We start from the raw sequence: 57671 nt of genomic DNA on the forward strand, positions 1-57671 counted from the left end.
CGCCGCGTGGCGCGAGGCGTTCGCCGACGCCGCGGGCCGCGGCGGGCTCGAGCCCGCGGCGCTTGGCTACGTGATCCACGAAGCTGGCCAGGGCAGCGCCGAGGCGAGCCGCCGCGTCGGCCCGCTCGCGCAGGCGATGACCGAGACGCTGCCCGCCAAGCCGTTCCTCGAGCACAGCTTCGACACCGCCGCGCTGCTCGGCGAACTCGGCGCCGGCACCGCCGCCACCAACTTCGTCCTCGCGATCGCCTACGCGCACCACCGCAACGTCCCCGTCGTCGTCGCCGCCACGCGCGAGTCCTTCGCCGGCGAAGTCCGCGCCGACGACCCCTCCGTCACCGCCGTTCTCGTGCGCCCGCCCGCGCACCCGACCCCGTTCGACCCCGACAAACCCTGGTTCCGCGCCCGCGGCGAAGGCAACGCCTATCTCCCCTGGTGGTCCCGCCGTCACGACGCCGAGCCTAATCGCATGCAGGGCTGGTCGGACTGACGGAGGTGCAAGACACGTTTCGCCCTCGGTGCGACGAGCAGCCCGAAGCGCGGCTGCTCATGGAAGATTACAGACGGTATCGGGCTCACCCCCGTATTCCACTTCCAAACCGACATGACCTGAAATAAATGAAGCGGGGCGGTGCTGCTCCGCGCGCTCGCCTCCGGCACCGCCTCGGCGTTCGACGCCTGCGTCGCACGGCAGCAGGCGGCCGCAACCGACGTCGAGCGGGCACGCTGGCCGCAGCCGAGACTGTCCGCGGCCGTCACATCCTCGCGCCCGGAATCATGCTGACAGACCCGCTCGCCACCACCGCGTCACCCCTCTCGCCCACGCCCTCGTCCAGCTGGCTCACCGGATTTTTCGACCTTGGAAACCCGCTCGATGAACCGGAACACATGGAGCGCGCGGCCTTGCACGACCCCGGTGCGGCAGGACGACCCGGCGCTTCAACAGGGAATCCCGATATAATCGGCGCGCCCCGCGGCCCTGCACTGACGGGCCGTCCGTTCCACGAAAGTTCCGCCACCCGTGATCGAGAATCGACCTAGACTCCTTGTCGTCGACGACGACCCGGTGACCTGCGCACGGCTCGAAGCCTATTTTTCGAGCGCGGGGTATGACGTGCTGGCCGCCAACAACGGCGAGAAGATGTGGGACGTGCTGAGGGCACAGCCGATCGACGTCGTGCTGCTCGACGTCGGGCTGCCCGGCAAGGACGGGCTGGAGCTCGCGCGGGAGTTGCGCGCGCACGACGAACGTCTCGGCATCATCCTCGTGACCGGCCGCAGCGACGACATCGACAAGATCGTCGGGCTCGAATCGGGTGCGGACGACTACGTCACGAAGCCATTCAATTCGCGCGAGCTCTTCGCGCGGGTGAAGATCGTCCTGCGCGGCATGCGCAACCGCCCCGCGGCGCAGGAGCACGGCGCGTATCGCTTCGCCAACTGGACCATCCACATCGCGCAGCGGCGCCTCGTCGGCAGCGACGGCCGGCGGGAAAACCTGACCCGCGGCGAGTTCGAACTGCTTGCGAGCCTCGTGCGCCGGCCCGGGATCGTCCTGAGCCGCGACCGGCTGATGCAGAACGTCAGCCATCGCGCGTGGGATCCCAACGACCGGACGATCGATGTGCTGATTTCGCGCCTGCGCGAGAAGCTCGAAGTCGACTCGAAGAATCCCGAGCTGATCCTGACCGTGCGCGGCGAAGGTTATCTGCTCGCCGCCGACGTCACTCCGCTGTAGCCGACGGGGGGTTTCGCGGGTCGACCCGTTCCTCGACGGCGAGGCGCGCCGCAAGGGCCTCGCATGCGCGGGCGACCTGTCCCCGCAAGCCGTCGATCATCCGTTCGAGTTCCCCGGGTTCGCGCGCCGGGTCGCGGGCGGCGTCTTCGAGCCGCTTCGAATCCGCGGTCACCTGCACGAAGCCGAGGTTGCCGGCGGCACCGGCCAGCCGGTGCGCGCGCTGCGCGAGCGCGTCGCGGTCGCTGGCGGCCACACTGCGTTCGAACTCGCCAAAGGCCGCGTCCGCGTCCTCGCGGAAAAGTTCGAGCAGGTGGGCGAGCGTGCGCGCGCCAAGGCTCGCGAGCTCGCCGGCGAGATAGTCCTCGTCGATCGGCGCGTCGCGGCCGACCGGCGCGGCATCGCCCGGCAGCGCGCCTCCCGCCCCCGCACTGTCACTGGCACCGGCACCGGCACCGGCGTCGCTTCGATGTTCCCCGGCCGCGGGCCCCGGTATCTGCCCGGCCGCTGCCGCGGCGATCGCTCCGGCGAGTTCGGTACGGTCGAACGGCTTGCTGAGGAAGCCCGCGATCCCGGCTGAACCAAACTGCTCGAAAGCATCGCCCGCAACGTGCGCCGACATTGCGACGACCGGCACGTTGGCCCAGCGACCGTCGTCCAGTCCGCGGATCGCGCGCGCCACCTCGATGCCGGACGCGCCGGGCAGACTGATGTCCATCAGCACCGCGTCGATCCCCTCGGTGCGCCGGTGCAGCAATTCGAGTGCCGCTTCGCCGTCTTCCGCGACGAGAGGGCGGTGGCCAAGCGATTCGAGGTAGCGCGTGCAGACGATGCGGTTGATCTCGTCATCCTCGACGAGCAGCACGTCGAGCGGCCGTTGCGGCGACGCCGATGCGGCGGCATCGCTGTCCTGCTGGCCGTGGACGGCATCCCCAAGCTCGAACTCCAGCTCGAAGCGAACCTGCGTCCCTTGCCCGGGGGTGCTGTCGAGCCCGATCCGGCCGCCCATCAGCTCGACGAGCCGCTGGCAGATCGCGAGCCCGAGACCCGTCCCGCCGTGGCGCCGGTGGCTCGCGTCCTCGACTTGCACGAAGGGCTTGAACACTTCGGCGCAGTGCTCGGGCAGAATGCCGATGCCGGTGTCGCTGACCGTGAAAGCAAGTCTCGCGCGCTCGGCCTCGTCAGGCTGGCTCGCGCGCACCGACACGGTGACCGAACCCTCGTCGGTGAACTTGATCGCGTTTCCGATCACGTTCAGCAGGATCTGATTGAGCTTGCGGCGGTCGCCGACCAGGATGTCGGGGACTTCCGGCGCGATGTCGCGCACCAGCGCGATGCCTTTCGCGCGCGCGGTCACGCTCTGCAGCACGAGCATGTTGTCGATCGCGTCGCGCAGCGAGAACGGGACATGCTCGAAGTCGAGCTTGCCGGCTTCCAGGCGCGAAAAGCTCAGCATGTCCTCGAGGATCTCGAGCAGCGTCGCGTTCGCGTAGCCGATCATCCGCACGTATTCCTTTTGGGTCGGATCGAGGCCGGTGTCGCGCAGCAACTGGACGCTGCCGCTGACGCCCGACAGCGGCGTGCGCAACTCGTGGCTCAGCGTGGCGAGGAACATGTTCTTTGCGCTGTTGGCTTCCTCGGCCTCGCGGCGCGCGACCGCATGCTCGGCGACTTCACGTTCGAGCAGCGCGTTGCTCCGCCGCAGCTCCGCGGTGCGCGCCGCGACCTGGTCCTCGAGTTCGTGCTGATGACGTCGCAGCTCGCATTCCAGGCGTTCGCGCTCGCGCGCGTTGTCGCGGAACTGCTCGAGGGCGCGCGCCAGCGGGCCGAGCGGATCGTTGCCGGGCGTCGCGATCGCGACATCGAAGTCGCCGCGGCCGAGCGCGCGCACGGCCGCTTCCATCCCCTGCAGCCGGCGGAGCAGATGGTGCCGGAACAGCACCCACAGCGTCCCGATCAACGCGAAGAACAGCATCGCCGCGACCGCGAGGAAGCCGAACATCCCACGGTCGACGGCGCGCTTCGATTCCTCGCCAGCCGCGTCGATCGCGACGCGCGCGGCGCTGACGAGCGCGCCGACCTGGTCGGTGAGCTTGGCGCCGAGCGCGGCGCCGTCATCGCGCAAGCGGCGGAAGGCGCCGGCGCGTTCGAGCCGGTCCTGCGCGAGGGCGAACAGGCCGTCGGGCACGACCGCAGCCGCGAGCACCTCGTATTCCACGAGTCCGCTCCCCTTGCGTGCGGGATCGGGAATGTCCTCGAGGCGCCTTTGCAGCACTTCGAGGTTCCCGGCAAAGTCCGCCTGCAGCGCGGCCAGCGCTTCGCCGCTCTCCTCGCGCTCGGCGCGTTCGAGCAGGGTCTTGAGGTTGAAGCACACGAGCTGCAACTCGGCCATGCGCTCCATGCGGTCGATGTTCACCTCGACGAGACGGTCGAGCGACTCGAACACCCGCTCCTTCGGCGGCGCAGAATCGACCAGCGGATAGAGGCCGGACACGGTCGCGATCGTCGAGGTCGAAGCATTCGCCGACAGCGATTCCGCGAGCATCACCAGCGCGAGTACGGCACGCCGATTCTCCGCGAGCAGGCCGCGCTCGCGGTTGCCCAGTTCGATCCGGCGACGGACGTCATCCACCTGCTGCGAGAGGTTCGCGGCGATCGCATCGAGCGTCGCGGCGGCCGAAACGCTGAGGTCCGGCTCGAAATGCTGACGGTCGAGGCGTTGCAGCAAGCCTCGAATCTCGGCGAGCTGCTCGCCGAACGTGCGCTGCAGCCGGTCAACCTCGGCCGCCGACGAAGCGCGGCCGAGCTGCTCGGCGAGCGCCGCGACCCGCATGTTGAGCCGTGCGACACCCTGTACCGCATCGACTGCGGGTACCGCGTCGTCGATGAGCGCGCGCTGTGTCGCGACGACCTGCTGGAAGCTCAGCCACGCGGTCGCGGCGACGACGACCGTCAGCAGCGCCGCCGCGGCGAGAACGAGCAGGACCTTGCCCATCAGGCCGAAGCGTGCGTCGAGCCGTTCGATCCAGGCGCTTGTCATGATTCCGCGCGCGCACGGCGCAGCCGCGCGGGCTCGCCGAAGGAAGGGGAGGAAATGGCGGAGAAAATGGCGTTGTTCGCGTCCCGCGGTTGGACTAACATTTTGCCCGCCCGTCCCGCCGCGGGACAACGATTCCGAAGGCGGGATTTGCCTGTCGCCCGCTGCGATCGCGGCACTTGTCGCTCCGCCCGACCGGGCGCCTGCCCGCCCCCATGACACTCATCCGGCGCCTTCCCCTTTTTGTCGCAACCGCGCTGCTCGCGCTGTCCGCCGCGGCGCCCGGTTCGGCCGGCACGCGCGAAGTCGTGCGCTGGGAGCCGCCGTTCGACTACACGCGCACGCCCAGCGCCACGCGCTACGAGCCGTCCCGGCCGGCGACCCGGCGCTGGACGCTGTGCGCGGTGTTTCCGCACATCAAGGACGCATACTGGCTCGGCGTCGATTACGGCATGGTCGACGAGGCGCGGCGTCTCGGCGTCGAGCTGCGCCTCTTCGAGGCCGGCGGATATCCGAACGAGCAAATCCAGCGTTACCAGCTGAAGTCCTGCGGGGCGGACCCCGACGTCGACGCCGTGATCCTCGGCACGGTGTCTTTCGACGGCCTCGCCGACGTCATCGCCGACGTGGCGCGCCGGATGCCCGTGCTCGCGACGGTCAATGACATCGCGGACGACGGCATCGCCGCGAAGGTCGGCGTGTCGTGGTACGAGATGGGGCGGCGGACCGGCGAATACCTCGCCCGCCGCCATCCGGAAGACGGCCCGCCCCTGCCGATCGCGTGGTTTCCGGGACCCCGGGGTGCGGGCTGGGTGCCGTTCGTCGACCGCGGCTTCCGTGAAGCGATCGCGGGCAGCCGCATCGTGATCGAGACGACCGCGTGGGGCGACACCGCGAAAGCGGTGCAGCGCAACCTCGTGCAGGAGACGCTCGACCGGCATCCGAACGTTCGCTACCTCGTCGGCAACGCGCTGATGGCCGAGGCGGCGATCAGCGTGCTGCGCGAGCGCGGGCTGCAGGACAAAATCGACATCGTCGCGACCTATTTCACTCCGGCGGTGTACCGCGGCATCCTGCGCGGACGCGTCCTCGCGGCGCCGTCGGACGCGCCGGTGCTGCAGGGGCGGCTGTCGGTCGGCCAGGCGGTCGATCTCCTCGAAGGGCGGCCGGTCGCGCGCCACCTCGGTCCGCGCGTGCAGGTCGTAGACCAGAACGGTCTCGGCCGCATCGACCTCGGCGACTCGCTGCCGCCGAGCACCTTCACGCCTCAGTTCCGCTACTCGCCCGCGTCGACGGAATAAGCCCGGCTCGTGGCCGGGCTCCGCAGCGTCGACGCCCCGGTCGGGGCGCCATCGTGTACCGGACCGCGTCACATCGCTGCCGCGTCCTTCGCGTTCTTCTCGAGGAACTCGAGCACGATCTTCTTCTGCGCGTCGTCGAGGCCGGCGCGCGGGAACATGCTCTGCGTGATGCCGTGCCACTGCTTCTTGGTGTAGTCGCCCGGTTCGCGCGGCACGTGGCACAGCGTGCAGCGTTCGTAGAACAGCTTCTCGCCCGGCGTCATGCTCGCCATCGTCGCGCCCTTGAGCGCCGCGGCGCGCTCGAAGAGCTTCATGCCGGCGACGTCGAGCGCGAGCTTGCCGGCCTTCTCGACGGGCGGCGGCTCGTACGCGCGGTTCTCGGACTCGGCATCGGTGCATTTCTTGATGCTCGCGATGCAGGTGTTCGCACTCGTCGCCTGGCTCAGGCCGCTCGACGCGACGCTGGTCGTGATGATGTTGATCGCGCCGCTGTTGCAACGCCCCTTCGAATCGAGCTGGATCCAGTTGCCTTCCTCGAGGCTCACGACGCCCTTCATGATCTGGTCGGTGACGACCGCCCCGGCGATCAGCGCGCCGCGCTCGTTGTACAGTTCGACAAGGTCGCCGTCCTTGATGCCGTTCGCTCTGGCGTCCTCGACGCTGATGCGCACGTGCTGGCGCCCCTTGACGTTCTCGTACTTGCGCAAGTCGGCCTGCGCCATCTGCGAATGCAAGCGGTTGAACGGGTGCGGGCTGACGACGTGCACCTGGCCGGGCTTGGCGTTGCCGAGGTATTCCAACGGCTCGAGGAATTTCGGGATCGGCGGGCAGTCGGTCACCTTGAAGCTGTCGATCTCGGAGCAATACACCTCGATCTTGCCGGACTTCGTGTGCAGCGGGTTCTTCACCGGGTCGGTGTAGAAGTCGCCGTGGCGCACCCACTGGCGCATCTTCTCGGGGACGTCGATCTTCACGATGCCCTTGTCCCAGAACTCGTCGAACGGCACGGTCGGGTTCGTGCGGTCGTACGACTCGCGCAGGATCTGCTGCACCGTCTTGCCTTCGGAGAACTGGAAGCCGACGCCCATCAGGTCGCCGAGCCGGCGGAAGACCTCGAAGTCGTCGAGGCTCTCGCCGTAAGGCTGGATCACCTGGCGCATCGCGTAGATCTTGTCGTTGCTGTAGGTGCCGCCGCTGCTCATGTCGTCACGCTCGAGCGCGGACGTCGCCGGCAGCACGATGTCGGCAAAGCGCGACGACGCGCACCACCACGGGTCCTGACAGATCACCGTGCGCACCTTCTTGTTCATCGCGCGCAAGAGCTCGTTCGTGTCCTGCTGGTGCGACATGAAGTTATTGCCGGAGTTGTAGATCAGATGCACGTCGGGGTAGGTGTGCGTGGCGCCGTCGCGCGTGTATTGCTTGCCCGGGTTCATCAGCATCTCGCTGATGCGCGACGCGGGACAGCGCGTCTTGACCGGGTTGCGGCCCTGCGACAGGCCCACCGGCATCGGGTGGTTCGACTGCGGCATGCCGCCGCCGCCGTAGTGCCAGCTGAAGCCCACGCCCTGGCCCGGCTTGCCGATCTTGCCCAGCATCGCAGCGAAATTGATGATCGCCCAGTGCGTCATCTCGCCGTGGTGCGCGCGCTGCAGTGCCCAGGCGCCGGCGAACTGCGTGCGCTTCGAAGCGAAGAGTTCCGCGAGCTCGACGATCTTCTGCGCCGGGATGCCGGTGATCTTCGACGCCCACTCGGGCGTCTTCGGCGGCGTGCCGTCGGCGTCCTTGCCGAGCAGGTAGGGCAGGAACTTGTCGAAGCCGACCGTGTATTTGTCGAGGTAGGCCTTGTCGTGGCGGCGGGTCGTATACACGTGGTAGGCCATCGCGAGGAACAGCGCGGTGTCGGTGTTCGGCACAATCTTCACCCACTCGGACCCGAGCGCCTCGTCGGTCGTCGTGTACTGCGGGTTGATCGAGATGAACTTCACGCCACGCTCTTTGATGAGCTTCCAGCGCGGGAACATCTGGTGGTCGGCGACGGTGTATTCGATGCGGTTGTTCTTCCACGGGTCGCAGCCGACCCACACCATCACTTCGGTGTGCTCGGCCATCACTTCCCACGCGGTCTGCGGCGAATACACCTCCATGTCGCCGATGATGTGCGGCAGGCTGATCTGCGACGCGCCGCCGGAGTAATCCCCGGTCGTCACCGAATGCCCGCCGATGAGGCCGAAGAGCCGCCCCTGCAGCACTTGCGGGCGCAGCAGGCCCGCGTGCGACCAGCCGCCGTAGGAGCTGCTGAAGAGCGCTTCGTTGCCGTGCTGCTCCGCGGTGGTCAGCACGGCGTTCGCGGTGATCGCGAGGATCTCGTCCCAGGTCACGCGCACGAACGGCTCCTTGCCGCGCAGGTGCGGCTTCGTGTCGCCGGTCGGGTTCGCAAGGTAGGACTTGCGCACCATCGGGTACATCACGCGCGTCTTGTGATACACGCGGCTGATCAGGCCTTCGGTGAGCATCTTCGTCGGCATCGCGTCGACGTCGGCGAGCGGCTGGATCCCGACGAGCACGCCTTTCTTCACGACCGCCTTGAACGGCCCCCAGTGGCTCGCGCTCGGGATCACGACCGTATCCGCGCCGAACACCTCACCCGCCCCGAACCACGCCAGCCCGTTCGCAGCCACCGCGGACGCGACCGAAGCCTTCAGAAATTCCCTTCTCGACATGCTCATGATTTGCCTCTCCATCAAGTGCCGGTTGCCTGGATACCTTTTCCGAGCACCATCCTAGAGAGCGGCCATGAACAGTCCGCGCGGTTTTGTTGTCGCCGCGCGGGGATTTGTTAACCGACGTTAACGGTGTTGCGCGCCGGGCACGGGATCCCCCCGCGTGTCCCCGAGCGCCGGTGGAATCGCCCGAAGGCGCGTCGGGCGGCGGTTTACAAAACGCAGCGCGCGATTCACCTTTTTCGGCGTTGCCGTTCATTTCGGCTCCCCATCATGCGAAGCGAACGAGTCCGGCGGACGGACGCGGATTGCAACGACGATGAGGTAGCAAACATGAAGCGCGAATACACGAAGCTGATGCTCGCGGGGGTCGCGATCGCGCTGACCTGCACGGCGCAGGCCGAGGACAAGCCGGTGGTGCTCGGCGGGACGATCGGTGCGTCCGTGAAGTTCGCGACCGACTACGTGTTCCGCGGCGAGTCGGAAACGGTAAGCGGCGAAGTGCCCGCAGTGCAGGCCTCGCTGGCGTGGACGCATTCGAGCGGCACCTACCTCGGCTATTTCGGCTCGACGAACAAGTTCGAGGGCTCGCCCGACATCTACGCGGTCGTCGGCCCCTACCTCGGCAAGTACGGCACCATCGGCGACAGCGGCTTCAACTACAACGTGATGGCATTCTCGTACCAGTACCCGGGCGCGAACCGCTACAACTACAGCGAGTTGTACATGTACCTCGACCGGGACGTCGGGCCGGGGAACCTGAAGCTCGAAGTCACGCCGACGCTCGACGATTGGTTCGGCGTCGACGGCTGGAACGGGGTGAACTACGCGATCCACCCGAAAGTCGCGCTCGCCAACGGCTGGGGGATCGACGGCTCATTCGGCTACCAGAAACTGACCGGCGACGGCGCCGAGGGCTGGCGGCACTGGAACGTCGGCGTCACGAAGCCAATATGGGGGCTGAACTTCGACCTGCGCTACCACGATACCGACGTCGATAGCAGCCACAAGGTCTATGGCGACCGCGACGGGCGCAAGATCTTCAAGGAGCGCGTGGTGTTCGCGGTCTCGAAGAGCTTCTGAGGACCGCGCGACGCACAGCGGGTGCCTCGATCGCGGGGACGTTTACATCCCACCGCGACGGCGCCCTACCAGTACCACGGATGGCCGGGCCAGTACGGGTAGTAGCGCCAGCGGGATCGGTACGGAAACGGATACGCGTAGTACGGGTACGGGTAGCCGAACATCGCGCCGCTCAACACGCCGTCGCTCGGATAGACGTAGGTCCGGCTCGTGCGCACGACCTTACCGTCGACGAAATGCACATTGAACAGCGTCGCGATGCCCGGACCGTCGTTGTAGATGTTCCAGTCCCACACCTCCTCGCCGCTGAGGTGGAAGATCTGGACCGAACGGTGCGTGCCGAGCAGACGCGACACCTCGTCCTTTGTCATGCCGCGCTTGACGTTGCCGAGATTGCGGTCCGACAGCGCGTCGTGCTGTTCGAGCACGATGCCACCCTGGTCGATCGTGACCATCACCGCGGTCTCGCCGTACGGCTGCGTCGAATATTCCAGAGTGGTTGTGCCGTCGCCGTTGTCCCAGCGCCGCGTCGGCTGGCCGTGTACTGCGATCGCATCGGCTTCCGTCGTCAGCGGCGGCATGCGCGACGCGTAGCTTGCGCAGCCGGCGACGAAGAGCAGGGCAAGAATGGCGATGATGCGGGACCACATTTCAGCCCCCTCGGTATTCCGTATTGCGGCTCGTCTTGACGACGCGCCCGTCGTTGTTGAAATGCACCGTGAAGAAGGTCGGGTCCGACGCCGGCGGCGGCGATTCGATGTGCCAGTTCCAGACGGTCTCGCCGGCGAGTTCCAGGTACTGCTCGGTTGCCGGGCGGCCGAGAATCCGTCGCACGTCGTTGCCCGTCATACCTCTTTTGATCCGGGCGAAACCGCTTTCGTTCAATACCTGCTCGATCGACCCCAGCACGCCGTCCGGCCCGATCGTGACCATGTAGCACTGCGTCCCCTCGGGCTGACGTGAGTATTCCCAAGTGGCCGAGCCATCTTCGTTGCGCCATTCCATCCCGGGCTTGCCGAGCCGGTCGCGCACGTCCACCGCGGTCGATACGCCGGGCTCGAGCTCGCGGAGCGCGAAATAGTCGCAGGCCGCCAAGCCGATCGCCGCGAGGAGGGTGCACAACAGCGCGATGAGTCGTTTCATGGCCGGAGTTCTCCTTTCCCGAGGATGCGGCGACGCGGGCGCCTCGCGAGGAACGAGTGTAGCGCGGCCTGCCGGACGCTCCGGACGCCACCCGCGGGGCCGAACGTGCTCCGGGCCGGCGGCACGCGCTATTCTTCCGATCGCAGCCCGCCCCCGTCACCAGCGAGATCGCCGGGGTGGCATCGCAGGACGGCCCCGCGTCAACGACAATGAGGAGACTTCGAATGAACAGGACCCTGCTCGCTTTCGCGCTCGCCGGTTTCGCGCTCTCCGCGCACGCCCAGACGGTCGTCAGGATCGGCCATGCCGGCCCGCTGACCGGGCCGCTCGCGCATATCGGCAAGGACGGCGAGAACGGTGCCCGCCTCGCGCTCGAGAACGCAAACGCGAAGGGCACGACGGTCGGCGGGCAGCCGGTGAAATTCGAACTCGTCAGCGAAGACGACCAAGCCGACCCGCGCACCGCGACGACGGTCGCGCAGCGCCTGAGCGACCTCGGCGTGAAGGGCGTCGTCGGCCATACGACGTCGGGGGCGTCGATCCCGGCCTCGCGCATCTACGAACAGGCCGGCATCCCGATGATCACGCCGTCCTCGACGAATCCGAAGCTCACGCAGCAAGGCTACACGGGCACCTTCCGCGTCATCGCGAACGACCTGCAACAGGGCGCCGCGATGGCGAAATACGCCGGCCAGACGCTGCAGGCGAAGAAGGTCGCGGTCGTCGATGACCGCACCGCTTACGGCCAGGGCCTCGCCGACGCGTTCATCGAAAGCCTCAAGCAGCAGGGCGTGCAGGTCGTCGGGCGCGAGTTCACGACTGACAAGGCGACCGACTTCACCGCGATCCTCACGAAGGTCAAGGGCAAACAGCCCGACGCGCTGTTCTTCGGCGGCATGGACGCCCAGGCCGCCCCGATGCTGCGCCAGATGAAGCAGCTCGGTCTCGGCGCAAGATTCCTCGGCGGTGACGGCGCCTGCACCGCGGAGATGATCAAGCTCGCCGCGGACGCGATGACGGCCGAGACGTACTGCACCCAGGCCGGCATCCCGATGGCGGACATGCCCGGCGGTGCGAAATTCAACAGCCGCTACAAGGAACGTTTCAAGACCGACGTGCAGTTGTACGCGCCGTACAGCTATGACGCGGCGATGGCGATCGTCGAAGCGATGAAGGCGGCGAACTCGGTCGAGCCGTCAAAATACCTGCCCGCCTTGAAGAAGCTGAACATGCCCGGCATTACCGGCCAGATCGCGTTCGACAAGAACGGCGACATCCGCGAAGGCGGGGTCACGATGTACCGCTTCCGCAACGGCAAGTGGGAAGCGCTGAACTGACCACTCGCGGCGTCTGGCGGTGAACGGCGCGCCCCACTCGGGTGGCCCGGCAGCGGACGGGGGCGAGCGCGGCGAGGATCGCCGGCGCGGACGTCCGCGCGACGTGTTTTTTCATCTCCCTCCCCGCTGTTCCCGCCTCTTTCCGCGCCCATTAGGGAAACCCATTACGCGGCATGGATTGTGCACCGCGCCATCCGTACTGTGCGTGTCGTCACGGTCTTCTCCCCCCCGATACGCCTGAAGTCGCGCTATTTGCGTGGGCGCGACGAAGCGTTGCAGGCCGCTGAATGCTGCGTCGCGGGGTCCGCGTCCCCCGGGAGCATCGGCAGCCTCGCGCACCGTTCACGGGTTTTTCGGCAGAATACGGCGACTTTTCGGCGTGTTTCCGCGTGCGGATGCGTGGCCTGCGGAATCGACGAAACACGGCGTTGCATGCAGCAGGGCCGCCCGGGCGCCTCAGTAGTCGAGGTTCGGCACCGGGCGGACGAAATGGGGCAATTCCTTGATTCCAGCGGAGGGTCGGGCATGAAAACAACGGTCGTTGCAATCGCGGTAATGGGATTCGGGCTGTCGGTGGCACACGCACAGGAAACGGTCGTCAAGCTCGGCAGCGTCGCGCCGCTGACGGGCACGATTTCGCACCTCGGCAAGGACAACGAAAACGGCGCGAAACTCGCGATCGAGGACGCCAACACGAAGGGCATCACGATCGGCGGCAAGAAGGTGCGGTTCGAACTGATCGGCGAAGACGACCAGGCCGACCCGCGGACCGGCACGACGGTCGCGCAGCGCCTCGTCGATGCGGGCGTCAAAGGCGTGATCGGCCACCTGAACTCGGGCACGACGATTCCCGCGTCGCGCATCTACAATCAGGCGGGCGTGCCGATGGTGTCGCCGTCGGCGACGAACCCGACGCTGACGCGCCAGGGCTACAAGGGCGTGTTCCGCACGATCGCGAACGATGTGCAGCAGGGCAGCCGGCTCGGCAAGTTCATCGCCGGCGACCTCGGCGCGAAGACGGTCGCGATCATCGACGACCGCACCGCGTACGGCCAGGGCCTCGCCGACGAGACCGAGAAGGCGGTGAAGGCCGGCGGCGCGAAGGTCGTCGCGCGCGAATTCACGACCGACAAGGCGACCGACTTCAACGCGATCCTGACGAAGATCCGCAGCATCAAGCCGGACGTGATCTTCTTCGGCGGCATGGACGCGCAGGCCGGCCCGATGCTGCGGCAACTGAAGCAGCTCGGCGTCGAAGCGAAGTTCGTCACCGGCGACGGCGGCTGCAGCCCCGAGATGATCAAGCTGTCCGGCGACGCGATCAACGGCAGCGCCTACTGCTCGATGCCGGGCCTCGCGATCGACAAGATGCCCGGGGGGACCGAGTTCCGCGCCCGCTACAAGGCGCGGTTCAACGCCGACGTGCAGATCTACTCGCCGTACGCGTACGATGCCGCGACCGCGATCATCAAGGCGATGCAGGCGGCGAACTCGCCCGAGCCGTCGAAGTACCTGCCCGAGCTTTCGAAGTCGAACTTCCCCGGCGTGATCGGCACCGTCTCGTTCGACGACAAGGGCGACATCCGCGAAGGCGCGGTGACGATGTACCGTTACAAGGACGGCGCATGGGCGGCGATGTGACAGCAAGCGGCCGCCGCGCGTGACGGCGGCGACAACCGGGGCGGCGGCCGGCGGCGGCCGCGCCCCTTTTCCGTCGATGCCCGTCGTAATCGGCCTACCCCGTTCGACGCCCGTCCTGTCGGCCGGCGATGTCGAACACCCCGCGCGCCCGCAACATCGAGGCTGACGATGGAAACCTTCCTCCAGCAACTCGTAAACGGGCTCGTCGTCGGCAGCGTCTATGCGCTCGTCGCGCTCGGCTACACGATGGTCTACGGCATCCTCGGGCTGATCAACTTCGCGCACGGCGACCTCGTGATGATCGGCGCGATGACGGCGCTGCAGACGATGCTGTTCCTGATGGGCGCGGCGCCCGGGATGTCGCCGCTCGCGATGCTGACGCTGTCCCTCGCGGTCGCGATCCCGGTGTGCATGATGCTCGGCTACGCGATGGAGCGGCTCGCGTACCGGCGCCTGAGGAACGCGCCGCGGCTCGCGCCGCTGATCACCGCGATCGGCGTGTCCTTCCTGCTGCAGACGATCGCGATGATCCTGTGGGGCCGCAGCTACCACACTTTCCCGCAGCTGATTTCGACGACGCCGGTGCAGCCGATTGCCGGCGTGTTCATCACGCCGATCCAGATCGCGATCATCGTCGGCTCGGCGCTGATCATGGCCGCGCTGATCCTGCTCGTGACGAAGACGAAGCTCGGCCGCGCGATGCGGGCCACCGCCGAGAACCACCGCGTCGCGAGCCTGATGGGCGTCGACACGAACCTGATCATCGCGATGACCTTCGTCATCGGCGCGGGCCTCGCGGCGATCGCCGGCGTGATGTACGCGAGCAACTACGGCATCGCGCACTACGGCATGGGCTTCATGCCGGGCCTCAAAGCCTTCACCGCCGCGGTGCTGGGCGGCATCGGCAACCTCGGCGGCGCGATGCTCGGCGGCGTCGTGCTCGGGCTCGTCGAATCCTTCGGCGCCGGCTACATCGAACACCTGACCTTCGGCTTCCTGAACTCGTCGTACCAGGACATCTTCGCGTTCATCATCCTCGGGCTCGTGCTGATCTTCCGGCCGACCGGCCTGCTCGGCGAACGCGTGTCGGACCGCGCGTGACGGGGACCTCCGAATGAACGAACTCGCCCTCGCGGTCCCGTGGCTCGGCAAACGCAACCCGCAGGCCGCGCGCTGGCTGATCCTCGTCCTTGCGCTCGCGGCGCCGATCATCGCGATCCTGTTCGGCCGCACCTGGGTGCGGGTGCTCGACTTCGCGCTGCTGTACGTGATGCTCGCGCTGGGCCTGAACCTCGTCGTCGGCTTCGCCGGGCTGCTCGACCTCGGCTACATCGCGTTCTACGCGGTCGGCGCCTACACGTTCGCGTTCCTCGCGTCGCCGCATTTCGACGTGCACCTGCCGTTCTGGGTCGTGCTGCCGCTCGCGGCCGGCTTCGCCGCGATGGCCGGTATCATGCTCGGCTTCCCGGTGCTGCGATTGCGCGGCGACTACCTCGCGATCGTCACGCTCGGCTTCGGCGAGATCGTGCGCATCTTCATGAACAACCTGAACTATCCGATCAACATCACGAACGGCCCGCAGGGCATCAACGCGCTCGACCCGCTGGTGCTGTTCGGCTGGGATTTGTCGCGCAACATACAAGTCACCGAAGACTTCTCGATCAATTCGCTGTTCCTGTACTACTACTTCTTCCTCGCCTGCGTCGTCGGCTCGATCGTGTTCATCCAGCGGCTGCAAGTGTCGCGCGTCGGCCGGGCGTGGGCGGCGATGCGCGACGACGAGCTCGCCGCCAAGGCGATCGGCATCAACACGCGCAACATGAAGCTCCTCGCGTTCTCGCTCGGCGCGACCTTCGGCGGCGTCGCCGGCGGGCTCTTCGGTTCGTTCCAGGGCTTCGTGTCGCCCGAGTCGTTCTCGCTGATGGAGTCGATCGCGGTGCTGACGATGGTCGTCTTCGGCGGCATGGGCAACGTCGCAGGCGCGATCGTCGGCGCGCTGATCCTCTCCGCGCTGCCGGAGATCCTGCGCCACCTCGCGGTGCCGGTGCAGCAGGCGCTGTTCGGCACCGTGATCCTCGACCCGGAAGTGCTGCGCATGCTGCTGCTATCGCTCGCGATGATCCTGATGATGCTGCTCAAGCCCGCCGGGCTGATTCCGGCGCACGCGCGCTATTCGCACGTCGAGCACCTGCGCGGCCGCGGGGTGACGCGGTGATCACGCTGCTCGAAGCCCGCGGCATCGACAAGCGCTTCGGCGGCCTGAAGGCGCTGTCGGAGGTGTCGCTGTCGATCGGCAAAGGCGAGATCTACGGGCTGATCGGGCCGAACGGCGCCGGCAAGACGACGCTCTTCAACGTGCTGACCGGCGCCTACGCGCCGGACGGCGGCGAGTTCGTGTTCAACGGCACCGCGCTGCCGACCGGCAAGCCGCATCTCGTCGTCGCGCAGGGCATCGCGCGGACGTTCCAGAACATCCGCCTGTTCCGCGACCTGACCGCGCTCGAGAACGTGATGGCCGGCCACCATATCCGCACGAAGGCGACGATCTGGGGCATCCTCACGCAGAACAAGCGCACCCGCGAGGAGGAGCGCCTGACGACCGAGCGCGCCTACGAGCTGCTCAAATACGTCGGCATCGAGCGCTTCGCGACCGCGACCGCGAAGAACCTGTCGTACGGCGACCAGCGCCGGCTCGAAATCGCGCGCGCGCTCGCGACCGAGCCGCAGCTCCTCGCGCTCGACGAGCCGGCGGCGGGGATGAACGCGACCGAGACCGCGCAACTGAAACTCCTGATCGAACAGATCCGACGCGACGGCATCACGGTGCTGCTGATCGAGCACGACGTGAAGCTCGTGATGGGGCTGTGCGACCGCGTCGCGGTCCTCGACTTCGGCCGCAAGATCGCCGAGGACGTGCCGGCCGTCGTGCAGAAGAACGAAACCGTCATCAGCGCCTACCTCGGCGGAGGCCGCAAGCATGCACACTAGCGCCGCGTCGCCGCTGCTGCAGCTCGACGGCGTGCAGATCGCGTACGGCGGCATCCACGCGGTCAAGGGGATCGACATCGAGCTCTACCGCGGCGAGCTCGTCAGCCTGATCGGCGCGAACGGCGCGGGCAAGACGACGACGCTGAACACGATCGCGGGCATTCTGCCGCTCGCCGGCGGGGAGATCGTCTATCAGGGCGAGAAGCTCAGGTACCTGCCGGCGCACAAGCGGCTGCGCCGCGGCATCGCGCTCGTGCCCGAAGGCCGCGGCATCTTCACGCGCCTGACCGTCGAGGAGAATTTGCGCATGGGCGCGTATTCGCGCCGCGACGCCGCTGGCATCGAGGCCGATCTCGAGCGCGTCTACGCGATGCTGCCGCGCGTGAAAGAGCGGCTCGCGCAGGTCGCGGGCACCTTGTCCGGCGGCGAACAGCAGATGCTCGCGATCGGCCGCGCGCTCTTGTCGCGGCCGAAGCTCTTGCTGCTCGACGAGCCCTCGATGGGGCTCGCGCCGCTCGTCGTCGAGAAGATCTTCGAAGTCGTGCAGTCGGTCGCGAAGGAAGGCGTCACCATCCTGCTCGTCGAGCAGAACGCGAACCTCGCGCTCGAATTCTCGCAGCGTGCCTACGTGATGGAATCCGGGCGGATCACGCTGTCCGGCACCGGCGCCGAGCTCCTGACCGACCCGAAAGTGCGCGCGGCCTACCTCGGCGAAATCGACGTCGTCGCCTGACGCTCACGGCTCCTGCACGCGCCGCCAGTTCAGGAACAGGAACAGTCCGAACCCGACGAAACCCGCCATGCTGGCCGCGAGCGTCAGCGGCGAGTACCACAGCACCGGTGCGAGCAGACCCGCGGTCACCGAATTCACGCCGACCTGCAGGAAGCTCTGGCAGCTCGACGCGAGGCCGCGCCGCGCGGGAAAGCGGTCGAGCGCGAGCAGCGTCAGGCTCGGCATCGCGAGCGCCATCCCGAGCGTATAGAACCCGATCGGCAGCACCGACTGCGGCACGCCCGGCGTCAGCACCGCGGCGACGACGACGTTGCCGAGCGACGCGGCGATCATGATCGCGAAACCCACCGCGATCGTCCGCCGCGAACTCCAATGCCCGGCGATGCGGCCGGACAGCGCCGACCCGCCGATCATGCCGAGGACCGCCGGCACGAACAGCCAGCCGAACTGCTGCGGCCCGAGTCCGAGATGGTCGATCAGGAAGGTCGGCGCCGACACCACATAGACGAAGAACCCGTTGAAGTTGAACGCGACCGCGCCGGCGACGAGCAGGAACGCGCCGCTGCCGAACACCTTGGTGTACGCGCGGCCGAGCGTCACCGGGTGGAGCGGGTGGCGCGCCGCGACCGGCAGGGTCTCGGGCAGGAAGCGCCACGTGAGATACGCCAGCGCGGTCGAAAAGAGCGCGAGAAACACGAAGATCGCGCGCCAGCCGCCGACGGCGAGCAGGACGCCGCCGATCATCGGCGCGATGGCCGGCGCGATCGCGAAGATCATCATCACGCGCGACATCAGCCGCTGCGCCTGCGCGCCGTCGTACACGTCGCGGACGATCGCGCGCCCGACGACGACGCCCGCGCCGCCCACCAGTCCCTGCAGCGCGCGCCCGACCCACAGCCACTCGATCGACGGCGCGAATGCGCAAATCAGCGACGCCGCGGCGAACAGGGCCATCGACACGAGAATCACCGCGCGACGCCCGAACCGGTCGGCGAGCGCGCCGTGCCACAGCACCATGAACGCGAAGGTCGCCATGTACGCCGTGAGCGTCTGCTGGACTTCGAGCTGCGTCGCCGACAGCGACACCGAGATCGCCGGAAAAGCGGGCAGGTAGGTGTCGATCGAAAAAGGGCCGATCGCCGACAGCGCGGCGAGCACCGCCGCGAGCCACGGGGAGGAAGCGGGCACAGCAAGACTCCTGGGGAACGTCGTTCTTGTCGTTGGTGGCGGGATCCGCGCGGCGACCCGTTTCGGGACTGGCGTCGAGGCCGGAACGCCGGTCTGGTTTCGTTCGGCCGGCTTGCCGCGTCACGAAAGCATACAGGCTGAAGCGCCGGCTCAGGTCGCCGGGGGGCTCACTCATGCCGCCGGTCGTGCCCGTCCGACGTCGCCCCGATGCCCGCATTGGGCGTCATCGTGCGTAGGTCGGGCCGAGCGCAGCGATGTCCGACGTTCCACGGCTCCGATCCACCCCCGCGTCGGCCTTCGCTGCGCTCACGCGACCTACGGCTCGACGGGCCTGCGGCGCCCCTCGGGCGTTACCGGGGGTCCAATCCCCGCCGGTATTGGATCGCTTCGGCGAGATGCGCGGCGCCGACGCGTTCGGCGCCGGCGAGGTCGGCGATCGTCCGCGCGACTTTCAGGACGCGGTGGTAGCCGCGCGCCGACAGGTTCAACCGCGCGATCGCGTGGCTCAGCAGCGCCCGTCCTTCGTTGTCGGGCGCGCAGAGCGCGTCGATTCGCCCCGCGGCGAGCCGGCTGTTCGGTTCCCCCTGGCGGTCGCGTTGCACCGCGCGGACGCGTTCGACCCGCTCGCGCACCGCGGCGCTCGGCTCGCCGGCGGGCTGCGCGAGCATCTCGGCGTGATCGAGCAACGGCACTTCGATGATGATGTCCATGCGGTCGAGCAGCGGACCGGAGAGCTTGCCGCGGTAGCGCGCGATCTGGTCCGGCGTGCAGCGACAGCGCGCGCTGCCGGCGTGCCCGCAGGGGCAGGGGTTCATCGCCGCGACGAGTTGGAAGCGCGCGGGGAACTCGGCCCGTCGGCGCGCGCGCGACACCGTCACGGTGCCGGTCTCGAGCGGCTCGCGCAGCGCCTCGAGCACGCGGCGATCGAACTCGGGCAACTCGTCGAGGAACAGCACGCCGTGGTGCGCAAGGCTGATTTCGCCGGGACGCGGATTCGCGCCACCGCCCACGAGCGCCGGCGCCGAGGATGAATGATGGGGCGCGCGGTACGGCCGTTGCGCCCAGCGCGACGCGTCGAAGGACCCTTCGATCGACTGGATCGCGGCGCTCTCGATCGCCTCCGCCTCGTCCATCCGCGGCAGCAGTCCGGGCAGGCGCCGCGCGAGCATCGACTTGCCGGTGCCGGGCGGCCCGAACAACAGCAGCGAATGCTGACCGGCGGCGGCGACTTCGAGCGCGCGGCGCGCCTGCAGTTGCCCCTTCACCTCGGCCAGATCCGCCTCCTGCGCGCCGCCCGCCTCGCGCGGCGCGGGAACGTGCCGCGCGAGCGCCGTGTGCCCGTTCAGGTGCGCGCACACCGCAAGCAGGTTGCCGGCCGGCAGCACTTGCGCGGCGCTCGCGAGCGCCGCTTCGTCCGCGTTCGCGTCCGGCAGCACGAGGCCGCGCGCCGCACGGCCGCTTTCGAGCGCGGCCGCGAGCGCTCCGCGGATCGGGCGGAGCGAGCCGTTCAGCGACAGCTCGCCGACGAATTCATGCCCGCCGAGACGCGCGCCTTCGACCTGCCCGGACGCGACGAGGATCCCGATCGCGATCGGCAGATCGAAGCGTCCGCCCTCCTTCGGCAGATCGGCCGGGGCGAGATTCACGGTGATGCGGCGCTGCGGGAATTCGAACTGGGACGTGACGATCGCCGCGCGGACCCGGTCGCGCGCCTCGCGCACCTCGGTATCGGCGAGGCCGACAAGGTTGAATGACGGCAATCCGTTCGCGAGATGGACTTCGACCGTGACTTCGGGGGCATTCAGACCGACCAGCGCGCGCGTGCGTACCAGGGCCAACGACATGGGACGTCTCCGGAAAGGATCGCGGGGCAGTCTACCGGAGGCACGGTTTATGACAAACAGTTGAATGATTCCGCTCGCGCGCGGCGGATCCGGAATGCACCGCCATGGGGCACGAAACGATGAATGAGGGCAACGGCAACCCTGGGACACCGCCCCGCGGCGGCGCCCTCGCCGTTCCGCCCGATGTCATGCCCGGCCGGCTCCAGGCCGCCGCCACAGGAAGAAGGAAGACGCTTACTCAGTCCGACCCGCGCGATCGAGTTGCCCACACGGCCGGCGTGAGCCGCAGGCGAACGCCGACGCGAAAGTTACGGCAAGCCGCGGACGTCGGACATCGCTTCGCGCAGTCCGACCTACGGGTGCCGGCGCCCATTCAGGTGCAGCGCCGATCGTCGACGCCGAAATGGTGCGCGCACCGACAGCCTCCGGGCCGAAGACCCGGACGCTCAGTCCTCTTCACGGTCGGTGCGCGCGCGTGTGAGTTCGGACTCGAGCGCGGCGACGCGTTCTTCGAGTTCGACGAGCTTCTGCCGCGCGTGGGCGAGCACTTCGCGCTGGATGTCGAATTCCTCCCGCGTCACGAGATCGAGCTTGCCGAACGCGCTGCCGAGCAGCGCCTTCGCGTTCTTCTCGAAGTCCCGCGCGGGATTGCTGGAAGCGAGCTCCGAAAGCTTCGCACCGAGTTCGTCAAGGAAGCGGGGACCGGCCATGGCGGAGCCTCTGGGTTGATGAAGGACACGTAGTTTACCACGTGCGATTTTTTGGCCCGAACCGTCCATTCCGGTTCGCACCAGCCGCGCCGGCAATACGCACCCGATCGGTGCATCGGCGTCGCGCGCGACGATGAAAAACGCGCTCGCGGGCGCGATGACATTTCTTTCGCAACGCAATTTTCCCTTCTGAACAAGGCATTGAGATGTCTTCTCGGGGTATGGCACGGCCGATGCTAGTCATGGCTGCCGAAAATCACGTCAAGGAGCAAGGCCATGAACAAGAGCAAAACCGCCGCCGTCTTCGTCGCCGCGCTGCCGCTGATCGGCGCGAGCGCCGCGTTCGCGCAGGACAGTCCTTTCACGGCGAACGTCGCGGTCGTGTCCGATTATGCGTTCCGCGGCATCAGCCAGACCGACGAGCGGCCGGCGCTGCAGGGCGGATTCGACTACGCGCATCCGGGCGGCTTCTACGCCGGCGTGTGGGGCTCGAACGTGTCGTGGCTGAGCGATGCGGAGACGACGTCGTCGTCGGGCAACAGCCTCGAGCTCGACATCTACGGCGGCTTCAAGATGCCGCTCGGGCCCGTCGGCCTCGACGTCGGCGTGCTGCAGTACTACTACCCGGGAGACTTTGACCGCGCGTGGCGGAACGATACCGGCCTCGACGAGCCGCACACGACCGAAGGCTACGTCGGGCTGAGCTGGGCCTTCCTGACCTTCAAGTACTCGTACGCCTTCACCGACCTCTTCGGCCTCGACGAATCGGACGGCAGCCAGTACTTCGATCTCGCCGCCGCGTACGAGGTCACGGACGGCCTGACGCTCAACGCGCACGTCGGGCGCCAGCGCATCGTCGGCCCCGTCGATTCGTACAACGACTGGAAACTCGGCGTCACGAAGGAGCTCGCGGGATTCAACCTCGGCCTGCACTACGTCGACACCGACGAGAGCGGCGACCTCGCCGAGGAGCGGGTCGTGTTCTCGGTCAGCCGGTCCTTCTGACCCCTCGATCGAAAGGAAAAATCATGAAATTCGTCTCCGCCATCATCAAGCCCTTCAAGCTCGACGAAGTCCGCGAAGCGCTGTCCGCGATCGGGGTGCAGGGCATCACGGTCACCGAGGTCAAGGGGTTCGGGCGCCAGAAAGGTCACACCGAGCTGTACCGCGGCGCCGAGTACGTCGTCGATTTCCTGCCGAAAGTGAAGATCGAGGCGGCGATTCCGACCGAACTGCTCGACCAGGTCATCGAGGCGGTCGAGAAGTCGGCTGCGACCGGGAAGATCGGCGACGGCAAGATCTTCGTCTACGACCTCGAACAGGCGATCCGCATCCGCACCGGCGAAACCGGTATCGACGCGCTATAACGGAGGGCAAATCATGAAAAAAACCTTCGCAATCCTGCCGACGCTGCTGACCGCCGGCCTCGCGGGCGGTGCCTTCGCCCAGGACGCCGCGCCGGCGCTCGACGTCGTCGCAAAAGCGGCAGCCGCCGCGCCCGTCGTCGAGAAGGGCGACGTCGCGTGGATCATGACCTCGACGCTGCTCGTGCTGTTCATGGCCTTGCCCGGCCTCGCGCTGTTCTATGGCGGCCTCGTGCGCTCGAAGAACATGCTGTCGGTGCTGATGCAGGTGATGGTCGTGTTCTCGCTGATCGCGGTGCTGTGGGTGTTCTACGGCTATTCGCTCGCGTTCACCGAGGCGACTCCGTTCATCGGCTCGCTCGACAAGCTGTTCCTCGCCGGCGTCACGATCGACACCCTCGCCGACACGTTCACCGACAACGTCAAGCTGCCCGAATTCGCGTTCATCGCGTTCCAGGCGACCTTCGCCGGCATCACCGCGGCGCTGATCGTCGGCGCGTTCGCCGAGCGGATGAAGTTCTCGGCGGTGCTGATCTTCTCGGTGATCTGGTTCACGCTGTCCTACCTGCCGATCTGCCACATGGTCTGGGGCCCCGGCGGCTTGCTGCTCGGCGATGGCGCACTCGACTTCGCCGGCGGCACGGTGGTCCATATCAACGCGGGCGTCGCTGGCCTCGTCGGCGCCTACATGGTCGGCAAGCGCGTCGGTTTCGGCCGCGAATCGATGGCGCCGCATTCGCTGACGCTGACGATGGTCGGCGCGTCGATGCTGTGGGTCGGCTGGTTCGGCTTCAACGCGGGCTCGAACCTCGAAGCGACCTCGGGCGCCGCGCTCGCGTTCATCAACACGCTGGTCGCGACCGCCGCCGCGGTGCTCGCGTGGTCGCTCGGCGAAGCGCTCTTCAAGGGCCGTCCGTCGATGCTCGGCGCGGCGTCCGGCGCGGTCGCCGGCCTCGTCGCGATCACGCCGGCCTGCGGCTCGGTCGGCCCGATGGGCGCGATCGTCATCGGCCTGCTCGCCGGCTTCGTCTGCCTGTGGGGCGTCAATGGGCTGAAGCGCATCCTCGGCGCCGACGACGCGCTCGACGTGTTCGGCGTGCATGGCGTCGGCGGCATCCTCGGCGCGATCCTGACCGGCGTCTTCACCGCGCCGGCGCTCGGCGGCACCGGCGCCGACGACTTCTCGATCGCCGGCCAGGTGTGGATCCAGACTTACAGCGTACTGATCACGATGTTCTGGTCCGCCGTCGTCGCGGTCGTCGCCTACAAGGCCGCCGACATCCTCGTCGGGCTGCGCGTGCCCGAGGACGAGGAGCGCCAGGGGCTCGACGTCACCGCCCACGGGGAGACCGCGTACCACCACTGAGCGTTTCTGGCCGGGTTCCCTCCTCTACCCGGCCTTTTCGACGGGCGTCCCCGGAACGGGGGCGCCCGTTTTTCCATTGAGGAGCGGAAGCCGCGAGCCGCAACGAATCGACGCCGGCTTTCCCGGAAAGGTGCGATAAAAAAAAAACCGGCCGAAGCCGGTTTTTCGGAACCATGACGGTTATCGGCCCGCTTCGCACTTCTTCATGAACGACGTCTTCGCGGCGCCCGAGAGCGGCTTGCCATCCTTGCCGACGGCCTTCGCGTCGCAGGCGCCGCGGCGCTCGGCCTCCGCCTCGCACTTCTTCATGAACGACGCGAGCGCCGCGCCGGCGAGCGGCTTGCCGTTGCGGTCGACCGCCCGCGCCTCGCACCCAGCAGCGGACCCCGCGGGGGTCGCGGGGGTCGCCTGGGCGAGGGCGTACGAGACGTTTGCGGCGAACAGGACTGCCAGCGCCGCACCGACGATCTTCTTCATGTTCCAACCTCCGCTACTCGCGGCAGGACGACATTGTCCTGCCGCTTTCAGGATACCGGAACATGTCCGCGTCAGCCGATCGTCCAGGTGTCGCCGCTGTTGAGCAGGCCGGCGAGGTCGCCGCGCCCTTTTGCCGCGCGTGCACCGTCGTGCAGTTGCGCGTTCAGTTCGTCGCAGGTCGGCGCGTTCACCGAACGGAACACGCCGAGCGGCACCGGCAAGTCCGGCGTGTCGAACTGCGACAGGAAGAACGCGAGGCCCGCATGCGTCGCGCTCTCGTCGTGGACGACGAGCTGCTGCCGGTCGGCGCCGTCCGCATCGAGCGCGACGATTTCCGGCTCCATGCCGCGCAGCCGGACGCCCTTGTCGCGGTTCTTTCCGAACACGAGCGGCTTGCCGTGCTCGAGCAGCAGACGCGTGTCGTCGCGCGTCGCCTTGTCGGTGATCGCCGCGTGCGCGCCGTCGTTGAAGACGATGCAGTTCTGCAGCACTTCGACGAAGGCCGTGCCCTTGTGCGCGGCGGCGCGCGCGAGCACCGACGCGAGGTGCTGCAGGTCGCCATCGACGGTGCGCGCGACGAAGGTCGCGCCGGCGCCGAGCGCAAGCGAAACCGGCGAGAACGGCCGGTCGATGCTGCCAAGCGGTGTGCTCTTCGTCTTTTTGCCGAATTCCGACGTCGGCGAGTACTGGCCCTTCGTCAGCCCGTAGATGCGGTTGTTCAGCAGGATGACCTTCAGGTCGACGTTGCGCCGCATCGCGTGGATGAAGTGGTTGCCGCCAATCGCGAGCGCGTCGCCATCACCGGTGACGATCCAGACCGACAGATCGGGGCGCGCCACCTTCAGCCCGCTCGCGATCGCCGGCGCGCGGCCGTGGATGCTGTGCATCCCGTAGGTGTCCATGTAGTACGGGAAACGGCTCGAGCAGCCGATGCCGGAGATGAACGCGAAGTTCTCCTTCGGGATGCCGAGCGTCGGCAGGAGCTTCTGGATCTGCGCGAGCACCGCGTAGTCGCCGCAGCCGGGGCACCAGCGCACGTCTTGGTTCGATTCGAAATCCTTTTTCGTCAGCGTGACGGGAAGCGTCATGTCGTTCATGGTGTTTTCCTTGTCGGTCTGGCAGCGGGACGGCGACGGATGCGCGTCAGCTCAGTTCGAGGATGCGGTCGAGCACTTCGGCGACCTTGAACGGCTTGCCCTGCACTTTGTTCAGCGGCACGACGTCGCGCAGGAATTGCTCGCGCAAGAGCTTCGTCAGCTGCCCCATGTTGAGCTCGGGGACCAGCACCGTCTTGTAGCGCGTGAGGATGTCGCCGAGGTCCGGCGGCAGCGGATTCAGGTGGCGCAGATGGAGGTGCGCGACCGGGCGGCCCTGCGCCGCGGCCTGCTCGCGCGCCTGCGCGATCGTGCCGTAGGTGCTGCCCCAGCCGACAACGAGGAGTTCGCCCTGCGCCGGGCCTTCGACCTTCGACGGCGGAATGTCCTTCGCGGTGCCGGCGACCTTCGCGGCGCGCACGTCGACCATGCGCTGGTGGTTGTTCGGATCGTGCGAGATGTTGCCGGTCAGGAAATCCTTTTCGAGTCCGCCGACGCGATGCTCCATGCCGGGCGTGCCCGGCCGCACCCACGCGCGGGCGAGGTTTTCGTCGCGCGCGTACGGTTGGAAGCCTTGCGGGTCGGTGCGGTACGTCACGTCGATCTTCGGCAGGCTCGCGACGTCGGGGATGCGCCACGGCTCGGCCGCGTTCGCGATGCCGCCGTCGGTCAGCAGGATCACCGGGGTCATGTACTTCACCGCGAGGCGAACGGCCTCGATCGCGCAGTCGAAGCAATCCGAAGGCGACTTCGCGGCGATCACCGGTATCGGGCATTCGCCGTTGCGGCCGTAGACCGCCTGCAGCAGGTCCGACTGCTCGATCTTTGTCGGCAGACCGGTCGAGGGGCCGCCGCGCTGCACGTTGACGATGACCATCGGCAGCTCGAGCATCACCGCGAGCCCCATCGCCTCGGTCTTCAGCGCCATGCCCGGCCCCGACGTCGTCGTCAGCCCGAGCGCGCCGCCGTAGGCCGCGCCGATCGTCGAGCAGATGCCCGCGATCTCGTCCTCGGCCTGGAAGGTCGTGACGTCGAAATGCTTCAGCGCGGACAGCTCGTGCAGGATGTCGGTCGCCGGCGTGATCGGGTAGGAGCCGAGGAAGAGCGGCACGCCGGCCGTCTCGGACGCGGCGACGAAGCCGAGCGCCGCGGCCTGGTTGCCGGTGATGCTGCGGTAAGTGCCCGGACGCGCCGCCGCTTCGCGCACCTGGTAGGTCGCGGCGAAGATTTCGGCGGCGTCGGCGTACGCGTGGCCGGCACGCAGCGCGGTGACGTTCGCTTCGGCGAACTCCGGTTTCTTCGCGAACTTGTCGCGGATCTCGTCGATCTCGTTGTCGAACGGCCGGCCGTACAGGCACAGCATCAGCCCGAGCGCGAAGTAGTTCTTGCAGCGGCCGACCTCCTTCTTCGACAGGCCGCTGTCACGCAGCGCGGCCGCGGTCAGCGCCGAGATGTCGATCTTGAAGAGGCGATAGCCGTCGAGGCTGCCGTCGTCGAGCGGGTTCGCGGCGTAGCCGGCCTTCGCGAGGTTGCCGTCGGAGAACGCGCCGGTGTTCGCGATGACGATGCCGCCGTGCTTGACGTCGGGGAGGTTCGTCTTCAGCGCGGCGGGGTTCATCGCGACGAGCGCGTCCGGCGCGTCGCCCGACGTGAACACCTCGCGCGCGCCGTACTGGATCTGGTAGCCGGAGACGCCGAACAGCGTGCCGGTCGGCGCGCGGATCTCCGACGGGTAGTCCGGATGCGTCGCGAAGCCGTGCCCGGCCTTCGCGACCGCCTTCGAGAACTCGGAGCCGGTGAGCTGCATGCCGTCGCCGGAGTCGCCGACGAAGCGGATCACGACGCTGTCGAGTTCCTCGACCGGACGCGGCGCGGCCGCTTCGCTTCCCCGCGCGAGGGCCGGATCCGCGGCGCTTTCGCGCTGCACGCTGTTCTCGAGTACCGCTTCGGACGTCTGTTCGAATGCTGTCATGTCGCTCCTCCGTGGGGTCGTCCTGCCGGCACCCGCCGCCGGGCGTTTTTCCGATAGAACCGTGTCTGAGCTTGATTACAAACTGTTTGAGATCAAACTATATTGACGACGGTCAAGAAAAGCGAAAGTCGGCGTGTGGACGTATTGGCGCGGCCACGATGTCACGTATGCTGTCGGTCGGCACGAAACCCTTGCCGTCCGGAAAAAAGAGACAACGCGTCGCACGACGACGGTCCGGACGCCGAGTACGAGCACGAGGAGACGGGGATGCAGCGCAACGTACCGAACGCGGACACCGCGGCGATCCTGCTGGCATTGACCGCGGGCTGCATCGCCGCCGCACAGGTCGGCAAGGTGCCGCCCGCGATCGAGGCGATCCGCGCGGAACTGTCGATGAGCCTGGTGCAGATCGCGTGGGTCGCGAGCGCGATCAGCGCGGCGACTGCGGCGCTCGGCATCGCGGTCGCGCTCACGATGGCGCGCCGCGGCGCGCACTCCGGCCTGCTGAACGGCCTGATCCTGCTCACGCTCGGCTCGGTCGGCGGCGCGGAAGCGACTTCCGGCGGCCTGCTTCTCGTCTCGCGCATCCTCGAAGGAATGGGCTTCGTGCTCGTCGTCGTGTCCGCGCCGTCGCTGATCGCCGCGACGCTCGCGCACACGCCGCGACGGCGCCGCCAGCTGCTGACCGTGTGGAGCTGCTACATGCCGGCCGGCATCGCGCTGACGATGGGTCTCGCGCCGCTGATCCTCGAAGCCGTCGGTTGGCGCGGCCTGTGGTGGTGGAACGCGGCGCTGCTCGCGGTGTGCGCGGCGCTGACGTTCTCGTACCGCCACCGTCTGCACGCCGCGACGCGTTCGGCCGCCGGACCATCGACGCCGCCGTCGTGGCGCGCGCTGCGGCAGCCGGGCTCGTGGCTGATGGGAATCTCGTTCGGTGCGTTCGCCGCGATCTGGTTCGTGATCGCGACCTGGCTGCCGTCGTTCGCGGTCGAGTACATGGGCTACACGGCGCGCGGCGCGACCTGGCTGACCGCGCTCGCGGTCGTCGGCAACATCGCGGGCAACCTCGGTGCGGGCTTTCTCGCCGCGGCCGGTCTGCCGCGCTGGGCGGTGATCGCGGGCGTGCAGGTGATGCTCGGCGCGCTCGGCTGGCTCGTGTTCTCGGCCGACGCCGACCCGCTGCTGCGTTCGATCGCGGCGATCGTCGCGTGCGCCGCGGCCGGCGCGCTGCCCGCGACGGTGATGGCGGGCGTGCCGATCCACGCCCGCGACCCGCAGCAGATCCTCGTCGCGAACGGCATCGTATTCCAGTGCGCGAACCTCGGCTCGCTCGCCGGCCCGCCGGCGGTCGCCGCGGCCGTCACCGCGCTCGGCGGCTGGGACGGCGGCCGCTGGCTGATTCCCGCGATCGCGATGCTCGGCGTGCTGGCCGCCGTCGCGCTGCGCGGCGTCGAACAGCGGATCGCCGACGCGGACGGCGTCATTGCGGCGGGATTAGCGCGCGCCGACGCCGGCGCATCGCAATAGCGCATCTCACGCGCGTTGCTGCGCCCACCGCGGCCGGACGCGAGCGGAGCGCCGGTCGGAACTCCGTCAGCTCCGGCAGTCGATCTCGTCGCGGTGGCCGAAGCCGCTAGCGTTGTCGATGAACACCATCCGCTGCGGCTCGAAGCGGTACCAGCGCACTTTCGCGAGCGCCTTGACGATCGCCGCCGGCGCCTGCGCGATCTTGCCGACCACGGGGTATTTGTCGCCGTAGAGCACGCGAGCGTGCTTTTCGTCGTCGCCCGAGATTTCGCGCACGACGCCTTCGGCCTGGATGCCCTGGATTTGCGGCCAGTCGGCGTAATCCTCGTGGATCGTCGCCGCGACGTGCGGGTTCTCGGAAATGTTGCGGCAATGGCGGGACGTCGGCGACGACAGGAAGTACAACGTCGCGCCGTCGCTGACGTAGAACACCGCGGCGGCCCACGGCCCGTCGCTGCCGTGCGTCGCGAGCGTCATCACGCGGTGCGTGCCGAGGTAGTCGAGCGCGGCAGCGGGCACCGTGCTCACCGTGCGCGCTCCCCCGAGCCCTTCGCGCCGAGCGGGCGCCGGGCACCGTACCCCGCTCACCGGCCACCGTCCCCGGCTTCGGCCGCAGCGGGCGCCGCGCTTTCGCTCAGCCGCTTGAGCCGGTAGGCGAGCTGCGGCCGCGTCAGCCCGAGCATCCGGGCGGCCGATGACAGGTTGCCGCGCGCCTTGTCCATCGCGGTTTCGAGCAGCATTGTCTCGATCTCGTCGAGCGTCATCGCCCCGTCGCAGACCGACTCGCAGAACGCCTTGCCGGCATCGGGGCCGCGGTCGTCGAGCTTGCCGTCGCGGTCGAGCCCGAACTCGTGCGCGTCGTCGTCCCCGCGCGCGAGGAAGAGGTGCTCGACCTCGACGCGCGCGCCGTGCGGCGCGAGGATGACGCCGCGCTCGACCGTGTTCTGCAGCTCGCGGATGTTGCCCGGCCACGGATAGGTCGTCAGCGCGCGCTTCGCGCGGTCGGTGAAGCCGGGCAGGGTCTTGCCGTTGATCGCCGCGTATTTCGCGAGGAAATGCTTCGCGAGCAGGGAGATGTCTTCGCGACGCTCTCGCAGCGGCGGGATGTCGATCTGGAACGCGTTCAAGCGGTAGTAGAGGTCCGCGCGGAAGCGGCCTTCCTTGACGAGCTGCGGCAGGCCGGCGTTCGTCGCCGCGACCAGGCGCACGTTGATCTTGCGCGTCTTGTCGTCGCCGAGCCGCTCAACTTCGCCTTCCTGTAGCACGCGCAGCAGCTTGCTCTGCGCGGTCAGCGGCAGGTCGCCGATCTCGTCGAGGAACAGCGTGCCGCCGTCGGCGCGCTCGAAGCGCCCGGGTCGCGACACGAGCGCGCCAGTGTAGGCGCCCTTCTCGACGCCGAAGAGCTCCGACTCGACCAGCTCGTGCGGAATCGCCGCGCAGTTGATTGCGACGAGCGGCTTGTCGCGCCGCGCGCTCATGTCGTGCAGCGCGCGCGCGAAAAGCTCCTTCCCGACACCGGTCTCGCCGAGCAGCAGCACGGTGATCTGGCCCGCCGCGGCCTGCTTCAGCAGGTCGAGCGCCGCGCGGAAACCGGGCGAACTGCCGATCATGTCCGCCGGCAGCTTGTCCTTTTCACCGATCGTCGAGCGCAGTTGCACGACCTGGGTCTGCAGGTCGATCAACTGGTCGGCGATCGACTCCGGCGCGAAAAACCGCATGTGCTCGTCGGCATCCGGCCACGCTTCGATCGGCCTGCCGACAATGCGGCAGTGGTCGTGGCCCATGCCGGCGCATTCGACTTCCTTGTACAGGATCGAGCGCCCCATGAACGCGGACGTGTAGCCGCACGCGTAACCGATCTGCGTCCAGCACACCGGCTCCTCGTGGATGCCGAATTGGCGCCGGTGCGAATGCCCTTCCCAGGAGTTCTCCCAGAGGAATTCACCGTAAAAGTCGCCGGCCGCACGATCGAGTTCGAGCCGCACCGGCACGACGCGGACGATGCCTTCGAGCGCGTGCAGCTGCGGCCCGGTCATGAAGGCTTCGATGTCGCTGAGGTCCTGCATCCGCGTGCGCACGAGTTCGGCATCGCGCACCCCGGACGCGTATCCCATGCGCAAAAGCAGGCCGCGCGCGCGGGCCATGCCGAGCGTGTCGATCAGCTCCTTGCGCAGCGACGCCTGGGCCTCGGCGTGCACGAGCAGCATCCGGTGCTCGTGCAGCCAGATCTGCCCTGTATCGGCACAGAAATGCACTCTCGCGCGAAGGTCGTCGCCGTCTGCACGGAGCTTGTCTCGGAGCTTGGTCATCGCCTCGCCCTCCTCCTGAATCGTTCCTTCTACGCGCGGCGCGCCGCGTCCACTTTGATCGATATCAAACGATTATGGCGGCTACCTGTTTTCCCGGATGACCGCAAGGTTTTGATCAAATCGTGAGACGGGGCGCGCGGCCTTCGTCAAAGCTCATCAAATGATGAAGCGCGCGCCCGCGCCACTCGCTCGCCCACCACCGCCGATCGCCCTCCTGCCGCGATTTTTTCCGCAGGCGCAGCAACCGTCAGGCTCTTTTCCCGGCGCCAGCTTCGAAGTCGCGCGAGCCGGTTTCACGCAACCCGATGCTGCGCCGCGGCAGCGGCGCGTGGCATGCCCCTTGCGATTGCTGCCCTCGCAGGCTGTCGGCACACGAATCCGGCGCGACGAAAAAGGCCGGTACCAAAACGAGGGGGCATCAGATGAAGTTTCCTGTTCCGCACGACGTCAAGGCCAAGACCATCCCGGGGACCGAAGGCTGGGAGCGGATGTATCCGTACCAGTACCAGTTCGTCACCGACGACCCCGAGCGCAGGCAGTACGAGAAGGACGCGTTCTGGTTCTACGACGGGCTACATTACCCGGAGCCGCTGTATCCGTTCGACACGATCTGGGACGAAGCCTGGTACCTCGCGCTGTCGCAGTTCAACAACCGCATCTTCCAGGTGCCGCCGGTGCGCGGCGTCGATCACCGCATCATCAACGGCTACGTCTATATCTCGCCGGTGCCGGTCACCGACCCCGACGAGATCGGCCGCCGGGTGCCGAATTTCATGGAGCGCGCGGGCTTCTACTACCAGAACTGGGACGAGCTCGAAGCGAAGTGGAAGCAGAAGATGGAGGCGACGATCGCCGAGCTCGAAGCGCTCGAGATCCCGCGCCTGCCCGACGTCGAGGACTTGTCGGTCGTCACCGACGGTATCGGCGAGTCGCAGGGCTACCACCTGATCAAGAACTACGACGACCTGATCAACCTCGGCATCAAGTGCTGGCAGTATCACTTCGAGTTCCTGAACCTCGGCTACGCGGCCTACGTGTTCTTCATGGACTTCGCGCAGAAGCTGTTCCCGAGCATCCCGCTGCAGCGCGTCACGCAGATGATCTCCGGCATCGACGTGATCATGTACAAGTCGGACGACGAGCTGAAGGAACTCGCGAAGAAGGCGGTGAAGCTCGAAGTCGACGACCTCGTCGCCGCGCACCGCGAGTGGGCCGACGTCAAGACGGCGCTCGAAGCTCACCGCCACGGGGCCGAGTGGCTCGCGGCGTTCGAGAAGGCGCGCTACCCGTGGTTCAACATCTCCTCGGGCACCGGCTGGTTCCACACCGACCGCAGCTGGAACGACAACCTCAACATCCCGCTCGACGGCATCCAGACCTACATCCGCAAGATCCGCGATGGCGTCGCGATCGACCGGCCGATGGAAGCGGTGCGCGCCGAACGCGACCGCATCACCGCCGAATACCGCGACCTCATCGACAACGACGCCGATCGGAAGCAGTTCGACGAACTCCTCGGCTGCGCGAAGACGGTGTTCCCGTACGTCGAGAACCATCTCTTCTACGTCGAGCACTGGTTCCACTCGGTGTTCTGGAACAAGTTGCGCGAAGTCGCCGCGGTCATGCAGGAGCACGGCGTCATCAAGGAGATCGAGGACGTCTGGCTGCTGCGCCGCGACGAGATCAAGCAGGCGCTGTGGGACATCGTCACCGCATGGGCGACCGGCGTCACGCCGCGCGGCACGACGACGTGGCCGGCGGAGATCGAATGGCGCAAGGGCGTGATGCAGAAGTTCCGCGAATGGGCGCCGCCGGCCGGGATCGGCACCGCGCCAGAGGTCATCCGCGAGCCCTTCACGATCGTGCTGTGGGGCGTGACGAACAAGTCGCTGTCGGACTGGGCGTCGGTGCAGGACGTCGCCGACCCCTCGAGCATCACCGAGCTGAAAGGCTTCGCCGCGAGCCCGGGCGCCGTCGAAGGGCGCGCGCGTGTGTGCCGCAGCGCCGACGACATCCGCGATCTCGAGGAAGGCGAAATACTCGTCGCACCGACGACTTCGCCGTCGTGGGCGCCGGCGTTCGCGAAGATCAAGGCCTGCGTCACCGACGTCGGCGGCGTCATGAGCCACGCGGCGATCGTGTGCCGCGAGTACGGCATGCCGGCAGTCGTCGGCACCGGCGTGGCGACGCGCGTGATCCGCAGCGGCATGACGCTGCGCGTCGATGGCACGTCGGGCGTCATCACGATCGTCTCGGACTGAGGAGGTGGCCATCATGGGAAGCGTTCTCCCGATCGCCGAAACGGCGGCGCAGCCGGCGGCACTCGCCGGCGCGGGCCCGAAAGTGTGTTTCTTCGAGGAATGCGGCAAGGACTCGGTGGCGCTCGTCGGCGGCAAGTGTTCGTCGCTCGGCGAGCTGATCAACGCCGGCGTGCGCGTGCCGCCCGGGTTCGCGCTGACGACGCACGGGTACGCGGAGTTCATGCGCGACGCGGGGATCCTCGCGGACATCCGCGGCATTCTCGACGGCCTCGACCACGAGGACCTGGGCGCGCTCGAAGCGGCCTCGGCCGAGATCCGCACGATGATCGAGTCGCGGCCGATGTCGATCGAGTTGGAGGACCTGATCGCCGAGGCGTACCGCAAGCTGTCGGTGCGCTGCTACCTGCCGGCCGTGCCGGTCGCGGTGCGCTCGTCGGCGACCGCCGAGGATCTGCCGGGCGCGAGTTTCGCCGGACAGCAGGACACCTACCTGTGGATCCGCGGCATCGACGACGTGATGCACCACGTGCGCCGCTGCATCTCCAGCCTCTACACCGGCCGCGCGATCGCGTACCGCATGAAGATGGGCTTCCCGCACGAGCAGGTCGCGATCAGCGTCGGCGTGCAGAAGATGGCGAACTCCTTCACCGCGGGCGTGATGTTCACCGTGCATCCGGCGACCGGCGACCGTTCGGTCATCGTCATCGACTCGAATTTCGGCTTCGGCGAATCGGTCGTCTCGGGCGAGGTCACGCCGGACCACTTCGTCGTCGACAAGGTCACGCTCGACATCGTCGAGCGGACGATCTCGACGAAGGAGGTCTGCCACACGGTCGATCTCAAGACGCAGAAGTCGGTCGCGCTGCCGGTGCCCGCCGAGCGCCAGAACATCCAGTCGATCCTCGACGACGAGATCACCGAGCTCGCGTGGATGGCGAAGAAGATCGAAAAGCACTACGGCCGCCCCATGGACATCGAGTGGGCGATCGACAAGAACCTGCCGGCCGGCGGGAACATTTTCATCCTGCAGGCGCGACCCGAGACGATCTGGAGCAACCGGCAGAAGACGCCGGCGACGATCGGCGCGACCTCGGCGATGGATTACATCGTGTCGAGCCTGATCGCCGGCAAGCGCCTGAATTGATGCCCATGCACGACAGACCGTTACGGCGCAGGGCGGATGAGCCGCAGGCGTTATCCGCCACGTGTCGCAGCTGGTACTCGCATGCGGCGGAAGGCCAAGGAGAACGATGAAATGATCGTACGCAACTGGATGCAGACGAATCCGACGGTGCTCGCGAGCGACACGCTGCTGTCGGAAGCGAAGCGGATTCTTTCCGAAACCAACCTCCACGCGCTGCCCGTCGTCGATGACGGGCGGCTGCGCGGCCTGATCACCCGCGCCGGCTGCCTGCGCGCCGCGCATTCGGTGCTGCGCGCGCAGCACCCCGACGAGTTCGCGTACTTCTCGAACTGCGTCAAGGTCCGGGACGTGATGGTGCGCAACCCGGCGACGATCGACGCCGACGACACGATGGAGCGCTGCCTGCAGGTCGGGCAGGAGCATGGCGTCGGGCAACTGCCGGTGCTCGACAACGGCCATGTCGTCGGGATGATCTCGGCGATCGAGATGTTCTCGCTCGCGGCGCATTTCCTCGGCGCGTGGGAGCGCAGGAGCGGCGTCACGCTCGCGCCGACGCGCATCGGCCCGGGGACGATCGGCCGCATCGCCGACGTCGTCGAAGGCACCGGCGCCGAAGTGCATGCGATCTACCCGATCAGCCTCGGCCCGAAGGGCGTCGCAAGCGGCGATCACGCCCGCAAAGTGATCGTCCGCTTCCACCACGCGGACACGGCCGAGGTCATCCGCGCGCTCGCCGCCGCCGGCTACGAAGTCATCGAGTCGGTGCAGGCGATGCATTGAGCCGACTGAAACGCCCACGGTACGCCCCGAGCGCCGACGGACTCCGCCCGACCCGCATCCGGCTACCGGGTCAATCAAACTTCGCTTCAGAACCACCAACTTCCGCCAAGGAGAGTTTCGAATGGACCTGAGATATTTCATCAACCAGTGCGCCGAAGCGAACGAACTCAAGCGCGTGACGACCGAAGTCGACTGGAATCTGGAGATCTCGCACGTCTCCAAGCTGACCGAGGAAAAGAAAGGTCCGGCGCTGCTGTTCGAGAGCGTCAAGGGCTATACGTCGCCCGTCTTCACCGGCGCGTTCGCGACGACGAAGCGGCTCGCGATCATGCTCGGCCTGCCGCACGACCTGACGCTGTGCCAGTCGGCGCAGCAATGGATGAAGAAGACGATCACGTCCGAAGGCCTGATCAAGGCGAAGGAAGTGAAGGACGGGCCGGTGCTCGAAAACGTGCTCACCGGAAACCGCGTCGATCTCAACATGTTCCCGGTGCCGAAGTTCTTCCCGCTCGACGGCGGGCGCTACATCGGCACGATGGTGTCGGTGGTGCTGAAGGATCCCGAGACCGGCGAAGTGAACCTCGGCACCTACCGCATGCAGATGCTCGACGACAAGCGCTGCGGCGTGCAGATCCTGCCGGGCAAGCGCGGCGAGCGGATCATGAAGAAGTACGCGAAGCTCGGCCGGAAGATGCCTGCGGCCGCGATCATCGGCTGCGACCCGCTGATCTTCATGGCCGGCACCTTGATGCACAAGGGCGCGAGCGACTACGACATCACCGGCACGGTGCGCGGGCAACAGGCCGAGTTCCTGATGGCGCCGCTGACGGGACTCCCGGTGCCGGCCGGCGCCGAGATCGTGCTCGAAGGCGAGATCGACCCGAACGCCTTCCTGCCCGAAGGCCCGTTCGCCGAATACACCGGCTATTACACCGACGAACTGCACAAGCCGATTCCGAAGCCGGTGCTCGAAGTGCAGCAGATCCTGCACCGCGACTCGCCGATCCTGTGGGCGACCGGCCAGGGCCGCCCGGTGACCGACGTGCATATGCTGCTCGCCTTCACGCGCACGGCGACGCTGTGGACCGAGCTCGAGCAGATGCGCCTGCCGGGCATCCAGTCGGTGTGCGTGCTGCCCGAATCCGCGGGCCGCTTCTGGGCCGTCGTGTCGGTGAAGCAGTCCTACCCGGGCCACTCGCGCCAGGTCGCCGACGCGGTGATCGGCAGCAACACCGGCAGCTACGGCATCAAGGGCGTCATCACCGTCGACGAGGACATCGCCGCCGACGATCTGCAGCGCGTGTTCTGGGCGCTGTCGTGCCGCTACGACCCGATGCGCGGCACCGAACTCATCAAGCGCGGCCGCTCGACGCCGCTCGACCCGGCGCTCGATCCGAACGGCGACAAGCTCACGACGTCGCGCATCCTGATGGACGCGTGCATTCCGTACGAATGGAAGCAGAAGCCGGTCGAGGCGCGCATGGACGACGAGATGCTCGCGAAGATCAGGGCGCGCTGGCACGAGTACGGCATCGACTGAACGTCATCGGACCGCGCACGCAATCCACCGAACGAAAGGGACGGAGACATGGAACAGGCCAAGAACATCAAGCTGGTGATCCTCGACGTCGACGGCGTCATGACCGACGGGCGCATCGTCATCGACGACGACGGCGTCGAGTCGCGCAACTTCGACATCAAGGACGGCATGGGCGTCATCGTGCTGCAGCTGTGCGGCATCGACGTCGCGATCATCACGTCGAAGAAGTCCGGCGCGGTGCGCCATCGCGCCGAGGAGCTGAAGATCAAGCGCTTCTACGAGGGCATCAAGAAGAAGACCGAGCCGTACGCGCAGATGCTCGAGGAGATGAACATCTCCGACGCCGAAGTCTGCTACGTCGGCGACGACCTGGTCGATCTGTCGATGATGAAGCGCGTCGGGCTGCCGGTCGCGGTCGGCGACGCGGTGGCCGACGTCAAGGAAGCGGCGGCCTACGTGACGACGGCGCGCGGCGGCCACGGCGCGGTGCGCGAAGTCGCGGAGCTGATCCTCAAAGCCCAGGGCAAGTGGGGCGCGGTGCTCGCGAAGATCCACTGAGCCGGAATTCCTTCCCGAAGCAGTCCTTTAAGAAGCGAGGAGACAGACGTGGCAAAGATTTCGGCACCGAAGAGCAACCGCGAATTCATCGACGCGTGCGTGCAGTCCGGCGACGCGGTCCGCATCAAGCAGGAAGTGGACTGGGACAACGAGGCCGGCGCGATCGTGCGCCGCTGCTGCGAGCTCGGCGAAGCCGCGCCGTTCATGGAGAGCATCAAGGACTATCCCGGCTTCAGCTACTTCGGCGCGCCGCTGTCGACGTACCGCCGCATGGCGATCTCGCTCGGCATGGACCCGGCGTCGACCTTGCCGCAGATCGGCGCCGAGTACCTGAAGCGCACCAACAGCGAGCCGATCGCGCCGGTCGTCATCGACCGCCGCGACGCGCCGTGCAAGGAGAACATCCTGCTCGGCGACGACGTCGATCTGTGCAAGCTGCCGGTGCCGCTCGTGCATGACGGCGACGGCGGCCGCTACGTCGGCACGTGGCACGCGGTGATCACGAAGCACCCGGTGCGCGGCGACGTGAACTGGGGCATGTACCGGCAGATGATGTGGGACGGCCGCACGATGAGCGGCGCGGTGTTCCCGTTCTCGGACCTCGGCAAGACGCTGACCGACTACTACCTGCCGCGCGGCGAAGGCTGCCCGTTCGCGACCGCGATCGGCCTGTCGCCGCTCGCCGCGATGGCCGCGTGCGCGCCGAGCCCGATCCCCGAGCCGGAACTGACCGGCATGCTGTCGGGCGAGCCGGTGCGCCTCGTCAAGTGCGAGACGAACGACCTCGAAGTGCCGGCCGACGCCGAGATCATCATCGAGGGGATGATCCTGCCCGACTACAAGGTCGAGGAAGGCCCGTTCGGCGAATACACCGGCTATCGCACGAGCCCGCGCGACTTCCGCGTGACCTTCCGCGTCGATGCGATCACGTATCGCAACAACGCGACGATGACGATCTCGAACATGGGTGTGCCGCAGGACGAGGGGCAGCTCTTGCGCTCGTTCTCGCTCGGGCTGGAGCTGGAAAAGCTCTTGAAGAGTCAGGGCATCCCGGTGACCGGCGTGTATATGCACCCGCGTTCGACGCATCACATGATGATCGTCGGCGTGAAGCCGACCTACGCCGGCATCGCGATGCAGATCGCGCAGCTCGCGTTCGGCTCGAAGCTCGGGCCGTGGTTCCACATGGTGATGGTGGTCGACGACCAGACCGACATCTTCAACTGGGACGAGGTCTATCACGCGTTCTGCACGCGCTGCAATCCGGAGCGCGGCATCCACGTGTTCAAGAACACGACGGGCACCGCGCTCTACCCGCACGCGACGCCGCACGACCGCAAGTACTCGATCGGCTCGCAAGTGCTGTTCGACTGCCTGTGGCCGGTCGACTGGGACAAGACCAACGACGTGCCGTCGCTCGTCAGCTTCAAGAACGTCTATCCGAAGGACATCCAGGACAAGGTCCTCAACAACTGGGCCGACTACGGCTTTCGCGGCGCGAAGAAATAAGGAGGAGCGGACATGGCAAACAAGTGGGAAGTGTTCGTGATGGATCTCGGGGAACTCGCCGAGGGCAAGGAGCTGGAGCTGACGATCCGCACGCTCAACGACGGGCGGCACAAGTACACCTACCAGCGCGCGAAGGTGGAGGTGTCGGCGAAGCTCGACCAGTTCGCCGATAGCCTGCAGGTGCGGCTCGGGCGCGGCCAGCTGAGCGACCGGAAGTTCTCGATCCGCGTGATCGAGCGCGTCGAGCGGATGCCGGCGCGATATCTGTAAGCAGCGAAACCCGGGCAGGCAGTGCGGCCTGCCCGGCCCGATCCCATCATCGAACGGAGCAGCGAAACGATGGCCTACCCCGACCTGCGCAGCTTCCTGGCCGATCTCGGCGACGACCTGCTGCACGTGCGCGAGGAATTCGACCCGAAGTTCGAGATTGCGGCGGTGCTGCGCAGCCTGTCCGCGGAAGCGCCCGCGGCGGTCTTCGAGAACGTGCGCGGCTACCCCGGGGCGCGCGTCGCGGGCAACTTCTTCGGCGCGCGCCGCCGCGTCGCGCGCGCGTTCGGCACGACCGAAGAGCATCTCGCGCAAACCTGGCTCGAGAACAAGCAGCGCGCGATCCCTCCCGTCGCCGCGAAGAGCGCGCCGGTGCAGGAAGTCGTGCACGAATCGCCCGACGCGCTGCTGCCGCTGCTGCCGATCCTGACGCACCACGAGAAGGACGCCGCGCCGTTCATCACCACCGGCGTCGTGCTGTGCACCGACCCCGCGACCGGCCGCCGCGGCATGGGCATCCACCGCATCATGGTCAAGGGCGGCCGCCGCCTCGGCGTGCTGCTCGCGAACCCGCCGCTGTCGCAGTTCCACGCGAACGCCGAAAGCCTCGGCCGGCCGCTCGACGTCGCGATCGCGCTCGGGCTGGAGCCGGCGACGCTGCTCGCGTCGGTCGTGCGCAGCGGACCGCTCGCGCCGGACAAGATGGCCGTCGCCGGCGGCTTGCGCGGCGAGCCGGTCGAACTCGTGCGCGCGCTCACCGTGGATGTCGAAGTCCCCGCCCGCGCCGAGATCGTCATCGAAGGCCGCATCCTGCCCGGCGTGCGCGAGTCCGAAGGGCCGTTCGGCGAGAACACCGGCTACTACTTCTCGAACGTCAGCCCGGTCATCGAGATCACCGCGGTCACGCACCGCGACAACTTCATCTATCCCGGCCTGTGCCCGTGGTCCGGCGACGTCGACACGCTGCTGTCGCTCGCCGCCGGCACCGAGCTGCTCGGCCAGTTGCAGACCATGGTCGCGGGCGTCGTCGACCTCGACCTCACCCCGGGCACCGCCGGCTTCTCGGCCGCGATCGCCGTGAAGGGCTGCCCGCGCCACGAAGTGCGGCGCCTGATCATGCTCGCGCTGAACCTCGACAAGCGCCTCAAGACCGTGACCGTCGTCGATGACGACGTCGATCTCCGCGACCCGCGCGAAGTCGCCTGGGCGATGGCGACACGCTACCTGCCCGAACGCGACACCGTGCTCCTCGGCGGCGCCGAAGGCTACGTCATCGATCCGTCCTCCGCCGGCAGCAGCGCCGGCTCCAAGGTCGGCTTCGTCGCGACGCGCGGCACCGGCCCCGAATTCGAGCGCATCGCCCTGCCCGCCGCCGCGCTCGCAAAGGCGCAGGCCCTTCTCGCAACGCTGCGCAATTGATGGAGACAGCACCATGAGAATTGTCGTCGGCATTTCCGGAGCAAGCGGTGCGATCTACGGCATCCGCATCCTCGAAGTGCTCAAGCGCATCGGCGTCGAGACCGACCTCGTGATGTCGGATTCCGCGAAGCGCACGATCGTCTACGAGACGGATTACTCGATCAACGACGTGAAGTGCCTCGCGTCCTGCGTGCACGACATCAACGACGTCGGCGCGTCGATCGCGAGCGGCTCGTTCCGCCACGCCGGCATGATCATCGCGCCGTGCTCGATCAAGACGCTGTCCGCGGTCGCGAACTCGTTCAACACGAACCTCCTGATCCGCGCCGCCGACGTCACGCTGAAGGAGCGCCGCAAGCTCGTGCTGATGCTGCGCGAGACGCCGCTTCACCTCGGCCACCTGCGGCTGATGACGCAGGTCACCGAGACCGGCGCGGTGCTCGTGCCGCCGCTGCCGGCGTTCTACCACCGCCCGAAGACGCTCGACGACATCATCAACCAGTCGGTCACGAAGGCGCTCGACCAGTTCGACCTCGACGTCGACCTGTTCGGCCGCTGGACCGGCAACGAAGAGCGCGACTTCGCGAAGTCACGCGGGGAGCAGTCGGCATGAGGACCGACCGTAGGGCGGACGAGCCGAAGGCCGAGTCTGGCAATCGAGCCGCCGCGCGGGCTCCCTGGACCGGCGGCATCCGGCGGAAGGCGCTGCGCTTTTCCGCCCTACTCGGGAGGACGTCATGATGTTCGCGACCGCCGCGCGCCGTGGCCGCTTCATGCGACTCCGCGCGCCCCACGATAAGACGACGACGATGCGCGCGACCGGCAAGACGCTCGACCTCGAAGGGGTCGTCGCCCCCGGCCTCGGCGAAGGCACGCGTTTCACGCAGATCGGGTGGGTCGTCGACGAATTCCGCCGCAAGCTCGGCTTCGTTCCGCATCCGGGCACCTTCAACCTGCGCATGGGCGGTGCCGTGTGGGATCGGGCCGTGGCGAGGCTGCGTGCCGCCGCCGGCATCGCGATCGCGCCGCGGGACGGCTTCTGCGCGGCGAAATGCTTCGCCGTACATGTCGCCGGCCATCTCACCGGCGCGGTCGTCTTTCCGGAAATGCTCGACTACCCGTACGACAAGTTCGAGATCGTCGCCCCGGTGCCGATCCGCGACACGCTCGGGCTGCGCGACGGCGACCTCGTTGAGGTGCGTGTCGACCTCGTGACGCCCCCACGCACCGGCGCCCCTGCTGCCCGTCCACTTCAAGGAGCACGATGATGGCCCCCCAGTTCTGTCCGCAATGCCGCACGGCCCTCGTCCTCGCGCCGGTGCACGGACGCGAGCGCGAAAGCTGTCCCGCGTGCGACTACGTCGCGTTCCACAAGCCCGCACCGGTCGTGCTCGCAATCATCGAGCACGCGGACCGGCTCGTGCTGATCCGGCGCAATTGCGACCCCCTCGCCGGTTACTGGGCGCCGCCGGGCGGCTACGTCGAGCTCGGCGAGTCGCTCGAGGACGCGGTCGTGCGCGAGGCTCGCGAGGAGACCGGGCTAGACATCGCGGTCGAGGGGCTGGTCGGCGCGTACTCGCAGGCCGGCGTGCGCGCGCTGATCCTCGCATACCGCGCGCATTCGATCGGCGGCGAAGCGCGCGCCGGCGACGACGCGGGCGATCTGTGCCTCGTCGCGCCCGGCCAGGTCCCGCTGCAGCGCCCGCCCGAAGGCGGCGCCCCGATCGATCACTGGTTCTTCGACGTGATCCGCACCGTCACCGCGCCGTGGCAGTGGGGACAGGGCGCGCGCAAGACGATGCGGGGATGACGATGCGCCTGCCCGCCCCCGACCCGCCCGACTAGCGCCCGCCGCGCCCCGCGCGGCCTGCCACCCGAACGTTTTCCCGAATGCGCGAACCGCTTTGCTGCGCGCAGGGGCCCGTGTTGTCTCGTTGAAAGGAAACCCGCGATGACGTATTTCGATCAAGCGACCGAAACCCTCCCGCGCGAAGCGCTCGCCGCGCTGCAGTTGTCGAAGCTGCAGGCGATGGCGGGCGAGCTGTGGGGCAGGAACCGCTTCTACACGAACAAGTGGCGCGCCGCCGGCATCGAGCCCGACGACATCCGCTCGCTCGCCGACCTCGCGAAGCTGCCGCTGACGAAGAAGAGCGAGCTGATGGAAGACCAGGCGGCGAACGGCCCCTTCGGCACGAACCTCACCTACCCGATCGAGCAGTACGTGCGGCTGCACCAGACGTCGGGGACGACCGGCGTGCCGCTGAAGGTGCTCGACACCGCCGACTCGTGGGACTGGTGGGGCCGCTGCTGGGCGCACGTGCTCGCCGGGTCGGGCGTGAATGCGTCCGACCGCGTGTTTCTCGCGTTCGCGTTCGGCCCCTTCATCGGCTTCTGGGCCGCGCTCGAAGGCGCGCGCAAGCTCGGCGCGGTGATGATCCCGGGCGGCGGCCGCGATTCGGCGCAGCGACTCGAACTGATGCGCGACACCGGCGCGACGGTGCTGTGCTGCACGCCGACCTACGCGCTGCGGCTCGCGGAGGTCGCGCGCGAGACCGGTTTCGACCTCGCCGCGATCCCGATGAAATCGACGGTCCATGCCGGCGAGCCGGGCGCGAACATCCCGGCGACGAAGCGCCGCATCGAGGGCGCGTGGGGCGCGAAATGCTTCGACCATGCCGGCGCGTCCGAGATCGGCGCGCACTCGTTCGAATGCGAAGTCCAGCCGGGCGGCACGCACGTCATCGAGAGCGAGTTCATCGTCGAAGTCATCAATCCGGAAACCCTCGAAGCGGTCGCGCCCGGGCAGCGTGGCGAGCTCGTGATCACGAACCTCGGCCGCTGGGGCTTTCCGCTGGTGCGCTACCGCACCGGCGACCTCGTCGAGACGGACCTCTCGCCCTGCGGCTGCGGGCGCAGCTTCCTGCGCTTTACCGGCGGCATCCTCGGCCGTGCCGACGACATGGTCACGGTGCGCGGCGTGAACGTCTTCCCGGCAGGCGTCGAGAACATCCTGCGCAAGTTCGCCGAAGTCGACGAATTCCGCATCACGGTGAACAAGGTCAGGCAGATGGACGAGATGGACATCGAAGTCGAACTGCGCGAAGGCTCCGACCCGCGCGTCCTGCAGGCCATCGCCGAGCGGCTCGACGCGATGCTCGCGTTCCGCCCGCGCGTGACGAACGTCGGCCGCAACATCCTGCCGCGCTTCGACATGAAGGCGAAGCGCTTCCACGTGAACCGTGCGGCCTGACCGGCCGGCTACGCAGGCGACCCGTCGCCGATGACATTGAAATGGTCGGCCTTCGCACCCCCGCCGGGCGAGCGCGCGCCCGCCGGGGCGACCTCGCCCGGCACCGTCGTCTATGCAATCGGCGACGTGCACGGCTGCTGGGCGCTACTCGACGCGATCCATGAAGGCATCCTGTTCGACGCCCGGCTGCGGCGCGCCGCGCGGCGCAAGGTGATCTATCTCGGCGACTACGTCAGCCGCGGCCCGGACTCGCGCCGCGTCGTCGAGCAACTCATCGACTGGCAGCCGCCGGGCTTCGAGATCGTCGCGCTGAAAGGCAACCACGAGGACCTGCTGCTGCGCTTTCTCGACGGCGACCTCGCGAACGGCGCGCAGTGGCTCGATCACGGCGGCGTCGCGGCGCTCGCGCATTACGACGTGTTCCTCGAAGACCCGGCCGCGCGCGACGACGCGACGCTCGCCGACGCGCGCCATCGCCTGCTCGCCACCGTCCCGGCCGCGCACCGCGCGTTCCTGCGCGGGCTCGCGACGAGCCACCGCGACGGCGATTACCTCTTCGCTCATGCCGGCGTGCTGCCGGACGTGCCGGTCGGCGCCCAGTGCGACAGCAACCTGATGTGGATCCGCGGGCGCTTCCTCGAATCGGCGGCGGACCACGGCGCGATCGTCGTCCATGGCCACAGCATTTCGGCCGCGCCCGAGATCCGTCACAATCGCATCGGCATCGACACAGGAGCATACGACAGCGGCGTGCTCACCTGCGTCGTGCTCGACGGCACCGAACGCGCGTTCCTGCAGACCGATATCCGAAATGGCCCGGCCGAGGCCAGGGGCGCTTCGCCCCGATCCGCACCAACTACGGCACCGCAGCACACCAAAACAATCAAGGAGGAAACATGACACTCAAGCAAATCGGCATCGCGCTGGCCGTCGCAGGGCTGACGGTCGGCGCAGCGAGCGCGAAGGAAGGCGCGGACCAGTACCCGCACGGCAGCGAGAACTGGTTCGCCGGCGCGCTGCCGCCGCCGGGAGACTATTTCCTCAACTATTTGGGCTATTACGAAGGGGATCTGCGCGACGGCCGCGGCGACAAGGTGCCGGGCGCATCGGTCGAAGCGTGGTTCGACGCGCTGCGCTGGGTCAAGGTCACCGACAAGAAGCTTCTCGGCGGCAACTGGGCGATGCACGCGATCGTCCCGCTCGTGCATCAGAAGCTCGAACTCGGCCCCGACCGCGACACCGTCAGCGGCCTCGGCGACATCGTGTTCTCGCCGCTCGTCATCGGGTGGCACGCCGGCAACTTCCACTGGATCGCCGCGCTCGACTTCTACGCGCCGACCGGCAAGTACGAGTCCGGCGAGCCGACGAAGAGCATCGGCGCGGGCTACTGGAGCGTCGAACCGGTGTTCGCCGCGACCTGGCTCAACGAGGCCGGCTGGGAACTGTCGGCGAAGGTCATGTACAACATCAAGGAGAAGAACAAGGACTTCCGCCCCGCGCCGGGCGCGCCGAAGATGGACTACGAGTCCGGCGACGAGCTGCACATCGACTACCTCGCCGGCAAGCGCTTCGGCCCGTGGGGCATCGGCCTGTCGGGCTACTATGTCAAACAGACGTCCGACGACGAACTCGACGGCGAAGAGATCTCGTCGGCGCTCGGGCCCTGGTCGGACGGCCGCAAGGGCGAAGCGTTCGCAATCGGCCCGAGTGTCAGCTATACGACAAAAGGCGGCACGATGCTGATCGCGCAGTGGCAGCACGAAACCGAAGCCGAAAACCGCTTCCGCGGCGACAAGGCCTGGTTCAGGCTCGTGACGCCGTTCTGAGCGTCAGCGCGCCGACTCACCGCCCGCACGACGCTCTTCCCCTCCGGCAGATCGTCCTCTTCCTCCGGTTCCGGATCCTTGCTCGGGTCCGGAACCGGGTCGTGTTCGGGCGCCGGGTCGGGTTCGGGGCCGGGTACCGGCGGGATGATCGGTCGCATCGTCAGCTCCGTACGGATCGAAACGCATACAGCGAAAAGCCGCGCGCCACACGCCAGGGACGCACCCCTCGAATATAGGATACCGACCGACAAAGAACAGGCGCCGCCGTCGGAGGCCGTCTTCCCCCCGCGTGGCCGGCAAATCCGAACAGCGGGCCTGTCGCTCATCAATCGCAAGGCAATCAAGGGCGCCGGTCTTGCGCCGGATTTCCTCGTGTCGGAGTTCGACGAGGCGATCGGCACGTTCGTTACCAGAAACGTGACAGCTGAAGAATACGCGGCAATTCGGGGCAAGTACGTCGACAGCGGATGCACGACCAAGGTGGAAACCTTCGCGGCGGATAGTTGAGCGCATTCGAGTCGATGACGGCCGATCTACCTCGTTCGAGTGAAGCGTCGTCTCTTGGTCGAAAGATAAAGCGGAATTCCATTCGCTCCCCGGCGACTGATAAGGTTGTCTGTCCCCCATGGCCCTCGTTATCCGCCCTGAAACCCCAGCCGACTGCACTGCGATCGAACGGGTGACCGTCGCCGCGTTCCGCAACGCTCCGCATACGGGCCATACCGAACGCTTCATCGTCGGCGCGCTGCGACGCGCCGGGCAGTTGGCGGTCTCGCTTGTCGCGCAGGAGGGAGAACGCATCGTCGGGCATGTCGCGGTTTCGGCAGTGACGATTTCGTCGCGCGAAACCGACTGGTATGGGCTCGGCCCGATATCGGTCCTGCCGGAATGCCAGGACCGGGGAATCGGGAGCCGGTTGATCGAGGCCGCGCTGGCGGAGCTACGACGACTCGGCGCCGCCGGGTGCGTTGTGCTCGGGGACCCAGGCTATTACAGCCGTTTCGGCTTTGTCGTCCACGCCGGCCTCGTGCTGCCGGGCGTGTCTTCCGAGTACTTTCAGGCGCTGTCCTTCCGCGGCCGCTGGCCTGACGGCGACGTGAGCTATCACGAAGCGTTCAACGCGGAAGAGTGACAGACGAAGGCCTCGTCCTGACGCCTGTTGAACTTCGGTCTTCCTCAGCCGGAGTTGGCCTCCTCCTAACGCAGATCGGCGTGTGCTGAGCGATGTCCGACGTACGCTGCAGTGCCCACGCCCCGCGTCGAGCTTCGCTGCGCTCAATGCCGACGTATGCGGGCGGCGAGCCGCGGAGCGCGCGGATTGCCGATGCGATGAGACCACCGCCCGAATCCTCGAACTGCTGAGAAGCACGGTCCTTTAACTGGAAAACGGCGATAATGGCGGCCAATTCGCTTTGGACGCTATTTCAGGATTCCCCCATGGAAATTAAGGTCACCTTTCTCGACAAGCTTCGTCTTGAAGCTAAGTTCGATGACTTCACGGTGGTAGCCGATCAGCCTGTTCGCTATAAGGGCGATGGCTCGGCGCCTGGTCCGTTCGATTATTTTCTGGCTTCGTCGGCTTTGTGCGCGGCTTACTTTGTGAAGTTGTACTGCGAAACTCGCAATATTCCTACCGATAACATCCGCCTGTCGCAGAACAATATTGTGGATCCGGAGAACCGCTACAAGCAGATTTTCAAGATCCAGGTCGAGTTGCCAGAGGATATCTCGGCCACAGACCGTCAGGGAATATTGCGCTCCGTCGAGCGTTGCACGGTGAAAAAGGTGGTGCAAACCGGGCCCGAGTTTGTGATTGAGGAGGTGGAAAATCTAGACGCCGATGCGCAGGCCTTGCTGACGCTGAATCCGCATTCGGAAACAAGCACCTATATTGCGGGAAAGGATCTGCCGCTGGAGCAGACCATCGCCAATATGTCGGAGGTTCTGGCGGGCTTGGGCATCAAGATTGAAATCGCTTCGTGGCGCAATCTCGTTCCCAATGTGTGGTCACTGCATATCCGCGATGCGCACTCGCCGATGTGTTTTACCAATGGCAAGGGAGCGACCAAGGAAAGCGCGTTGGCATCGGCCTTGGGCGAATTTATCGAGCGGCTGAGTTGCAATCATTTTTACAACGACCAGTTTTGGGGGGAGGACATTGCCAGCGCGGCCTTTGTGCATTACCCGCATGAGCGCTGGTTTAAACCCGGCCCTAAAGATGCGCTACCGGCTGAAATTCTCGACGAGTACTGTCGGCAGATTTACAACCGCGATGGCGAATTGCGTGGCTCGCATCTGTACGACACCAACTCCGGCAATGTGCAGCGCGGCATTTGTTCGCTGCCGTATGTGCGCCAGTCGGACGGCCAGGTGGTGTATTTCCCCTCCAACCTGATCGACAACCTGTTTCTCAGCAATGGCATGAGTGCCGGTAATACGTTGGCTGAAGCGCAGGTGCAATGCCTGTCGGAAATCTTTGAACGGGCCGTAAAACGCGAAATTATAGAAGGCGAAATCGCACTGCCTGATGTGCCGCACAAAGTGCTGGCGAAGTATCCTGGGATTCTGGCCGGTATTGAGGAGCTGGAAAAGCAGGGCTTTCCGGTGCTGGTGAAGGATGCGTCGCTGGGCGGGGAGTTTCCAGTGATGTGCGTCACCTTGATGAACCCGCGTACTGGCGGCGTCTTTGCATCGTTCGGGGCACACCCAAGCTTAGAGGTGGCGCTGGAGCGCAGTCTTACGGAGTTGCTGCAGGGTCGCAGTTTTGAAGGCCTGAACGACTTACCTCGGCCCACCTTTGAAAGTAACGCCGTGACTGAGCCGAATAACTTTGTTGAACACTTTATTGATTCCAGCGGCGTGGTGTCGTGGCGCTTTTTCAGCGCCAAAGCTGATTTCGATTTTGTCGAGTGGGATTTTTCTGGCCAGGGTGAAAACTCCAATGCCGACGAAGCCGCTGCCTTGTTCGGCATTCTCGAAGACATGGGCAAAGAAGTGTATATGGCGGTGTATGACCAACTCGGCGCGACGGCCTGCCGCATCTTGGTGCCGGGTTATTCGGAAGTTTATTCGGCGGAGGATTTGATCTGGGATAACACCAACAAAGCGCTGTCGTTCCGCGCCGATATTCTGGAATTGCATCGTCTGGATGATGCCAGCCTGAAAGCACTGCTTGAACGTTTGAACGACAGTGAGCTCGATGATTACACGAACATAATCACATTGATCGGGATCGAGTTTGACGAAAATACGGCCTGGGGTCAGTTAACGATTCTAGAGTTGAAGCTACTGATCCACCTCGCCTTGCAGCAATTTGAAGCGGCGCACGAACTGGTGGGAATCTTCCTTCAATATAACGAAAACACGGTCGAACGCGGTTTGTTTTATCAGGCCTTGAATGTGGTGCTGGAGGTGCTGCTTGACGACGACCTGGAACTGGACGATTACGCGGTAAATTTCCGCCGGATGTTTGGCGACGCGAGGATGGACGCAGTGATGGGGTCAGTGGACGGCAGCGTGCGCTTCTTCGGCTTAACGCCAACGAGCATGAAACTGGAAGGGCTCGATAGGCACCAGCGCCTAATCGATAGCTACAAAAAGCTGCACACGGCGCGGGCCAATGTGGCGACTTTATCTAGTTGGGGTTACGAGTCATCCGTCAAATTCCGCGCACCCGATCCCCTACCCTATTGCCCGCGACGACAGCGCGACCGCTCATGCGGTTGAACGCTCTTAGAAAGCGCGTCAGCGCCGGGACGAGTGCGGGCGGCTGATTGTCGGCGCCGATGAATATACATCGGGCTTAGCCCGTCGCCATGCTGCATTCATCATGCATATATCTAGCTCGTGCTTTATCGCGGAAAGACGGGAGGCGGGGGCCGCCGCAGGGGCCGTCCTATAAGCTGGGGCTGACAATATCGTCGTCGCCCCATGGTGGATGCAGTCGACTGATGACGACCGCTTGCTGGTGCGTCGGGCGCCGCCTCGCCCCCCCCGACAAGTCCGTCAAGGCTGTTCGTTATATGGCCACCTGCCCGTAATTCAAACGTCGGGTTCGCTGAGCGCGGACCGAAGGCCAAGGTGCTCCACGAAGGGATCAAAATCCCTGTCGCCATACAGGAGAGAGAGCCCGCTTTCTATGCATCGGGTGGCAATCACGGTATCAATTGTTTTGCGCACCGTCACACCACGCGCCCGCAGCAAGCGGAAATTCCTGGCGGCCTGAATACTTATCTCTTGTCCGCCCAGATCAATCACGACCAATAAGGTCATGAGTTTTTTGGCCTGGTTGAAGTCGCGCTCATTCGGAAAGCCCTGCAGCACTTCGGTCAAAATCAGGTCACCGACCGCTACGATCTCTACTCCTAGCAACGAGTCCAGCTTTTCGGTCTGCGGCGTTTCGGTCCCCCTGAAATAGTCGATCCAAACGCCGGAATCGACCAAGATCACTCGTCGGCCCTCATTTTGTCGAGGTCACCCTGCCAATCGAGCTTGCCGCGAAACCGGCGGATCTCTTCCTGCTGCTTGAGGCGAAGCAAGGTCCGAAGACCGAGCTCCACTGCTTCACGTTTGGTCTTTAAGCCGGTCGCCCGGAGCGCTTCGTTCATGAGTCCGTCGTCAATCACGATATTGGTACGCACGATGTGTATCCTTTCCTTGATCCATACACATGCTAGGCTCCCACGACCGGCCGGGCAAGCGGTAAATGGGTTTAGGGCAACTGATTTTTCGCCGGGACGACGAAACACGGCGATCGGCGAAGGAGGACCGCAAGTGACGAAGAGCGGCCTGGGTTTGCCCCGCGCACCGATTGCGATAGGCTGCGCGCTTCGACAAAAGGAGCCACTCCATGCCCAAAGCGACTGCCCGCCACATTCTCGTCAGTACCGAAGCGCAGTGCAATGAACTGAAAGCCGCCATCGAAGCGGGGGCCGACTTCGCTCAAGTGGCCAAAGAGCACTCGACCTGCCCGTCCGGCCGCAATGGCGGCGACCTCGGATCCTTCGGTCCGGGCCAGATGGTTAAGGAATTCGACACCGTGGTCTTCAGCGCGCCGGTCAATGTCGTGCAAGGCCCGGTCAAGACGCAGTTCGGCTATCACCTCGTCGAAGTCACGAGCCGTCGCGACTGAGTCATATCGTGTTCACGCTCCGGTCCGGCTCCGTTCCGTTCTCATGAGCCCGGCCGCGAGCTCCGGTTTCCTGGCCGGCTATCCCGCGGAGCTGACCGAACGGGTGCACAGCCTGATCGCCGCGGGACGGATCGGCGACATCCTGCGCGGGAAGTACCCGCGGGCGCATGCGGTGCGGTCGGACAAGGCGCTGTACGACTACGTCCAGGCGCTCAAAAACGACCATCTTCGCAACGCGACGCCGCTGAGCCGCGTGGCGTTCGACGGAAAACTCCAGGAAATCCGCAACGCGTTGGGCACCCACACGCGGATTTCCCGCGTGCAGGGCGGCAAGCTCAAGGCCAAGCGCGAGATTCACGTCGCGGCAGTCTTCAAGGACATGCCCGAGGACTTCCTGCGCATGATCGTGGTGCACGAACTGGCCCATTTGAAAGAGTCGGATCACGGCAAGGCGTTCTACCAGTTGTGCTGCCACCTGGAACGCCACTACCACCAGATCGAATTCGACGTGCGCGTGTATTTGACCTACCTGGAAGCGGGCGGCGAGCCGCTTTGGTCGTCGTCGATGGCGACCTGACGCTCCGGGGGGCTGCGGCTGGCCGAGCCGCCGCGAAGGCCCGTTCTCGGCGGCGCTCGATGGGTGTCAGTGGGCACATCGACGGCGGTTTCGGAAAGAGCGCGCAGCGGCGTCGCCTGCAGCAAGTTATCGCGACCGCAACGTCGTGCCGCGTCTTGCCCGCACGCACGCACCACGCCTTCGTTGCGTCCTGGCCCCCTCGGTCGGGCGAAAGTCGTGGTTTTTCATGATACAGAATCGTAGCGTTCGCTCAATATTTCTGTTACGTCGTGGTCGAAATTGCTAGCCATCGCATTGCTTGAGCTCCAGCAAACTAGCTGTTATTGTTGCCCGCACTTATCCCGCCCTTCGAAGGGCGGCGGCACACGGCCGGTCCTGCAACAGGTCCGGCGCGCTCAGGAATCGAACGGAGACAAATTCCATGCAGCACCACGCCTCAACCAACCCGGCGCCCGTCGACATCGGGAGCACACTCGACCACGGACCGTTCAGCTCGATGCAGAAAATCGTCGTGATGCTCGCCGCCTTCGCGATCGTCCTGGACGGCTTCGACGGGCAGTTGATCGGCTTCGCGATTCCGATGCTGATCGCGGAGTGGGGCATTACGAAAGCCGCGTTTGCGCCCGCGGTGGCGGCGGGCCTCGTCGGCATGGCGGTCGGGAGCATGAGCGCCGGCATCGTCGCCGACCGGATTGGACGGCGGCTCGTGCTCGTCGCGAGCGTGGCGCTGTTTGGCGCGGCGACGATCGCGATCGGCTTCGCACCGGATGTGACTGCGATTGCCGCGCTGCGCTTCATTGCCGGGCTCGGCATCGGCGGGGCGCTCCCGAGTGCCACCACGATGACGGCGGAATTCACGCCGGCACGACGTCGCACTCTGATGGTGACCGCGACGATCGTCTGCTACCCGCTCGGCGGCATGCTTGCGGGACTGTTCGCGAGCGCGGTCCTGCCGGTGCTCGGCTGGCGCGGTCTGTTCTGGATCGGCGGTGCGCTGCCGGTCGCGTACAGCCTCGTGCTGCTCGCGACGTTGCCGGAATCGCCCCGCTATCTCGCGCGCAAGACCCAACGCTGGGCGGAGTTGCGCAAGCTGCTCGCGGGGATGGCGCGCCCGTTGCCGCCGCAGACGATGTTCGTCGATGCCGCCGAGCACGCGGCTGAACAGCGCGCCGGCTTCGGCGCGCTGTTCGAGCGCGGATTCGCGCGCGACACGCTCGCGATCTGGGGCGGGTTCTTCCTCGTCATGCTCGCGACGTACAGCGCGTTCAGCTGGCTGCCGACGATGCTCGCGACTGAGGGCCTCCCCGCCGCGCTGGCCGGCTCCGGCCTGACCGCCTACAACCTCGGTGGCGTCGTCGGCTCGCTGGGTTGCGCGCTCGCGATCACCCGCTTCGGCTCGCGCTGGCCGCTCATCCTGTGCAGCCTCGGCGCAGCGGCGAGTGCGTTCCTGCTGAAAGGAGTCGATATCGGGGCGAACTCGACCTGGCTGATGGTCGGCCTCGGCGTCCACGGTATGTTCGTCATCGCGGTGCAGGCGACGATGTACGCGCTGTGCGCATACGTCTATCCGACGATGGTTCGCGCGACCGGTACGGCTGCCGCGCTGTCGTTCGGCCGCTTCGGCGCGATCCTGAGTTCGTTCGCCGGGGCTGCGGTCATCACGTCGAGCGGCGCGTCGGGATACCTGTCGCTGCTCGGCTTCTCGATGGTCTTCACGCTCGTCGCCCTCGCGATCGTCAAGCGCCATATCCCGGGGATCCGCAGCGCGCGCACCGCACCGGCCCCGCAGCCTCACGTCACGGGCGAGGACTCGCCGGCGATTCCCCCCGCGACGGCCAAGGGATATGCGTGACATAAGAACGGTCTTCCGGATGCTGCCGTTCGGGTTCGTCCAAAACCCCGGTCGAACGGAATCGTCTTGATCCGAACGGTGCATTACGGAGGAGAAGCACGGCATTGACCGGTGCGGGCGCGGGCCTGCCCATTGCTTCCCCTCCGGGCGGCGACCCTGTTCGTCGCCCGGTTCGTACAGGAGGCAATCATGAAAGAGTCAGGCAAACGGGGCACGAGCCCCGGGGGTCAAAAGTCGCAGCAACAGCGGGGGCATCAACAGCAGCCCGATGAAGGGCAGAGCGGGCGGCAGCGGCAGCAGGAACAAAGCCAGGGCCCGCAGACGCAGCCCGGGCAGCGCAGCCCGCAGCGGCAGAACCAGAACATCGGCCCGTCGGACGAAGAGGGTTCTTCGCGGCGCGGCAGCCGCGGCTTGCAAGAGGAGTAAGCGCTGCGGAGGGTGCAGCACCGATCGCGGCGGCAGCGCGCTCGTGTGCGCCGTCGCCGCGGCAATTTCGCGTCGCTCTGTTGCACAATGTCCGCCCCCCACCCCCAAGACCCCGGAGTACGCCGATGGGTCCGGATCGCGGCGATTTCGATTTTTTCGGCAGCACCGGCGAAATGGCCCGCCTCGTGCGGTCTTTCGACTGGGCGGCGCATCCGCTCGGATCGCCGTCGTCCTGGCCACAAACCTTGCGGTCGATTCTCGGCGTCTGCCTCGATGCGCACTTTCCGATAGCGATCTGGTGGGGGCCGGATTACATCCAGTTCTACAACGACGCCTACCGCCCGATCCTCGGAACGGCCAAGCACCCAGCCGCGCTGGGACGCCGCGCGCGCGAAACCTGGCCCGAAATCTGGTCCGTCATCGGCCCGATGGCCGGACAGGTCATGACGCGGGGAGTGGCGATCCACGGCGAGGACAACCCGCTCGTCCTCGAAAGAAGCGGCTACCCGGAACTTTGCCATTTCACGTTCTCGTACAGCCCGATCCGGGACGAATCGGGCGGCATCGTCGGCATGTTCATCCCTGCCGTGGAAACCACGTCGCGCGTCCTCGCCGAAAAGCGGCAGGCATTCGCGCTGGAGTTCGCGGACGCCATTCGCGATTTGAGCGCACCGCAGGACATTACCGCGACCGCCTGCGAGTTTCTGGGGAAACGGCTCGACGTCGCGAGCGTAAGTTATGCCGAAACCGACGGGCTGCGCGACCGTTTCACGGTCAAGGCCAAGTGGGAGGCCGGCAGCGCGCCGCCGATTCCCGAGTCGGGGCGAATCGGCGACTACGGCCCGGAGCTCGTTGCGCTGCTGCGCGCCGGGCAGCCTGCGGTGATCGAAGACGTCGCCGCCGACCCGCGCACGCACGCGCATGCGGCGACGTATACGGACCTGCAGGTCGGGTCACTCCTGGCTATCCCGTTCGTGAAGGCGGGCGAGCTGATCACCGTATTGACGCTGTTCGGCGCCGCCCCCCGCCGATGGGAACAGGAATACATCGTCCTCGCGGAAGATGTCGTTGACCGGACACGCTCGGCTGTCGAGCGCGCCCGCGCGGAAGCGGCCCTCAACGCGGAGCGCGATCGCAGCCGCGAAATCCTCGGCAACATGGACGAGGCGTTCATTCTGCTCGACCCGGATTTCTGCATCATCCAGGCCAATGCGGGCGCGCTGCAGCTCGAACAGCGTCGGACGCCGGAGATCGTCGGCCGCCGCTTCGCGGACGCGTGGCCGCGGCTCGACGCGTCCGAACTGGGCAAGGTCTGGCGGCGCGCGATGGCCGAGCGCGTCGCGGTCCGGCTCGAGCATTACCACACCTATCCGGATGGACGCGGTTTCTGGTTCGACATGCATGCGTACCCGCATCGCGACGGGCTCGCGATTTTTTTCCGCGACATCACGGAGAGCAAGCTCGCCGAGCAGCGCGTGCTCGCCGCCGCGCAGCACGACGTGCTGACCGGGCTGCCGAACCGCGCGCTGGTTTTCGAGTACGCGGAGCACCTGCTCGCGGCCGCTCAACGCAGTCACTCGCACGGCGCGTTCCTGTTCATCGACCTCGACCGGTTCAAGCCGGTCAACGATATCTACGGGCACGAGGTCGGCGACCGCCTGCTGCAGGAAGTGGCGAAACGGCTCACGCGGTGCGTCCGCCAGGAAGACCTCGTCGGCCGCCTCGGCGGGGACGAGTTCATCGTCGTGCTCCACCCGGTGGGGGAGGCGTTTTCGCCGACGACGGTCGCCGAGCACATCCGCGACGCGCTTTCGCGCCCGTTCGAGATCGACTCGCTCGACCTCGCGATTTCGGCCTGTATCGGCATCAGCCGGTTTCCGGAACACGGAACCGATGTGGATGAGCTGGTGCGCGCCGCGGACCTCGCGATGTACCAGGTGAAATACGACAGCCGCGGCAGCTATCACGTCTACACGCCGGCGCTGAACCGGCGTGCCGACGAATCGGCGGCGATCGAAGCGCGGCTGAAGCGCGCGCTGCAGCACGAGGGGCTGTTCCTGCATTACCAGCCGATCGTCGACGTGAAAACCGGCGGCCTTTCCGGCGTCGAGGCCCTGCTGCGGATGGCGGACGAGAACGGGCGCGTCATCGGGCCGGACCGCTTTATTCCGATTGCCGAAGCGGCGGGCCTGATCGGTGAGCTAGGCGAATGGGTTGCCCGCGAGGCGTGCGTGCAACACAAGGCGTGGCGCGGCGAGGGGCTGCCCGCGGTCGCCATTTCGGTCAATGTTTCCCCGCTGGAGTTCCGACAACGGGGCTTCGCGCAACAGCTCCGCGGGATCGTGCGGGAGACCGGTCTCGAACCGGCGTGTCTCCTCGTCGAAGTGACCGAGAGCACGGTGATGGGCAACGTCGAAGATGCGATTCGAACGTTGAAGGAACTCCGCACGGACGGGATACGGATCGCACTCGACGATTTCGGCACCGGCCATTCGAGCCTCAGCCATCTCAGCAGCCTTCCGCTCGACAAGCTGAAGGTCGACCGTTCCTTCATCCAGCGCCTTCAACGGGACGAGTCTACGCGCGCGATCACCGCCGCGATCATCGCCCTGGGCAAAACGCTCGGCCTCGAAATCGTCGGCGAAGGCATCGAATCCGGCGACGCGCTCAAGTACCTCGAAGAGCACGGCTGCAACCAGGCGCAAGGCTATTTCATCAGCCATCCGCTGTCGGGGAGGGACTTCGCGTGCTGGTACCGGAAACGGTCATAGCCGCGGACAACGCCCCGCCGTCCGCGCCCGTTTGCCGTCGGCGCCGTCAGTCGTGCGCGATCGGTCCGTCGGCGAAGAGGTGGCTCCTCAGTTCGCCGGAAAACTTCTCGTCACGGCGCCGGATCCATTCGAGCACCACCGCGGCATGCTCTTTTTCTTCGTCGCGGTTGTGTTTGAGAATCGCCCGGAGTTCGGGGTCCCGGCACGCGGCGACCCGCTGGTTGTACCAGTCGACCGCCTCGAGTTCTTCCATCAGCGACTGGATCGCGCGGTGCATGTCGCGGGTTTCCGCGGTGAGTTCTTCGACGGGTTCGTGATAGCCCTCGTTGGCCATGGCGGGAATCCTCCGTGGTGAACGGATCGCTTGCGAAAACAGCCGCCCGCGAAGCAACCACCGGGCCGGGACCGGGCTGCGGCGGTGGATAGGGGTCCGGGCCGGGCTGCGGGACCGGCGTCGGCGGAGCCGGATCGGGTGTCGGCCCCGGCATCGGATCGGGGTGGGGTTGCGGGTCGGGGTTCGGGTTCGGATCCGGACGTGGGCTCGGATAGGGCTCGGGGTTCGGGATCGGATAAGGGCCCGGGTGAGGGGACGGGGACGGATCCGGCGTCTTTCCCGGAACCGGGTCGGCGATCGACGGCTGCAGGGGCACGACGATCGGCGCGCCCAGGTCGGCCGCAAGCCCGACCGCGGTCGGCGCCGTGCCGCGGATACCAGTCGAATCGCCCGGGACGATGACGTGCGGGTGGGTTGTAGTCGGAATGATCATGTTTTTTTGAAGCGCTGCGTG

Annotated in this window: 49 protein-coding genes and 2 pseudogenes; 36 read left to right on the forward strand and 15 right to left on the reverse strand. The window is 66.8% G+C overall.

What is annotated here, in order from left to right; translation table 11 throughout:
* A pseudogene (locus tag V6M37_RS17305) lies at nucleotides 1-490 on the forward strand (hypothetical protein); the annotation flags it as partial.
* A 531-nt stretch (nucleotides 491-1021) separates the two neighbouring features.
* On the forward strand, nucleotides 1022-1738 hold the full coding sequence (locus V6M37_RS17310; RefSeq protein ID WP_332675430.1) for a response regulator: 717 nt from the start codon (nucleotides 1022-1024) through the stop codon (nucleotides 1736-1738).
* Here V6M37_RS17310 and torS read toward each other — a convergent pair.
* Complete coding sequence (torS, locus tag V6M37_RS17315) at nucleotides 1725-4775, reverse strand: TMAO reductase system sensor histidine kinase/response regulator TorS (protein WP_332675432.1); 3051 nt, start codon at nucleotides 4773-4775, stop codon at nucleotides 1725-1727. The genes V6M37_RS17310 and torS overlap by 14 nt on opposite strands.
* A gap of 212 nt (nucleotides 4776-4987) precedes the next feature.
* On the opposite strand from torS, the gene torT reads away from it, so the two are divergent.
* Nucleotides 4988-6073 carry a TMAO reductase system periplasmic protein TorT gene (gene torT / locus V6M37_RS17320; RefSeq protein ID WP_332675434.1) on the forward strand — a complete coding sequence of 362 codons (1086 nt, stop codon included), beginning with the start codon at nucleotides 4988-4990 and terminating at the stop codon, nucleotides 6071-6073.
* 68 nt (nucleotides 6074-6141) lie between these two features.
* On the opposite strand, the gene V6M37_RS17325 is transcribed toward torT, so the two are convergent.
* Nucleotides 6142-8802 carry a molybdopterin-dependent oxidoreductase gene (locus tag V6M37_RS17325; protein ID WP_332675436.1) on the reverse strand — a complete coding sequence of 887 codons (2661 nt, stop codon included), beginning with the start codon at nucleotides 8800-8802 and terminating at the stop codon, nucleotides 6142-6144.
* Nucleotides 8803-9129: 327 nt separating this feature from the next.
* Here V6M37_RS17325 and V6M37_RS17330 point away from each other — a divergent pair, with 327 nt between their 5' ends.
* Nucleotides 9130-9879, forward strand: a complete 750-nt coding sequence (locus tag V6M37_RS17330) for a TorF family putative porin (protein WP_332675438.1) — start codon at nucleotides 9130-9132, stop codon at nucleotides 9877-9879.
* 65 nt (nucleotides 9880-9944) lie between these two features.
* Here V6M37_RS17330 and V6M37_RS17335 read toward each other — a convergent pair whose 3' ends face one another.
* Both V6M37_RS17335 and bamE read right to left on the reverse strand, forming a co-directional pair.
* Nucleotides 9945-10529 (reverse strand): hypothetical protein, encoded by a 585-nt coding sequence (locus V6M37_RS17335; RefSeq protein WP_332675439.1) that lies wholly within the window; start codon nucleotides 10527-10529, stop codon nucleotides 9945-9947.
* A 1-nt stretch (nucleotide 10530) separates the two neighbouring features.
* Complete coding sequence (gene bamE, locus V6M37_RS17340) at nucleotides 10531-11022, reverse strand: outer membrane protein assembly factor BamE domain-containing protein (protein ID WP_332675440.1); 492 nt, start codon at nucleotides 11020-11022, stop codon at nucleotides 10531-10533.
* Nucleotides 11023-11246: 224 nt separating this feature from the next.
* Here bamE and V6M37_RS17345 point away from each other — a divergent pair, with 224 nt between their 5' ends.
* The 6 genes from V6M37_RS17345 to V6M37_RS17370 all read left to right on the forward strand — a co-directional run bounded on the left by V6M37_RS17345 (nucleotide 11247) and on the right by V6M37_RS17370 (nucleotide 17721).
* Nucleotides 11247-12359 carry a branched-chain amino acid ABC transporter substrate-binding protein gene (locus V6M37_RS17345; RefSeq protein WP_332675441.1) on the forward strand — a complete coding sequence of 371 codons (1113 nt, stop codon included), beginning with the start codon at nucleotides 11247-11249 and terminating at the stop codon, nucleotides 12357-12359.
* Between the two features lie 525 nt (nucleotides 12360-12884).
* Nucleotides 12885-14000: a branched-chain amino acid ABC transporter substrate-binding protein gene (locus tag V6M37_RS17350; RefSeq protein WP_332675442.1), complete on the forward strand. Its 1116-nt coding sequence runs from the start codon at nucleotides 12885-12887 to the stop codon at nucleotides 13998-14000.
* A gap of 168 nt (nucleotides 14001-14168) precedes the next feature.
* Entirely contained in the window at nucleotides 14169-15101 is a 933-nt protein-coding gene (locus V6M37_RS17355; RefSeq protein ID WP_332675444.1) for a branched-chain amino acid ABC transporter permease, read from the forward strand.
* A 13-nt stretch (nucleotides 15102-15114) separates the two neighbouring features.
* Complete coding sequence (locus tag V6M37_RS17360) at nucleotides 15115-16215, forward strand: ABC transporter permease subunit (RefSeq protein ID WP_332675446.1); 1101 nt, start codon at nucleotides 15115-15117, stop codon at nucleotides 16213-16215.
* Nucleotides 16212-16988, forward strand: coding sequence for an ABC transporter ATP-binding protein (locus tag V6M37_RS17365; protein WP_332675448.1), 777 nt, complete (start codon nucleotides 16212-16214; stop codon nucleotides 16986-16988). The genes V6M37_RS17360 and V6M37_RS17365 overlap by 4 nt, the downstream gene beginning before the upstream one ends.
* Nucleotides 16978-17721, forward strand: a complete 744-nt coding sequence (locus V6M37_RS17370; RefSeq protein WP_332675450.1) for an ABC transporter ATP-binding protein — start codon at nucleotides 16978-16980, stop codon at nucleotides 17719-17721. The genes V6M37_RS17365 and V6M37_RS17370 overlap by 11 nt, the downstream gene beginning before the upstream one ends.
* Before the next feature lie 3 nt (nucleotides 17722-17724).
* Here V6M37_RS17370 and V6M37_RS17375 read toward each other — a convergent pair whose 3' ends face one another.
* The 3 genes from V6M37_RS17375 to V6M37_RS17385 form a co-directional block, all read right to left on the reverse strand.
* A complete protein-coding gene (locus V6M37_RS17375; protein ID WP_332675451.1) occupies nucleotides 17725-18909 on the reverse strand; it encodes a multidrug effflux MFS transporter in 1185 nt (394 codons plus the stop codon).
* Between the two features lie 350 nt (nucleotides 18910-19259).
* Nucleotides 19260-20753 carry a YifB family Mg chelatase-like AAA ATPase gene (locus tag V6M37_RS17380; protein ID WP_332675452.1) on the reverse strand — a complete coding sequence of 498 codons (1494 nt, stop codon included), beginning with the start codon at nucleotides 20751-20753 and terminating at the stop codon, nucleotides 19260-19262.
* A 446-nt stretch (nucleotides 20754-21199) separates the two neighbouring features.
* Nucleotides 21200-21463, reverse strand: coding sequence for an accessory factor UbiK family protein (locus tag V6M37_RS17385; RefSeq protein WP_332675454.1), 264 nt, complete (start codon nucleotides 21461-21463; stop codon nucleotides 21200-21202).
* Between the two features lie 276 nt (nucleotides 21464-21739).
* Between V6M37_RS17385 and V6M37_RS17390 the strand changes: the two genes are divergently transcribed.
* From V6M37_RS17390 to V6M37_RS17400, 3 genes are read left to right on the forward strand one after another with little or no spacing between them, the layout of a single operon-like run.
* The gene (locus V6M37_RS17390) at nucleotides 21740-22468 is read left to right on the forward strand and encodes a TorF family putative porin (protein WP_332675456.1); all 729 of its coding nucleotides are present in this window, start codon (nucleotides 21740-21742) and stop codon (nucleotides 22466-22468) included.
* 23 nt (nucleotides 22469-22491) lie between these two features.
* Entirely contained in the window at nucleotides 22492-22830 is a 339-nt protein-coding gene (locus V6M37_RS17395; RefSeq protein WP_332675457.1) for a P-II family nitrogen regulator, read from the forward strand.
* A gap of 13 nt (nucleotides 22831-22843) precedes the next feature.
* Complete coding sequence (locus tag V6M37_RS17400; RefSeq protein WP_332675459.1) at nucleotides 22844-24193, forward strand: ammonium transporter; 1350 nt, start codon at nucleotides 22844-22846, stop codon at nucleotides 24191-24193.
* 180 nt (nucleotides 24194-24373) lie between these two features.
* Here the strand turns inward: V6M37_RS17400 and V6M37_RS17405 are convergent, their stop codons facing one another.
* From V6M37_RS17405 to V6M37_RS17415, 3 genes are all read right to left on the reverse strand, one after another.
* Nucleotides 24374-24670 (reverse strand): hypothetical protein, encoded by a 297-nt coding sequence (locus V6M37_RS17405; RefSeq protein WP_332675461.1) that lies wholly within the window; start codon nucleotides 24668-24670, stop codon nucleotides 24374-24376.
* 71 nt (nucleotides 24671-24741) lie between these two features.
* Nucleotides 24742-25767, reverse strand: a complete 1026-nt coding sequence (locus V6M37_RS17410; RefSeq protein ID WP_332675463.1) for a 2-oxoacid:ferredoxin oxidoreductase subunit beta — start codon at nucleotides 25765-25767, stop codon at nucleotides 24742-24744.
* A 46-nt stretch (nucleotides 25768-25813) separates the two neighbouring features.
* Nucleotides 25814-27736, reverse strand: coding sequence for a 2-oxoacid:acceptor oxidoreductase subunit alpha (locus V6M37_RS17415; RefSeq protein ID WP_332675465.1), 1923 nt, complete (start codon nucleotides 27734-27736; stop codon nucleotides 25814-25816).
* Nucleotides 27737-28003: 267 nt separating this feature from the next.
* Here V6M37_RS17415 and V6M37_RS17420 point away from each other — a divergent pair, with 267 nt between their 5' ends.
* Nucleotides 28004-29263, forward strand: coding sequence for an MFS transporter (locus tag V6M37_RS17420; RefSeq protein WP_332675467.1), 1260 nt, complete (start codon nucleotides 28004-28006; stop codon nucleotides 29261-29263).
* A gap of 66 nt (nucleotides 29264-29329) precedes the next feature.
* On the opposite strand, the gene V6M37_RS17425 is transcribed toward V6M37_RS17420, so the two are convergent.
* Both V6M37_RS17425 and V6M37_RS17430 read right to left on the reverse strand, forming a co-directional pair.
* Nucleotides 29330-29791, reverse strand: coding sequence for a pyridoxamine 5'-phosphate oxidase family protein (locus tag V6M37_RS17425; protein WP_332675469.1), 462 nt, complete (start codon nucleotides 29789-29791; stop codon nucleotides 29330-29332).
* 56 nt (nucleotides 29792-29847) lie between these two features.
* On the reverse strand, nucleotides 29848-31572 hold the full coding sequence (locus V6M37_RS17430; RefSeq protein WP_332675471.1) for a sigma 54-interacting transcriptional regulator: 1725 nt from the start codon (nucleotides 31570-31572) through the stop codon (nucleotides 29848-29850).
* A 422-nt stretch (nucleotides 31573-31994) separates the two neighbouring features.
* On the opposite strand from V6M37_RS17430, the gene V6M37_RS17435 reads away from it, so the two are divergent.
* From V6M37_RS17435 to V6M37_RS17515, 17 genes are all read left to right on the forward strand, one after another.
* A complete protein-coding gene (locus V6M37_RS17435; protein WP_332675473.1) occupies nucleotides 31995-33833 on the forward strand; it encodes a PEP-utilizing enzyme in 1839 nt (612 codons plus the stop codon).
* A 13-nt stretch (nucleotides 33834-33846) separates the two neighbouring features.
* Nucleotides 33847-34977: a PEP/pyruvate-binding domain-containing protein gene (locus V6M37_RS17440; RefSeq protein ID WP_332675474.1), complete on the forward strand. Its 1131-nt coding sequence runs from the start codon at nucleotides 33847-33849 to the stop codon at nucleotides 34975-34977.
* Nucleotides 34978-35088: 111 nt separating this feature from the next.
* Entirely contained in the window at nucleotides 35089-35757 is a 669-nt protein-coding gene (locus V6M37_RS17445; protein ID WP_332675475.1) for a CBS domain-containing protein, read from the forward strand.
* Between the two features lie 121 nt (nucleotides 35758-35878).
* A complete protein-coding gene (gene ppcB / locus V6M37_RS17450) occupies nucleotides 35879-37297 on the forward strand; it encodes a phenylphosphate carboxylase subunit beta (protein ID WP_332675476.1) in 1419 nt (472 codons plus the stop codon).
* A 48-nt stretch (nucleotides 37298-37345) separates the two neighbouring features.
* Complete coding sequence (gene ppcD / locus V6M37_RS17455; RefSeq protein WP_332675477.1) at nucleotides 37346-37855, forward strand: phenylphosphate carboxylase subunit delta; 510 nt, start codon at nucleotides 37346-37348, stop codon at nucleotides 37853-37855.
* A gap of 48 nt (nucleotides 37856-37903) precedes the next feature.
* Nucleotides 37904-39364 (forward strand): phenylphosphate carboxylase subunit alpha, encoded by a 1461-nt coding sequence (gene ppcA / locus V6M37_RS17460; protein WP_332675479.1) that lies wholly within the window; start codon nucleotides 37904-37906, stop codon nucleotides 39362-39364.
* 12 nt (nucleotides 39365-39376) lie between these two features.
* Nucleotides 39377-39634, forward strand: a complete 258-nt coding sequence (ppcG, locus tag V6M37_RS17465) for a phenylphosphate carboxylase subunit gamma (protein ID WP_332675481.1) — start codon at nucleotides 39377-39379, stop codon at nucleotides 39632-39634.
* A gap of 69 nt (nucleotides 39635-39703) precedes the next feature.
* A complete protein-coding gene (locus tag V6M37_RS17470; RefSeq protein ID WP_332675483.1) occupies nucleotides 39704-41050 on the forward strand; it encodes a UbiD family decarboxylase in 1347 nt (448 codons plus the stop codon).
* 13 nt (nucleotides 41051-41063) lie between these two features.
* The gene (locus V6M37_RS17475; RefSeq protein WP_332675485.1) at nucleotides 41064-41663 is read left to right on the forward strand and encodes a UbiX family flavin prenyltransferase; all 600 of its coding nucleotides are present in this window, start codon (nucleotides 41064-41066) and stop codon (nucleotides 41661-41663) included.
* Between the two features lie 124 nt (nucleotides 41664-41787).
* Complete coding sequence (locus V6M37_RS17480; RefSeq protein WP_332675487.1) at nucleotides 41788-42318, forward strand: DUF120 domain-containing protein; 531 nt, start codon at nucleotides 41788-41790, stop codon at nucleotides 42316-42318.
* On the forward strand, nucleotides 42315-42860 hold the full coding sequence (locus V6M37_RS17485; protein ID WP_332675488.1) for an NUDIX hydrolase: 546 nt from the start codon (nucleotides 42315-42317) through the stop codon (nucleotides 42858-42860). Before V6M37_RS17480 ends, V6M37_RS17485 begins: the two co-directional genes overlap by 4 nt.
* 141 nt (nucleotides 42861-43001) lie before the next feature.
* The gene (locus tag V6M37_RS17490; protein ID WP_332675489.1) at nucleotides 43002-44300 is read left to right on the forward strand and encodes a phenylacetate--CoA ligase family protein; all 1299 of its coding nucleotides are present in this window, start codon (nucleotides 43002-43004) and stop codon (nucleotides 44298-44300) included.
* A 30-nt stretch (nucleotides 44301-44330) separates the two neighbouring features.
* Nucleotides 44331-45200 (forward strand): metallophosphoesterase, encoded by an 870-nt coding sequence (locus V6M37_RS17495; protein ID WP_332675490.1) that lies wholly within the window; start codon nucleotides 44331-44333, stop codon nucleotides 45198-45200.
* Entirely contained in the window at nucleotides 45197-46126 is a 930-nt protein-coding gene (locus V6M37_RS17500) for a SphA family protein (RefSeq protein ID WP_332675491.1), read from the forward strand. The genes V6M37_RS17495 and V6M37_RS17500 overlap by 4 nt, the downstream gene beginning before the upstream one ends.
* A 144-nt stretch (nucleotides 46127-46270) precedes the next feature.
* Nucleotides 46271-46633 carry a hypothetical protein gene (locus V6M37_RS17505; protein WP_332675493.1) on the forward strand — a complete coding sequence of 121 codons (363 nt, stop codon included), beginning with the start codon at nucleotides 46271-46273 and terminating at the stop codon, nucleotides 46631-46633.
* Nucleotides 46634-46751: 118 nt separating this feature from the next.
* Nucleotides 46752-47258: a GNAT family N-acetyltransferase gene (locus V6M37_RS17510; RefSeq protein WP_332675495.1), complete on the forward strand. Its 507-nt coding sequence runs from the start codon at nucleotides 46752-46754 to the stop codon at nucleotides 47256-47258.
* 305 nt (nucleotides 47259-47563) lie between these two features.
* Nucleotides 47564-49852 (forward strand): OsmC domain/YcaO domain-containing protein, encoded by a 2289-nt coding sequence (locus V6M37_RS17515; RefSeq protein WP_332675497.1) that lies wholly within the window; start codon nucleotides 47564-47566, stop codon nucleotides 49850-49852.
* A 315-nt stretch (nucleotides 49853-50167) separates the two neighbouring features.
* Here V6M37_RS17515 and vapC read toward each other — a convergent pair whose 3' ends face one another.
* Nucleotides 50168-50575: a type II toxin-antitoxin system VapC family toxin gene (gene vapC / locus V6M37_RS17520; protein WP_332675499.1), complete on the reverse strand. Its 408-nt coding sequence runs from the start codon at nucleotides 50573-50575 to the stop codon at nucleotides 50168-50170.
* The gene (locus V6M37_RS17525; RefSeq protein WP_332675501.1) at nucleotides 50572-50766 is read right to left on the reverse strand and encodes a type II toxin-antitoxin system VapB family antitoxin; all 195 of its coding nucleotides are present in this window, start codon (nucleotides 50764-50766) and stop codon (nucleotides 50572-50574) included. Before V6M37_RS17525 ends, vapC begins: the two co-directional genes overlap by 4 nt.
* A gap of 206 nt (nucleotides 50767-50972) precedes the next feature.
* Here V6M37_RS17525 and V6M37_RS17530 point away from each other — a divergent pair.
* The 5 genes and pseudogenes from V6M37_RS17530 to V6M37_RS17550 all read left to right on the forward strand — a co-directional run.
* Nucleotides 50973-51257 (forward strand): annotated as a pseudogene (locus V6M37_RS17530) (peptidylprolyl isomerase); the annotation flags it as partial.
* A gap of 43 nt (nucleotides 51258-51300) precedes the next feature.
* Nucleotides 51301-51834, forward strand: a complete 534-nt coding sequence (locus V6M37_RS17535) for a M48 metallopeptidase family protein (RefSeq protein ID WP_332675502.1) — start codon at nucleotides 51301-51303, stop codon at nucleotides 51832-51834.
* Between the two features lie 421 nt (nucleotides 51835-52255).
* Nucleotides 52256-53686 (forward strand): MFS transporter, encoded by a 1431-nt coding sequence (locus V6M37_RS17540; RefSeq protein WP_332675504.1) that lies wholly within the window; start codon nucleotides 52256-52258, stop codon nucleotides 53684-53686.
* Between the two features lie 189 nt (nucleotides 53687-53875).
* Nucleotides 53876-54112: a hypothetical protein gene (locus V6M37_RS17545; protein ID WP_332675506.1), complete on the forward strand. Its 237-nt coding sequence runs from the start codon at nucleotides 53876-53878 to the stop codon at nucleotides 54110-54112.
* A gap of 125 nt (nucleotides 54113-54237) precedes the next feature.
* The gene (locus V6M37_RS17550; protein ID WP_332675508.1) at nucleotides 54238-56883 is read left to right on the forward strand and encodes a putative bifunctional diguanylate cyclase/phosphodiesterase; all 2646 of its coding nucleotides are present in this window, start codon (nucleotides 54238-54240) and stop codon (nucleotides 56881-56883) included.
* A 46-nt stretch (nucleotides 56884-56929) separates the two neighbouring features.
* On the opposite strand, the gene V6M37_RS17555 is transcribed toward V6M37_RS17550, so the two are convergent.
* Nucleotides 56930-57217: an encapsulin-associated ferritin-like protein gene (locus V6M37_RS17555; protein ID WP_332675510.1), complete on the reverse strand. Its 288-nt coding sequence runs from the start codon at nucleotides 57215-57217 to the stop codon at nucleotides 56930-56932.
* Nucleotides 57218-57671 lie beyond the last annotated feature (454 nt).

Origin of the sequence: Aromatoleum sp., from assembly GCF_036675785.1 — a bacterium.
Lineage (GTDB): Bacteria > Pseudomonadota > Gammaproteobacteria > Burkholderiales > Rhodocyclaceae > Aromatoleum.

Coding starts and splice junctions, on each gene's coding strand:
- V6M37_RS17435 (WP_332675473.1), top strand. CDS start 31,995: ATGAAGTTTCCTGTTCCGCACGACGTCAAGGCCAAGACCATCCCGGGG.
- bamE (WP_332675440.1), bottom strand. CDS start 11,022: ATGAAACGACTCATCGCGCTGTTGTGCACCCTCCTCGCGGCGATCGGC.
- V6M37_RS17445 (WP_332675475.1), top strand. CDS start 35,089: ATGATCGTACGCAACTGGATGCAGACGAATCCGACGGTGCTCGCGAGC.
- V6M37_RS17495 (WP_332675490.1), top strand. CDS start 44,331: ATGACATTGAAATGGTCGGCCTTCGCACCCCCGCCGGGCGAGCGCGCG.
- V6M37_RS17470 (WP_332675483.1), top strand. CDS start 39,704: ATGGCCTACCCCGACCTGCGCAGCTTCCTGGCCGATCTCGGCGACGAC.
- V6M37_RS17550 (WP_332675508.1), top strand. CDS start 54,238: ATGGGTCCGGATCGCGGCGATTTCGATTTTTTCGGCAGCACCGGCGAA.
- V6M37_RS17330 (WP_332675438.1), top strand. CDS start 9,130: ATGAAGCGCGAATACACGAAGCTGATGCTCGCGGGGGTCGCGATCGCG.
- V6M37_RS17325 (WP_332675436.1), bottom strand. CDS start 8,802: ATGAGCATGTCGAGAAGGGAATTTCTGAAGGCTTCGGTCGCGTCCGCG.
- V6M37_RS17555 (WP_332675510.1), bottom strand. CDS start 57,217: ATGGCCAACGAGGGCTATCACGAACCCGTCGAAGAACTCACCGCGGAA.
- V6M37_RS17395 (WP_332675457.1), top strand. CDS start 22,492: ATGAAATTCGTCTCCGCCATCATCAAGCCCTTCAAGCTCGACGAAGTC.
- V6M37_RS17490 (WP_332675489.1), top strand. CDS start 43,002: ATGACGTATTTCGATCAAGCGACCGAAACCCTCCCGCGCGAAGCGCTC.
- V6M37_RS17360 (WP_332675446.1), top strand. CDS start 15,115: ATGAACGAACTCGCCCTCGCGGTCCCGTGGCTCGGCAAACGCAACCCG.
- ppcD (WP_332675477.1), top strand. CDS start 37,346: ATGGAACAGGCCAAGAACATCAAGCTGGTGATCCTCGACGTCGACGGC.
- torT (WP_332675434.1), top strand. CDS start 4,988: ATGACACTCATCCGGCGCCTTCCCCTTTTTGTCGCAACCGCGCTGCTC.
- V6M37_RS17475 (WP_332675485.1), top strand. CDS start 41,064: ATGAGAATTGTCGTCGGCATTTCCGGAGCAAGCGGTGCGATCTACGGC.
- V6M37_RS17345 (WP_332675441.1), top strand. CDS start 11,247: ATGAACAGGACCCTGCTCGCTTTCGCGCTCGCCGGTTTCGCGCTCTCC.
- V6M37_RS17415 (WP_332675465.1), bottom strand. CDS start 27,736: ATGACAGCATTCGAACAGACGTCCGAAGCGGTACTCGAGAACAGCGTG.
- V6M37_RS17485 (WP_332675488.1), top strand. CDS start 42,315: ATGATGGCCCCCCAGTTCTGTCCGCAATGCCGCACGGCCCTCGTCCTC.
- V6M37_RS17510 (WP_332675495.1), top strand. CDS start 46,752: ATGGCCCTCGTTATCCGCCCTGAAACCCCAGCCGACTGCACTGCGATC.
- V6M37_RS17535 (WP_332675502.1), top strand. CDS start 51,301: ATGAGCCCGGCCGCGAGCTCCGGTTTCCTGGCCGGCTATCCCGCGGAG.
- torS (WP_332675432.1), bottom strand. CDS start 4,775: ATGACAAGCGCCTGGATCGAACGGCTCGACGCACGCTTCGGCCTGATG.
- V6M37_RS17355 (WP_332675444.1), top strand. CDS start 14,169: ATGGAAACCTTCCTCCAGCAACTCGTAAACGGGCTCGTCGTCGGCAGC.
- V6M37_RS17385 (WP_332675454.1), bottom strand. CDS start 21,463: ATGGCCGGTCCCCGCTTCCTTGACGAACTCGGTGCGAAGCTTTCGGAG.
- V6M37_RS17430 (WP_332675471.1), bottom strand. CDS start 31,572: ATGACCAAGCTCCGAGACAAGCTCCGTGCAGACGGCGACGACCTTCGC.
- V6M37_RS17335 (WP_332675439.1), bottom strand. CDS start 10,529: ATGTGGTCCCGCATCATCGCCATTCTTGCCCTGCTCTTCGTCGCCGGC.
- V6M37_RS17350 (WP_332675442.1), top strand. CDS start 12,885: ATGAAAACAACGGTCGTTGCAATCGCGGTAATGGGATTCGGGCTGTCG.
- V6M37_RS17405 (WP_332675461.1), bottom strand. CDS start 24,670: ATGAAGAAGATCGTCGGTGCGGCGCTGGCAGTCCTGTTCGCCGCAAAC.
- ppcB (WP_332675476.1), top strand. CDS start 35,879: ATGGACCTGAGATATTTCATCAACCAGTGCGCCGAAGCGAACGAACTC.
- V6M37_RS17480 (WP_332675487.1), top strand. CDS start 41,788: ATGATGTTCGCGACCGCCGCGCGCCGTGGCCGCTTCATGCGACTCCGC.
- V6M37_RS17410 (WP_332675463.1), bottom strand. CDS start 25,767: ATGAACGACATGACGCTTCCCGTCACGCTGACGAAAAAGGATTTCGAA.
- V6M37_RS17370 (WP_332675450.1), top strand. CDS start 16,978: ATGCACACTAGCGCCGCGTCGCCGCTGCTGCAGCTCGACGGCGTGCAG.
- V6M37_RS17390 (WP_332675456.1), top strand. CDS start 21,740: ATGAACAAGAGCAAAACCGCCGCCGTCTTCGTCGCCGCGCTGCCGCTG.
- ppcG (WP_332675481.1), top strand. CDS start 39,377: ATGGCAAACAAGTGGGAAGTGTTCGTGATGGATCTCGGGGAACTCGCC.
- V6M37_RS17515 (WP_332675497.1), top strand. CDS start 47,564: ATGGAAATTAAGGTCACCTTTCTCGACAAGCTTCGTCTTGAAGCTAAG.
- V6M37_RS17420 (WP_332675467.1), top strand. CDS start 28,004: ATGCAGCGCAACGTACCGAACGCGGACACCGCGGCGATCCTGCTGGCA.
- V6M37_RS17400 (WP_332675459.1), top strand. CDS start 22,844: ATGAAAAAAACCTTCGCAATCCTGCCGACGCTGCTGACCGCCGGCCTC.
- V6M37_RS17440 (WP_332675474.1), top strand. CDS start 33,847: ATGGGAAGCGTTCTCCCGATCGCCGAAACGGCGGCGCAGCCGGCGGCA.
- V6M37_RS17545 (WP_332675506.1), top strand. CDS start 53,876: ATGAAAGAGTCAGGCAAACGGGGCACGAGCCCCGGGGGTCAAAAGTCG.
- V6M37_RS17380 (WP_332675452.1), bottom strand. CDS start 20,753: ATGTCGTTGGCCCTGGTACGCACGCGCGCGCTGGTCGGTCTGAATGCC.
- V6M37_RS17505 (WP_332675493.1), top strand. CDS start 46,271: ATGATCGGTCGCATCGTCAGCTCCGTACGGATCGAAACGCATACAGCG.
- V6M37_RS17540 (WP_332675504.1), top strand. CDS start 52,256: ATGCAGCACCACGCCTCAACCAACCCGGCGCCCGTCGACATCGGGAGC.
- V6M37_RS17500 (WP_332675491.1), top strand. CDS start 45,197: ATGACACTCAAGCAAATCGGCATCGCGCTGGCCGTCGCAGGGCTGACG.